At 53.5% G+C, this 57,671-nt stretch carries 52 protein-coding genes (2 of these 52 only partly in view); 9 read left to right on the top strand and 43 right to left on the bottom strand.

Features of this window, described 5'->3' with window-relative positions:
• A protein-coding gene (gene proP, locus CJP46_RS05415; protein ID WP_094594541.1) for a glycine betaine/L-proline transporter ProP crosses the window boundary here: on the bottom strand, window positions 1–1,152 show its 5' portion. The gene continues 345 nt to the left of window position 1, outside the view; only the first 1,152 of its 1,497 coding nucleotides appear in the window; its start codon is at window positions 1,150–1,152; its stop codon lies beyond the left edge, outside the window.
• 156 nt (window positions 1,153–1,308) lie between these two features.
• Window positions 1,309–2,073 (bottom strand): arylamine N-acetyltransferase family protein, encoded by a 765-nt coding sequence (locus tag CJP46_RS05410; RefSeq protein ID WP_094594540.1) that lies wholly within the window; start codon window positions 2,071–2,073, stop codon window positions 1,309–1,311.
• A 258-nt stretch (window positions 2,074–2,331) separates the two neighbouring features.
• Here CJP46_RS05410 and CJP46_RS05405 point away from each other — a divergent pair, with 258 nt between their 5' ends.
• A complete protein-coding gene (locus CJP46_RS05405) occupies window positions 2,332–2,760 on the top strand; it encodes a hypothetical protein (protein WP_094594539.1) in 429 nt (142 codons plus the stop codon).
• A gap of 24 nt (window positions 2,761–2,784) precedes the next feature.
• Here the strand turns inward: CJP46_RS05405 and CJP46_RS05400 are convergent, their stop codons facing one another.
• The 6 genes from CJP46_RS05400 to CJP46_RS05375 all read right to left on the bottom strand — a co-directional run bounded on the left by CJP46_RS05400 (window position 2,785) and on the right by CJP46_RS05375 (window position 11,731).
• On the bottom strand, window positions 2,785–4,458 hold the full coding sequence (locus CJP46_RS05400; RefSeq protein WP_256992197.1) for an extracellular solute-binding protein: 1,674 nt from the start codon (window positions 4,456–4,458) through the stop codon (window positions 2,785–2,787).
• Between the two features lie 22 nt (window positions 4,459–4,480).
• Window positions 4,481–6,829 (bottom strand): helix-turn-helix domain-containing protein, encoded by a 2,349-nt coding sequence (locus CJP46_RS05395; RefSeq protein ID WP_094594538.1) that lies wholly within the window; start codon window positions 6,827–6,829, stop codon window positions 4,481–4,483.
• Window positions 6,830–7,066: 237 nt separating this feature from the next.
• Window positions 7,067–8,182 carry a glycoside hydrolase family 88 protein gene (locus CJP46_RS05390; RefSeq protein ID WP_094594537.1) on the bottom strand — a complete coding sequence of 372 codons (1,116 nt, stop codon included), beginning with the start codon at window positions 8,180–8,182 and terminating at the stop codon, window positions 7,067–7,069.
• 48 nt (window positions 8,183–8,230) lie between these two features.
• Window positions 8,231–9,055: a carbohydrate ABC transporter permease gene (locus CJP46_RS05385; protein ID WP_094595081.1), complete on the bottom strand. Its 825-nt coding sequence runs from the start codon at window positions 9,053–9,055 to the stop codon at window positions 8,231–8,233.
• A gap of 67 nt (window positions 9,056–9,122) precedes the next feature.
• Window positions 9,123–10,046, bottom strand: a complete 924-nt coding sequence (locus CJP46_RS05380; RefSeq protein ID WP_094594536.1) for an ABC transporter permease — start codon at window positions 10,044–10,046, stop codon at window positions 9,123–9,125.
• Window positions 10,047–10,105: 59 nt separating this feature from the next.
• On the bottom strand, window positions 10,106–11,731 hold the full coding sequence (locus tag CJP46_RS05375; RefSeq protein WP_094594535.1) for a type 2 periplasmic-binding domain-containing protein: 1,626 nt from the start codon (window positions 11,729–11,731) through the stop codon (window positions 10,106–10,108).
• 301 nt (window positions 11,732–12,032) lie between these two features.
• Between CJP46_RS05375 and CJP46_RS05370 the strand changes: the two genes are divergently transcribed.
• Complete coding sequence (locus CJP46_RS05370; RefSeq protein WP_094594534.1) at window positions 12,033–13,229, top strand: cytochrome P450 family protein; 1,197 nt, start codon at window positions 12,033–12,035, stop codon at window positions 13,227–13,229.
• A gap of 78 nt (window positions 13,230–13,307) precedes the next feature.
• The gene (locus CJP46_RS05365) at window positions 13,308–14,498 is read left to right on the top strand and encodes a styrene monooxygenase/indole monooxygenase family protein (protein ID WP_094594533.1); all 1,191 of its coding nucleotides are present in this window, start codon (window positions 13,308–13,310) and stop codon (window positions 14,496–14,498) included.
• Between the two features lie 246 nt (window positions 14,499–14,744).
• On the opposite strand, the gene CJP46_RS05360 is transcribed toward CJP46_RS05365, so the two are convergent.
• Window positions 14,745–15,440, bottom strand: a complete 696-nt coding sequence (locus CJP46_RS05360; protein ID WP_094594532.1) for an FHA domain-containing protein — start codon at window positions 15,438–15,440, stop codon at window positions 14,745–14,747.
• A 154-nt stretch (window positions 15,441–15,594) separates the two neighbouring features.
• On the opposite strand from CJP46_RS05360, the gene pbp4 reads away from it, so the two are divergent.
• Both pbp4 and pdxR read left to right on the top strand, forming a co-directional pair.
• Window positions 15,595–17,640 carry a penicillin-binding protein PBP4(5) gene (pbp4, locus tag CJP46_RS05355; RefSeq protein WP_179281037.1) on the top strand — a complete coding sequence of 682 codons (2,046 nt, stop codon included), beginning with the start codon at window positions 15,595–15,597 and terminating at the stop codon, window positions 17,638–17,640.
• Window positions 17,641–17,753: 113 nt separating this feature from the next.
• Window positions 17,754–19,190: a MocR-like pyridoxine biosynthesis transcription factor PdxR gene (gene pdxR / locus CJP46_RS05350; RefSeq protein ID WP_094594530.1), complete on the top strand. Its 1,437-nt coding sequence runs from the start codon at window positions 17,754–17,756 to the stop codon at window positions 19,188–19,190.
• Between the two features lie 22 nt (window positions 19,191–19,212).
• Here pdxR and CJP46_RS05345 read toward each other — a convergent pair whose 3' ends face one another.
• The gene (locus CJP46_RS05345; protein WP_256992196.1) at window positions 19,213–19,824 is read right to left on the bottom strand and encodes a thioredoxin family protein; all 612 of its coding nucleotides are present in this window, start codon (window positions 19,822–19,824) and stop codon (window positions 19,213–19,215) included.
• Window positions 19,825–19,907: 83 nt separating this feature from the next.
• Window positions 19,908–20,273, bottom strand: a complete 366-nt coding sequence (locus tag CJP46_RS05340) for a DUF5643 domain-containing protein (RefSeq protein ID WP_256992253.1) — start codon at window positions 20,271–20,273, stop codon at window positions 19,908–19,910.
• A 126-nt stretch (window positions 20,274–20,399) separates the two neighbouring features.
• Between CJP46_RS05340 and CJP46_RS05335 the strand changes: the two genes are divergently transcribed.
• Window positions 20,400–21,131 carry a class I SAM-dependent methyltransferase gene (locus CJP46_RS05335; protein WP_094594528.1) on the top strand — a complete coding sequence of 244 codons (732 nt, stop codon included), beginning with the start codon at window positions 20,400–20,402 and terminating at the stop codon, window positions 21,129–21,131.
• 71 nt (window positions 21,132–21,202) lie between these two features.
• Here the strand turns inward: CJP46_RS05335 and glpX are convergent, their stop codons facing one another.
• The 20 genes from glpX to CJP46_RS05235 form a co-directional block, all read right to left on the bottom strand.
• Window positions 21,203–22,177, bottom strand: coding sequence for a class II fructose-bisphosphatase (gene glpX, locus CJP46_RS05330; protein WP_094594527.1), 975 nt, complete (start codon window positions 22,175–22,177; stop codon window positions 21,203–21,205).
• Between the two features lie 270 nt (window positions 22,178–22,447).
• Complete coding sequence (locus CJP46_RS05325; RefSeq protein ID WP_094594526.1) at window positions 22,448–23,443, bottom strand: LLM class flavin-dependent oxidoreductase; 996 nt, start codon at window positions 23,441–23,443, stop codon at window positions 22,448–22,450.
• 149 nt (window positions 23,444–23,592) lie between these two features.
• Window positions 23,593–24,381, bottom strand: coding sequence for an alpha/beta hydrolase (locus tag CJP46_RS05320; protein WP_256992195.1), 789 nt, complete (start codon window positions 24,379–24,381; stop codon window positions 23,593–23,595).
• 136 nt (window positions 24,382–24,517) lie between these two features.
• On the bottom strand, window positions 24,518–24,808 hold the full coding sequence (locus CJP46_RS05315) for a hypothetical protein (RefSeq protein ID WP_094594525.1): 291 nt from the start codon (window positions 24,806–24,808) through the stop codon (window positions 24,518–24,520).
• A gap of 238 nt (window positions 24,809–25,046) precedes the next feature.
• Window positions 25,047–26,072, bottom strand: a complete 1,026-nt coding sequence (locus CJP46_RS05310; RefSeq protein ID WP_094594524.1) for an LLM class flavin-dependent oxidoreductase — start codon at window positions 26,070–26,072, stop codon at window positions 25,047–25,049.
• A gap of 121 nt (window positions 26,073–26,193) precedes the next feature.
• Window positions 26,194–26,469 carry a DUF896 domain-containing protein gene (locus CJP46_RS05305; RefSeq protein WP_094594523.1) on the bottom strand — a complete coding sequence of 92 codons (276 nt, stop codon included), beginning with the start codon at window positions 26,467–26,469 and terminating at the stop codon, window positions 26,194–26,196.
• Window positions 26,470–26,496: 27 nt separating this feature from the next.
• On the bottom strand, window positions 26,497–26,982 hold the full coding sequence (locus tag CJP46_RS05300; RefSeq protein ID WP_094594522.1) for an RrF2 family transcriptional regulator: 486 nt from the start codon (window positions 26,980–26,982) through the stop codon (window positions 26,497–26,499).
• 265 nt (window positions 26,983–27,247) lie between these two features.
• The gene (locus CJP46_RS05295; RefSeq protein WP_094594521.1) at window positions 27,248–27,646 is read right to left on the bottom strand and encodes an NUDIX hydrolase; all 399 of its coding nucleotides are present in this window, start codon (window positions 27,644–27,646) and stop codon (window positions 27,248–27,250) included.
• A 15-nt stretch (window positions 27,647–27,661) separates the two neighbouring features.
• Window positions 27,662–28,162, bottom strand: a complete 501-nt coding sequence (locus CJP46_RS05290) for a DMT family transporter (protein ID WP_094594520.1) — start codon at window positions 28,160–28,162, stop codon at window positions 27,662–27,664.
• Window positions 28,159–28,884, bottom strand: a complete 726-nt coding sequence (locus CJP46_RS05285; RefSeq protein WP_094594519.1) for a Crp/Fnr family transcriptional regulator — start codon at window positions 28,882–28,884, stop codon at window positions 28,159–28,161. The genes CJP46_RS05290 and CJP46_RS05285 overlap by 4 nt, the downstream gene beginning before the upstream one ends.
• A 54-nt stretch (window positions 28,885–28,938) precedes the next feature.
• Window positions 28,939–29,364: a DMT family transporter gene (locus CJP46_RS05280; RefSeq protein WP_094594518.1), complete on the bottom strand. Its 426-nt coding sequence runs from the start codon at window positions 29,362–29,364 to the stop codon at window positions 28,939–28,941.
• A 169-nt stretch (window positions 29,365–29,533) separates the two neighbouring features.
• Complete coding sequence (locus tag CJP46_RS37485) at window positions 29,534–29,758, bottom strand: dihydrodipicolinate synthase family protein (protein WP_373557972.1); 225 nt, start codon at window positions 29,756–29,758, stop codon at window positions 29,534–29,536.
• A 40-nt stretch (window positions 29,759–29,798) separates the two neighbouring features.
• Window positions 29,799–30,767 carry an NAD-dependent epimerase/dehydratase family protein gene (locus tag CJP46_RS05270; protein ID WP_179281090.1) on the bottom strand — a complete coding sequence of 323 codons (969 nt, stop codon included), beginning with the start codon at window positions 30,765–30,767 and terminating at the stop codon, window positions 29,799–29,801.
• A gap of 197 nt (window positions 30,768–30,964) precedes the next feature.
• Window positions 30,965–31,486, bottom strand: coding sequence for a TetR/AcrR family transcriptional regulator (locus tag CJP46_RS05265; RefSeq protein WP_094594515.1), 522 nt, complete (start codon window positions 31,484–31,486; stop codon window positions 30,965–30,967).
• A gap of 193 nt (window positions 31,487–31,679) precedes the next feature.
• Window positions 31,680–32,456, bottom strand: coding sequence for an ABC transporter permease (locus CJP46_RS05260; RefSeq protein WP_094594514.1), 777 nt, complete (start codon window positions 32,454–32,456; stop codon window positions 31,680–31,682).
• Between the two features lie 21 nt (window positions 32,457–32,477).
• A complete protein-coding gene (locus CJP46_RS05255) occupies window positions 32,478–33,260 on the bottom strand; it encodes an ABC transporter ATP-binding protein (RefSeq protein ID WP_094594513.1) in 783 nt (260 codons plus the stop codon).
• Between the two features lie 13 nt (window positions 33,261–33,273).
• The gene (locus CJP46_RS05250; RefSeq protein ID WP_094594512.1) at window positions 33,274–34,284 is read right to left on the bottom strand and encodes an ABC transporter substrate-binding protein; all 1,011 of its coding nucleotides are present in this window, start codon (window positions 34,282–34,284) and stop codon (window positions 33,274–33,276) included.
• Entirely contained in the window at window positions 34,277–35,731 is a 1,455-nt protein-coding gene (locus tag CJP46_RS05245; RefSeq protein WP_094594511.1) for an aryl-sulfate sulfotransferase, read from the bottom strand. Before CJP46_RS05245 ends, CJP46_RS05250 begins: the two co-directional genes overlap by 8 nt.
• Before the next feature lie 33 nt (window positions 35,732–35,764).
• Complete coding sequence (locus CJP46_RS05240; protein WP_256992194.1) at window positions 35,765–36,325, bottom strand: MarR family winged helix-turn-helix transcriptional regulator; 561 nt, start codon at window positions 36,323–36,325, stop codon at window positions 35,765–35,767.
• A 312-nt stretch (window positions 36,326–36,637) separates the two neighbouring features.
• Window positions 36,638–37,900: an aminotransferase class I/II-fold pyridoxal phosphate-dependent enzyme gene (locus CJP46_RS05235; RefSeq protein ID WP_094594509.1), complete on the bottom strand. Its 1,263-nt coding sequence runs from the start codon at window positions 37,898–37,900 to the stop codon at window positions 36,638–36,640.
• A 126-nt stretch (window positions 37,901–38,026) separates the two neighbouring features.
• Here CJP46_RS05235 and CJP46_RS05230 point away from each other — a divergent pair, with 126 nt between their 5' ends.
• Window positions 38,027–39,232 (top strand): MFS transporter, encoded by a 1,206-nt coding sequence (locus CJP46_RS05230; RefSeq protein WP_094594508.1) that lies wholly within the window; start codon window positions 38,027–38,029, stop codon window positions 39,230–39,232.
• Window positions 39,233–39,625: 393 nt separating this feature from the next.
• On the opposite strand, the gene CJP46_RS05225 is transcribed toward CJP46_RS05230, so the two are convergent.
• The 5 genes from CJP46_RS05225 to CJP46_RS05205 all read right to left on the bottom strand — a co-directional run bounded on the left by CJP46_RS05225 (window position 39,626) and on the right by CJP46_RS05205 (window position 45,702).
• Window positions 39,626–40,465 carry a helix-turn-helix transcriptional regulator gene (locus CJP46_RS05225; RefSeq protein ID WP_256992192.1) on the bottom strand — a complete coding sequence of 280 codons (840 nt, stop codon included), beginning with the start codon at window positions 40,463–40,465 and terminating at the stop codon, window positions 39,626–39,628.
• A 171-nt stretch (window positions 40,466–40,636) separates the two neighbouring features.
• On the bottom strand, window positions 40,637–41,626 hold the full coding sequence (locus tag CJP46_RS05220; RefSeq protein ID WP_094594507.1) for a quinone oxidoreductase family protein: 990 nt from the start codon (window positions 41,624–41,626) through the stop codon (window positions 40,637–40,639).
• A 97-nt stretch (window positions 41,627–41,723) separates the two neighbouring features.
• Entirely contained in the window at window positions 41,724–43,094 is a 1,371-nt protein-coding gene (gene dnaA / locus CJP46_RS05215; RefSeq protein ID WP_094594506.1) for a chromosomal replication initiator protein DnaA, read from the bottom strand.
• A 281-nt stretch (window positions 43,095–43,375) separates the two neighbouring features.
• Window positions 43,376–44,566 (bottom strand): cytochrome P450, encoded by a 1,191-nt coding sequence (locus CJP46_RS05210; RefSeq protein ID WP_094594505.1) that lies wholly within the window; start codon window positions 44,564–44,566, stop codon window positions 43,376–43,378.
• 323 nt (window positions 44,567–44,889) lie between these two features.
• Complete coding sequence (locus CJP46_RS05205) at window positions 44,890–45,702, bottom strand: helix-turn-helix domain-containing protein (RefSeq protein WP_094594504.1); 813 nt, start codon at window positions 45,700–45,702, stop codon at window positions 44,890–44,892.
• A gap of 138 nt (window positions 45,703–45,840) precedes the next feature.
• Here CJP46_RS05205 and CJP46_RS05200 point away from each other — a divergent pair, with 138 nt between their 5' ends.
• Complete coding sequence (locus CJP46_RS05200; RefSeq protein ID WP_179281036.1) at window positions 45,841–47,811, top strand: glycoside hydrolase family 127 protein; 1,971 nt, start codon at window positions 45,841–45,843, stop codon at window positions 47,809–47,811.
• Between the two features lie 107 nt (window positions 47,812–47,918).
• Here the strand turns inward: CJP46_RS05200 and CJP46_RS05195 are convergent, their stop codons facing one another.
• The 3 genes from CJP46_RS05195 to CJP46_RS05185 form a co-directional block, all read right to left on the bottom strand.
• Complete coding sequence (locus tag CJP46_RS05195; protein WP_094594503.1) at window positions 47,919–48,410, bottom strand: SRPBCC family protein; 492 nt, start codon at window positions 48,408–48,410, stop codon at window positions 47,919–47,921.
• A 3-nt stretch (window positions 48,411–48,413) separates the two neighbouring features.
• A complete protein-coding gene (locus CJP46_RS05190) occupies window positions 48,414–48,770 on the bottom strand; it encodes an ArsR/SmtB family transcription factor (RefSeq protein ID WP_094594502.1) in 357 nt (118 codons plus the stop codon).
• A 211-nt stretch (window positions 48,771–48,981) separates the two neighbouring features.
• Window positions 48,982–49,872 carry a LysR substrate-binding domain-containing protein gene (locus tag CJP46_RS05185; protein ID WP_256992191.1) on the bottom strand — a complete coding sequence of 297 codons (891 nt, stop codon included), beginning with the start codon at window positions 49,870–49,872 and terminating at the stop codon, window positions 48,982–48,984.
• A gap of 148 nt (window positions 49,873–50,020) precedes the next feature.
• On the opposite strand from CJP46_RS05185, the gene CJP46_RS05180 reads away from it, so the two are divergent.
• Window positions 50,021–51,244 carry an MFS transporter gene (locus tag CJP46_RS05180; RefSeq protein WP_094594500.1) on the top strand — a complete coding sequence of 408 codons (1,224 nt, stop codon included), beginning with the start codon at window positions 50,021–50,023 and terminating at the stop codon, window positions 51,242–51,244.
• Window positions 51,245–51,313: 69 nt separating this feature from the next.
• Here the strand turns inward: CJP46_RS05180 and CJP46_RS05175 are convergent, their stop codons facing one another.
• From CJP46_RS05175 to CJP46_RS05160, 4 genes are all read right to left on the bottom strand, one after another.
• Window positions 51,314–52,591, bottom strand: a complete 1,278-nt coding sequence (locus CJP46_RS05175) for a stalk domain-containing protein (RefSeq protein WP_094594499.1) — start codon at window positions 52,589–52,591, stop codon at window positions 51,314–51,316.
• A gap of 118 nt (window positions 52,592–52,709) precedes the next feature.
• Window positions 52,710–53,984 (bottom strand): hypothetical protein, encoded by a 1,275-nt coding sequence (locus CJP46_RS05170; RefSeq protein ID WP_094594498.1) that lies wholly within the window; start codon window positions 53,982–53,984, stop codon window positions 52,710–52,712.
• 240 nt (window positions 53,985–54,224) lie between these two features.
• The gene (locus tag CJP46_RS05165) at window positions 54,225–57,509 is read right to left on the bottom strand and encodes an OmpL47-type beta-barrel domain-containing protein (protein ID WP_094594497.1); all 3,285 of its coding nucleotides are present in this window, start codon (window positions 57,507–57,509) and stop codon (window positions 54,225–54,227) included.
• A 14-nt stretch (window positions 57,510–57,523) separates the two neighbouring features.
• Window positions 57,524–57,671: the 3' end of a zinc-dependent alcohol dehydrogenase gene (locus CJP46_RS05160; RefSeq protein ID WP_094594496.1), read on the bottom strand. The gene runs 854 nt beyond the window's last position; only the last 148 of its 1,002 coding nucleotides appear in the window; its start codon lies beyond the right edge, outside the window; the stop codon is at window positions 57,524–57,526.

Below are 57,671 nucleotides of genomic sequence, written 5' to 3'. Positions count from 1 at the left end.
TGCCGGCAGCACGGATGGCATGGTCCCTTCAAAGCAGGTCAGCAGCACGGCGAGGCACAGCAAACCGAGAAAGACCATCCCGCCCTTACCGCTGCCGATCCACCAAAACGCCGGCAGCGAGAGCACGATCAGCCCCAGCAGACCGGCTTGGATAATGCGTTTGTTCCCGATCCGGTCGCTGAAGTAACCCATGAACAGCACGATGGGGATCATGATGAACATGACGATGAGAATGAGCAGCAGCCCTTCCGTTTCCCCGTAACCGAGGACCGCAGTCAGATGGGATGGCATGTATGACAATACCATATAATCCACGACATTGAAGGAGCACACCATGACGATGCAGAGCAGGACGACCCTCCACTGGACCTTCAGCAATTCCCTGAAAGGTACCTTCTGTCTCCCTTCATCCTGGGCCTTCTCCATGGCCTCAAAGGCGGGAGTTTCTTCGAGATGATTCCGCAGGTACAATCCGATCAAGCCGATCGGCGCCGCTATAAAAAAGGGAATCCTCCAACCCCAAGCCAGCATCCGGTCTGGCCCCAGCAGGTAGCTAAGCAGCGTCACTATTCCGGATCCTGCAATGTACCCCACCAAAGTGCCTACTTCCAGGCCGCTGGCCATAAAGCCGCGGCGCTTGTCGGGCGTGGATTCGGCGATGAAGGTCATGGCTCCCGAATACTCTCCCCCGGTCGAAAAGCCTTGGACCAGGCGAGCCAGCAGCAGCAGCACCGAAGCGGAAATGCCGATGGATGCGTAGCTCGGAATGAGGCCGATGCACAACGTTGACACGGCCATCATAACCAAAGTGATGGTGAGTACTTTTTTCCGGCCAAGCCGGTCGCCCAGCCTTCCAAAAAACAATCCGCCGAACGGCCTGACGAGAAAGGCGATGGAAAAGGTCGCGAACGTATAGATCAGCTGAATTGAACCCGTCAATTCCGGGAAAAACACCTTGCCCATAATGACGGCCAAATAAGAATATATTCCGAAATCGAACCATTCCATTGCATTTCCCAAAGCGGTAGCGACGACGGCCTTTTTGGCATTACCGGTGTCCACGACCGTAATATCGTCCCGATGGAGCCGGGGCTTGGATCTTTTTCTGAAGGGCAGCGCCCATTTGTTTTTCTCGTCATTGTGGCTGTTCATGATCGAAGGCTCCTCTGTTAGCGAAAATACTTTTGACCAAACTAGTATTCGCCCGAAGCCTTGCACCGATTCATCAAGGATCCGCAGGGACCTTTGCTAATGCATTTACATTCCCGGTAATACGGAATGCTTATAATGATCCGCGGAATTGAACTGTCATCCCTTCAGCTCGATATGGAAAACCTGCTCCAGCACCTGCCCAAGGCGCTCCGGATCGACGTCCTCTTTCGTCTTCATGTCTCCGTTGACCCGGGTCAGGGAGTTTCCGCTCAGCGTAATGCGTCCCTGCTCTGTCTGGATCATCACCACCCGGACCTTGTTAAATTTCGATTCGCTCCCGTACTGTGTCATATCGAACACCGCTTTGAAATCTTTCAACGATCGCGGCGCCCTGTCCAACTGGTACAGCATCTCCCACTCGCCTGGGGTTTCCTTCTCCAAAACAAGACGGCCCGGCAGCTTCGTATATGGACGGATACACCACCTCCCCTCCCAATCCGGGGTCAATTCACCGTTCAGCGGGACCGGCACACGGGGGCTTCGTCCGCCAAATCCAACATCCACCAGGTAATCCACGTCCCGAAGATGAACGACATTGACGGCATGGGTTCCGTCTTTAAACCAGCCATCCTCTTGCTTGACGGTGCAGGCCGCCATTGAAACGCTGTAGCCAAGCTCCTTGAGAAAACTGTGAAACAGACCGTTCAATTCGTAACATACGCCTCCGCGCCGGCCTTCAATGATCTTGTCAAAGAGCATGTCCGGCTTCATCGACAACGGCACTCCGTCCATGATATCGAGATTTTCGAACGGAATATGCATCACATGCCGGCATTGCAGCGCCCGCAGCAGCGTTAGATCAGGCCTGATATTCTGATCGGTCATGCCGAGTCTGGTCAGGTATTTTTGCAGGTTAATCATTCTTTTCTCCTCATTTCGGGATGTGAAATCTTGATTAGTCACGCGCTGATTTATCTGCGGGCAACAAATCCATTACCTATAAGTTACAAGGAGCGAGCGACTGGGACAACGCGTATTTTGCTCAGCTGTCCCGGTACAGTTTAGATTGAGGTATAATGAGGGCATTACTTCAGTCCGCATTGAAACGATCGGCATGGATATTTGGCCATGCCAAAGAAGTCCAGCGAACCCGCTGGACCGACAAGGAGATAAACCGACATGCGCTTTTTCTTCAAATTGAATGTGATGAGCTGCACTTACGCTTTCCTGCTGTTTCTTCATGCCGGAAGTTTGATCAACGTGTACAGGCTTGAGAGAATCACAAATTGGAACGGCATCTATAAGGCCTTGGACTGGGCGAATCTGGCATGGTTTGCAGGCTCTCTGATCCTCTGCTATTGGCTGAGCAAGCGCCTCGTATCCGGGCGGAAGCCCGCCTATGCCGCCACCGTTCTGTGGATCCCGTATTTCATCCTGTGGATATGGGGCTTCAGTACTCTGTTCCCCCTGACCGATCCGGGTGATGACCCGGCTCCGGTCACCGGTTTGATTCTGATATTTGAGATGATCCTTTTTCCTTTCTATATCGCGCTGAACACATTCCTGTCGGCAGCGGCTCCGGCCATCAGAAAAAGCATGAAAACCTAGGTTTCCGAGCTTCCCGCTGCATGCTCACCCGGCATTGCGGCCGCCGGATTGGGATAAGGATGCCCGGTAACGGTCCAATGCCCGCTGCTCAATATCAATGGCACGCTGGATGTCGAGCAGCCGGATTTTTTTCACGTATTCATCAAAAGCGGATTCCGGTTCCATGCCCATAATGATTTTCAGCGACATTTCGGTCACGACCTTATTGATTTCCTGCATAATTACCGCCAGCTCGGTGCTCTCCTTCTCCGTGGTCGGGAGCGCTGGCAGCGTATGAAGCGCCGCATCCGTGTCGGACCACACCCGGACCGCCTCCTTCTGCTCCGGGAGGGAATAGTACTGCTCCATGTAACGAATATCCTGGACGAAAGGCCCGAAATAGCTTGCCCTGGTGTACATCGCCAGCGCCTGTGACGGCGCCAGCTTATCCGGATTGCGCAAAATGACGTCCGTATACGCAGGATACCCGTCTTTCATCACGTAGCTGACCCCTTCGATGCCAAAATTGAAGAGCAGATGTCCTTCCGTTCCGTAACCGTAATCCAGCATTTTTACCGCTTCTTCTACATGCTTGCTTTTCGCGGAAATGGCCACACCATTGGATCCAACAGCCGGCGCCAGCTGGCCGAATTTGGGGCGTTCCCCGCGGTGCAGCACCGGGTACGGCGCGGGAACAAGCTCCACAGACGGATCCTGTGATTTCATTACAGGCAGCCAGGTGCCGATGCCGGCGCCTGCATTCCATATCCCTGCGCCGCTTCGGCTGAGGATCATGTTCGTATCCTGCGTTTCGGAGTCGACGGCAGCAAAGTTCGGGTCGATCAATCCTTCCGCATACCATCCCCGGAACAGCAACAGAAAATCTTTATAGCCTCGCTCAACCGGGCCGAACTTGATTTTACCATCCTCTTGGTAAAAGCCTTTCTTGATCCCGAATGCGCCGATAAAACCCCCGCCCTCGATGCCAAACAGAGGGTTCGGTACGCCAAGGAAGGTGAGCGGTGCTTTCGCACCCTTTTTCTCCTTGAAAGCCTTGAGTACCGTATGCCAATCGTCGATCGTTACAGGCACGTCCAGTCCCAGCTCATCCAGCCAGTCCTTACGGATGATCGGTCCCTGGTAAGTCCGCAGCTTGTCGTCACCCTGAATAAACGGAAAAGCATAGTAGCTTCCTCCGGCTGTCCGGATTTGCATGTCGATATCGGGATGCTCTTTAAGGTACCGCTTCAAGTTGGGGGCGTACTGGTCGATGGCTTCGTTCAAGCGCAAAATATAACCGTCGTTGATCGCCTTCTCCGGTCCCCCCGGATAATTGATCCATTCGTACTCCATCATATCCGGCAAATCGCCGGACGCCAGCAGCACGCTAATCGCTTCCTTCGCCTGGTTGGCCGGAGGTTGGATGAACGTCAGCTGGACGCCGGTTCTCCGCTGCCATTCCTGAAAGAACGGCACCTGGTTAAAGGTGGACTTAATCCCCGCCGCGTTGCCGTTCAGTTCAGCCCAATAGGTAAGCTTTCCATTAGGGGAAGGCGAGCCCTTGCTGCCGGCCGGCATCGACGCTGATTCGGCAGTCTGCAACGTACTTGCCGTCTGTGTCGTCCGCTCGCGGTCGCAAGCCGGCAATACCGCCATCAACAGGACCATGCAAGCCAGCCATCCCCACACCGCCGCTCTCCCCTTACCTTTCCGCTTCATAGGTACCTCCCGAAAATAAACATCAAATAATTTCTCTGTACTTGCCCGGCGTAATGCCTTCGTATTTTTTGAACACCCGGATGAAGGTCGCGGGATCGTTGTATCCGATCTGCCTGGAAATTTCGCTGACCGACTCCGGTTTGGACCGCATCAGCCGTTTCGCCTGCTCGATTCGGTATTTATGAATGCTGTCCAGTATGCCTTCGCCCGTCTGGGTCTTATACAGCTTGGACAGGTAGCTTCCCTTCAGCTCAAAATGCTCGCCGATGGCATTGACGTTCAAGTTCATGTCCATGTAATTCGCTTGGATATATTGATGGACTTCCTCAGTCAGGTTCCGCAGGGAATCCTCCCGCTCCCTGGATACGTGGGAGGAGCGTTTGGCCGACGCGTAAGCGCATACTTCCTGAAGGAGCGCCTGCAGCTTCTCCTGCATTTCCCGAAGCGTCCCGCATGCCATAATATCGTCGATCCAGCGCGGATTGTCGGCAAGCGTAATGCCGCCGCTCCCTTCGCCCAGCTCATTGATCGCCTTGATCATCGTTCCGACGAGATTGAACATCAGGCATCTGGCCAGCGTCAGCGGCATGACAGGCTTGTCCAGATTTTTCTCGATGATCTCGTTCATGCAGGTTGCGGCTTCGTCCAGATCCCCCGCCTTGATCACGTTAATCAGCTGCTGCTCGATCTGAAGCGGATAATAGTAGCCGTATCCGATGTCCGCTGTTCCGTCGGCGCGAACGTCTTCGTACGCGATGATGCCTTTTTTGCCGAGGACCATTTTGTATTCCATCGCGTCAACCGCTTCCCGATACGCCTCGGAGATGCCAATCCAGGAAGCATGGCGTCCGCTCAGCGAGACCGTCAGTTCCATGTCATACCGCTCCAGAAACCGCTGTGCCTCGTAGGCAATGTCATGAAGATCGTGCTCCCATCCGGTAGAATCCGCTTTCAAATTGACGAGGCAAGCCATCATGTCATCCGTTTCGACCACATACCCGGCATGTCCCTGACGTTCCGCCAGCTCTTCCACCACATTGGATATGATCAATTGAACCAGCTTGCTTCGTTCATGCATGTCGATGCCCGGCAGGAATTCGTACAGCTTCTCTTCGTTCTCGATCACGAACAAAATAACGGCAAATTCGGTCGAGATCTGTTTCATCTGAAAGGAGCGAAATGCCTCCTCATAAGGCACCAGCGTATCCGGCTTGCCCTTCAGCAGCCGGTTGAGCATGTTGGACCTCAGCACCTGCTGATGCTTCCGGAGCTGCATGGCGATCTCGTCATTTTCGGTGCGGGTGCGGTTAACGACTTTTTGGATGAACCGAAATTCGTTCGCATCGGCGTGGCTTCGGTCGGTGTTCTTATCCATGAGCGACTCGACCAGCTGCTGAACGGGCGAATAGTTGCGGCGCATAAAAAACCAGGTCAGAACGCCGGCGCCAACCAGGCTTACGAGAATGCTGACATACGTAAAATTGCGGACGTATTCCGCCTTCTCCCAATAGATTCCGCTCGGGATGATCAGGGCGTACTTCAGATCCGATACGGAGGAGTCAATGGAGAATAGCTCCGATGTTCCATCCTTCGCAAAATCCGTTTGAATGCGCTTACCATTCATGAAGGGCGCAAGCTCCTTCGAGTCCGGATGGTTAGACATCAAAATCTCGTTGTTATGGTTTAAAATGAGCAGCGTCGCTCCGCTGAAGCCCGATATGCCCTCCACAGCTTCCTGGAACCTGCGGGTGTCGGACATGACCACCACGCTGCCCGCACTCCGGCCGTTCATGTCTTTTGGCAGCTGCGTAATATAGGCGATTGACGTCTTTCCCTCCGCCGCATTCGCATGGGGAAGCACGACAAAAGAATTGCTCTCCCCATTCAGAACGGTGCTCTTCCATTCCTCCAACGAGAGCGCTCCGGTTTGATGAATCGTATAGAACGCGGTATTCAAGTCGCGGATATTTCCGGACCTGTACACCGAACCGTCCCTGCTGGAGACGACATAGAATTCATCAATGGACGCGTACGACGTTTTAAAGAGTCGGAATTCATTCACCAGCTGATACGCCGTGTACGGCACTTCCTGGGCCGGCAAGCTGGAATACATCAAATGCTGCAAATTCGGGCTCCAGGTCATTTCCATATTCAACCGCTTCATCAGGTCGATTTGATTGTCGATCGTGTACCTCATCTGCTTCAGGAGCGAATCGTTGGCCCGGTGGATTTCGCTCTTCAGCGCATGGCTGGCTTGGGCATAAATCACCAGACTAATTACGATGGGAACAAACAGCACCGCACTGTAAGATACGAGCCAGGTGGCGATGATGCTCTCCCGTTTCCGCCACAGATTTTGAATGTTCAGCAAAGACCATCACCCATATTTCAATAGTTTGTCTCGATTGATTAGACACCCATTATAGCGAATATCGCCAGGGATGCGTATAGATAAAAAGTGCAATCCGGTTGTTAAAAATGCAAAATCCCCACGTTTTATGCAAAATAAACGCGAAGAAGCCTCGGGAGACCTCGCGGTCTTCCCAGGCTCTGCGGGTGATCGGACAGGCAATCATACACGCCCTTTCATTCGCTCATTATAGATCCCTTAAAAGATGCGGTGCTTCCAGCCATTCAGCTTGGCGGCCGCCTCAATAAAAAAATAGTCGCCGTAAATGAGAGACACGTCTACATTTTGCGAGACCGGTTTATGGCCGGTTCCGTGCAGCAGGACGGCTTCATGATCAGGATCATTCCATGTGCTGTACCCTGTGTACAAGCAATACAAAATCCGCTGCGTGGCATCAAGATATCCTCTTCCCCGGATATCGCCGAGTACGTCCGCGAGCTCCAGCAGCCCGGATGCTGCGATGGCACCAGCCGAGCTGTCGCGAACGATGCCGCCCTCTTCGTCCGCACGAAAATCCCAATACGGCACGTCATCCTCGGGCAGGTGCGCAATGAAAAAGTTCGCCACGCGCTGTGCGGCCTCAAGGTAATCCGGAATCCCTGTATAACGATACGTATTCGTTAAACCGTATAGTGCCCAGGCCGCTCCCCGGCTCCAGGCCGAATCCGGCGCAAAACCCTGCCCGCCGATTGCTTCAACGGGGTCGCCGGTTTCGGCATCGAACCGGATGATATGATGCACGGACCCGTCCGGGCGGACAAAATGACGGACGACCGTATCCGCATGTTGCCTTGCAATATGCGCAAACCGCGGGTCGCCGCTCTCTTCCGATGCCCAGAACAACAGCGACAGATTCATCATCGTATCAATGATCGACCAGCCGGTCTTGTCGCCGTTCCAGGCGCGGATAAACCGGCCGGCAGGGTTAAAGCGCCCGGCCAAAAATCCGGCGGCAAGGAGCGCACGCCTCGCCGCGTCCGCATCTCCGGTCAGCTTGTATTTCATGACCGCGGTCGGCAGAAATTGAAACCCGACGTCATGATCGTAATGGTTCGGAGCGAGCCATAGCTCCGACAGCCGTTCATCCCAGTTCCAGGCCGCCTCCCGGAATTTATCCTCGCCGGTCATGTCGTACATCAACCACAGGATGCCCGGCCAAAAACCCGAAGTCCACCAATCGATCCGCATATCGTCGTATTTGCCGTCTAGGCCTGCGGCATGCGGTGATTTGTCGCCGATTCGTTCCAGCATTTGTCCCGCCTTGCGGACGATCTGCTGCCACATCTCCTGCTTTACCGTTTCAACGTCCTTCATACTTAGACCTCCTTTATCTGACCAACATCTGTTTTGCAGTTACGTGCATTAGCCCTTCAGCGAGCCGACCATGACTCCCTTCACGAAAAACCGCTGAAGGAACGGATACACGCACAGGATAGGCACGGTTGCCACCATAATCGTTGCGTATTTGATCGTTTCCCCGATTTGGAACCGGTCTCCCGCCGAAGCGCCCGATGACATGCTGTCGGTCGAGTTGGAGATCAGAATTTCGCGCAGCACGAGCTGCAGGGGAAACAGATTTCTGTCTTTGATAAACACCGATGCGTAGAACCATCCGTTCCACTTGTCCACCGCATAGTAGAGAATCATGACGGCGATGACCGGCATGGACAACGGGATAATGATCCGGAACAAAATGGTGAAATGGTTCGCGCCGTCGATTTTGGCCGATTCCTCCAGGCTGTCCGGAATGCCCATGAAGGCTGTTCGCATGATGATCAGGTTGAACGTGCTGACGCTGAACGGAATGATCGTGGACCACAGCGTGTCCAGCAGTCCCACGCCTTTGACGACGAGATACAGCGGGATCAGACCGCCGCTGAAGAACATGGTGAACACGATGATGAACATGAACACCTTGTTCCACATCACGTTTTTGCGCGACAGGACATAAGCACCCATCGAGGTGAGCAGTAGATTGACCGCTACCCCGAATACGAGAATGAACAGCGTGTTGCGAAAGCCGATGCCGATGCCCGGATTGTCCAGAACGCTCTTATAAGCATCAAGGCTGAAGCCGAGCGGTCTCCACAAAAAGCCTTTGTGGCCTAGCAGCCGGGCCGAGTCGCTGAAGGAAGCGAACAATACATACACCAGTGGATATAAGGTCACGACGACCAGAAAAATCATTAGGGCGTAGTTGATGACATTGAATATACGGTCACCCCAACCGTTCTCTGTTTTCAAGCTTACCACCTCACCATAGGCTGTTTTGGCTCACCCTCCGGCTGATGGCGTTGGCCGTAATCAGGAGGACGAGATTGATGACCGAGTTGAACAAACCAACGGCAGAGCTGTAGCTCCAGCCAAACTCCAGCAGACCTTTGCGGTATACGAAGGAGGAAATGACGTCCGCCGTTTCGTAAGTGACCGGGTTGTATAGAAGAATGATCTTTTCAAACCCGACGTTGAGCAGGTTCCCCATCCGGAGAATGAACATGATCATAATGGTGGGCAGCAGCCCGGGCAGCGTAATGTACAGCATCTGCTTCATCCGGCTGGCCCCGTCGATCCGCGCCGCTTCGTACTGCTCCAGATCGATGCTCATGAGGGCGGCGATATAGATGATCGATTCCCAGCCGATCCGCTGCCAGATTTCGGACAGTACGTAGATGGGACGGAACAGCTCGGGCTTCTGCAGCATCGCCTGACCGTCATAGCCCAGGAACATGAACAGGCGGTTGATGAGCCCGTCCGCATTCGTAAAATCGGTAATGATGCCGCAAATGACCACGAGCGAAATAAAATACGGCATGTACGTGATCGTCTGGACGACGCGCTTGAATTTCTTCTTGCGTACTTCGTTGATCAAAAGAGCGAGGATGATCGGAGCCGGGAACTCAAAAACCAGCGTATACAGGCTGATCAAGATCGTATTTTTCAAAATTCTCAAAAAATAATAACTGCCGAAAAAGTCCTGAAAATGCTTCAGTCCGACCCAGTCGCTGCCCAATATGCCCTTCATGGGCGAATAATCTTTGAATGCGATCAGCGCCCCGTACATGGGTGCGTAATGAAAGACCAAATAATAGGCGATCACCGGCAGCATCATGATATACAAATACTTGTTGAGCACAAAATCACGAACGAGCCGGCTTCGAAACGATTGCCGATTTGCCATGCCTGAAAGTCACCTCAATTTTTATTAGGGGGAGAGCAGGCTCTCCCCTTCGTTTGTGCTTACCGGCTGTTGTACCGCTGCAGAGCCGCCGTCTGTATTTCGATCGCCCGGTCCAAGCCCAGCGACTTCATCTTGGCGACATAGCTGTCATATTGATCCACAGGTTCGGAGCCGAGAATGATCTTGATCGTCATTTCATCCACCAGCGTATTGATATCGTTCATGATGGTGGCGTACTCGGAACTCTCTTCCGGTGTAGGTGTAATGGACGGCAGGTTGTACTTCGCCGCATCGGTGTTTTTCCAAATTTCCACCGCATCCCGCTGTGTCTGAAGCGCAAAGAACTGCTCAGCGTAACGCTTATCCTGCACGAACGGCCCGTTGTAGCTGCTGCGCGCATACATGGAAATCGCCTGAGCGGGAGCAAGCTTGTCCGGATTTTTCATCAGGAGATCGGTGAATTTCGGATAGCCGTCCTCCATGTTGTAGCTGACGCCTTCCTCACCGAAGTTGAAGAACATGTGCCCTTCCTCGCTGTACCCGTAATCCAGCATGCGCACGGCGAGTGCGGGATCTTTGGCGGCTGTCGTGACCGCTACCGTTCCTTCCGAAGCGTAGGCCTGGTTCAGCTGTCCGAATTTGGGCTTGTCTCCTTTGTTCAGCACCGGATAAGGTGTCGCAACGAGAACGGCTTTCGGATCGTTTGCGGCAACGAGCGGCTGCCATTTGCCAATGCCACCTCCGGCGTTCCCGATCGTTGCTCCGGTAGCGCCGGACGCGATGTTGCCGTCGACCGCTTTCGTGTCGGCCGTCGCGATGTTTTTGTCGATCAAGCCTTCCTTATACCAGTCATGGAATAGATTCAAATATTCTTTAAAGCCGGGCTCGGCGGGGCCGAATTTGACCTTCCCGTCTTCCTGATAGAACCCTCGGTTTACGCCGAAGGCGCCGAGAAACGCGCCGTTGCCGGACTCATTGAAGAAGCGCGGCTTGCTTACCACAGAGAATGGCGCAGCCGCCCCTTTCTTCTCCTTAAAAGCTCTCAGCGTCGTCGTCCATTCATCGATCGTTTCCGGTACCGGCAGCCCAAGCTCATCCAACCAATCCTTCCGAATGACCGGACCTTGGAATACGCGCAAGTATTCGTCGCCCCGGATGAACGGGAACGCGTAATAGCTGCCGCTGTCCGTCTTGACCATCTTGTCGATGTCAGGATGGTCCTGCAAGTACTTTTTCAGGTTCGGGGCGTATTTGTCGATCAGATCGTTCAGCTTCAGAATGTAGCCGTCACTGATCGCCTTTTCCGGCCCGCCGGGAAAATCGCCGATAAAGTTATATTCGATCATATCCGGCAAATCCCCCGAAGCCAGCATGACGTTGAAGGCTTCTTTGACCTGACCGGTCGGCGGCGCGGTGAACTTGAGGGGCACTCCGGTTTTCTCCTGCCATTTCTGAAAGAAAGGAATTTCGTCATGCGATGCCTTGACTCCGACCAGGTTGCCGTTGATCTCGCCCCAATAGGACAGCTTCTCATCGGTTTTCAACGGGTAGGTGGCCGATTCGGCCGCTCCTCCCGGACTTGCCCCCTTTGCTGCATCCTCGCCGCTCTTGCCGCCGGATGAACAGCCTGCCAGCACACTGCCCAGCATTGCGATGATCAGACCCGCAGCTGCGATTTTTTTCATGCCTATAACCTCCATTTGGTATGTGGTGAAGTGAATCTTGCCCTTTCAGATTATCGAAGCACCGTTCCGACGGATATGAGCAGAAACGCCAAAACGATCGTCTTTTTTCTCCCAGCGGCTGACGATTTCTCCAATAGAATGAACAAAACTAGAAATCTGCCGTTTTAAAGCCGTTATCGGAGGACTCATAGTAAGGATGCATGGAGGAATATAGCTGCCTGACGTGCATTTGGATATCGTTCCCACATTCTTTTATAATGAAAGAGCAATCTATCATTTTTTCGAGAGGAGTCCAGTGTCTATGCATGCAAGCGAAACTCCGAAAAATGCGTTGTTTACAAACGACTTTACCCGCAATCCGTACCCCGTGTACGAGAAATTGCGGCAAAGCGACCCCGTTGTGAAGGTCATGCTTCCGAACGGGCAAACCGGTTGGCTCATCAGCACCTACGAGGATGCGGCAGCCGTGCTGAAAGATCCGAGATTCATTAAGGACATGACCAAATTCATCGGACAGGAGCATCCGAGCGTATTCTCCAAAAACATGCTGTTCTCCGACCCGCCGGATCACAAGCGTCTCCGCGGTCTGGTGCAAAAGGGCTTCACGCCGCAGCGGATCGAAAGCATGCGGGATCACATTCAGGAAATAGCGGACAAGCTGCTGGATGCGGTCTCCGGTAAGGATCGCCTGAATCTCATTGACGATTACGCCTTTCCTCTGCCGATCATCGTCATCAGCGAAATTTTGGGCGTGCCCACGGTGGATCAGGACAAATTCCGGGTATGGTCGAACTCTATTATTGAAGCCTCAAACCAGGAAATGGGCGAGGATGTCACCCGTCACATGAACGAATTTATCGCTTATTTAAAGGAATGGTTCGAAAAGGTCCGTGAGCAGCCGGGTGACGACATGATCAGCGAACTGGTGATCGCGGAAAACCAAGGGGACCGGTTAACGGAGGAAGAGCTGTACGGCGTGGTTACGCTGATGATCATCGCCGGCCACGAGACGACGGTCAATTTGATCGGCAACGGGGTGCTGGCCCTGCTCGAATATCCGGAGCAGCGTCAGCTGCTTCAGGATCAGCCAGAACTCATCCAGGGTGCCGTCGAAGAGATGCTCCGCTACAACGGTCCCGTGGAATTCAGCACCTCCCGCTGGGCCGCCGAGGATTTGGAATTCAGGGGTCAGCATTTTCAGCGGGGCGACCTTGTGATCGTCGCGCTCGATTCAGCTAACCGGGACCCGGCTCAATTTGAAGACTCGGACCTGTTTGACGTTACCCGCGGCAAGAGCCCGCATTTGGCGTTCGGGAAAGGTATACACCTGTGCCTTGGCGCCCCGCTCGCCCGCTTGGAGGGAGAGATCGCCGTCAATACGCTGCTGCGTCGTTTTCCAGACTTTGCGCTTGAAGGAGACATACGGGATCTTGAATGGAGACCCGGCATGATCGTGCGCGGCGTGAAAGAAATCCCGCTCCGTCTGAAACAAAATTAGTTAATTGTTCCCTGTTGATCCATCCTGACTCGAAGGTATGCTGGTAAATAGTCCCCAAGATCAAGGAGGAGATCACTCATGAGAACAATCGGCATTATCGGAAGCGGTACGGCCGGGCTGCAGCTGGCCTATGCGCTAAAGGACGATTTTGATGTCACAGTGCTTCATCATGAAGAGCCTGGTGAGGTCCGAAGTGGCAGAGTCCGCTCGACCCAGGTTCATTTTCAGCCGACGCTTGCGCGGGAGCGGCGCGTGCAAATGCCCTCGAACAGCGGTGCGCCGCAGCTGCGGACCATTCACTTTCAGCTTGGCGGACAAAAGCTGTTTACCGGGAACCTGACGGACATCGCCACTTCCATCGATCAGCGCATCCGGTTTGCGGATGCTATGGAGGATCTGGCCAAGGAAGGCGTTCGATTTCAGCATGGACGCATCACGGCAAGCGATCTGGATGCACTCGCTACCTCGTTCGACCTGGTCATCGACGCATCGGGCAAATCGGGACCGGTCGCCTCTTTTCCCGTAGATGAGAGCTTGACGCCCTTCCGGGCGCCGCAGCGCAAGTGCATCGTCGGCTATTTTGCGGGTGTACGTCCAGTCGAGCCCGAAGGCATCTCCATCACAGTGATGCCTGGCACCGGCGAAATGTTCGAGATTCCAGCCGTCACGGATAACGGACGGGCCACGATTCTTTTTATTGAAGCGGTTCCGGGTGGAGCGCTGGATGCTTTTGTCGGCGTGAAGGGACCGGATGCGTTTGCCGAGCGGATGCTTAGCATTGTGGAGGAACATTTCCCGGAGAAAGCCGGGCGGATCGATTCGGCCAGATTCGCGCTGATTGACGACAATGCTTATCTGCTGACCGCCGTCACGCCTACGGTACGCCGTCCGTATGTCATGCATGGCGGCACGCTCATCCTGGGATGCGGCGACAGCGTCTTCCTGGCCGATCCGAATACCGGGCAAGGCTGCAATACGGCTTCGTACGCCGCCGAGCAGCTGTATGAGACGCTGCTGGCCCATGCGGATGCCGATTGGGACGAGTCTATCGGCACCGAATATTGGAGCCGGACGCAGCCCTATATTAAGGCCGTGACCGATTGGACCAACGCCATGACCCAGCCGCTGCCGGGACATATTGCCGAACTTCTGATGCAAGCCGCAGGTGACCAGGAGGCAGCGGACCGTATAGTCCATTGGTTCGAGGATCCGACGCAAGCTTACCGCAGCTTCTTTGAACATCAAAACAGCCAGCTTTTCCCCCGCTAGGGGAAGGCTGGCTGTTTATTTTACCATGCCGTTTCGAAGATCGATCACCACGATATGCGTTCGGTGCTCGGAGCCGGATTTTTTGCAATGCAAAAACCCTGAACCATATTGGTTCAGGGTTTTCATTTACGTGATGAGCTCAAGCCCTCGAACTCATCCTCCCGATCGGACGATGAAAGATCATGCCTGTCAGTTCTTCGCCAACACACCATAGCCGTTTGGACGAATCCCCGTCCTTAGGCCGCATCACCGGGACAAGGCCGAATCAGATCCGGCATATTCCCGTTTCATATACACGCCCTTTTTGTAAACGGACTTGATGACGAAAAACCCCTGCAGCTTTTTGTTCGTCCGGTATATCAGCGAGTTCACTTCGTCGATGCCGACCAGCTCGGTATCATCTACACAGCGCTCAGGCCATACAAACCTCATGATTTCGTCCCGGGTCACGAAATGATCCAGCCGGCTGTGCATCAGCTTAAACAGCTGATATTCCTTTTTCGACAGCGGGATCGTTTCCTCAGCAATCTGAATGCTCTGCATATCGTCATTCAAGCGCACATCGTCTTCAGGCCAGCCCGAAAAAACATACTCCCTCGTTTCCTCCAAGTCCATGACGTTCTCCAGTTCCAACGCAACCAATCCGTTCACCAGCGTAAGGCGGTCTCCCGGAGACACCGGAACGCGTTCATGGGGGCTTAGACGCTGACCGTTCAGCTCGGTCCCGTTCTTGCTGCCCAAATCCTCGACATGCAGCCCCTCTTCGTTCCACCCGATTCGGCAGTGCTGCTTGGAAACCAGCAAGTTGTAAATCGCGAGCATCCCCTGCTCCAATCCGGTATGTCTTCCGACCGTGACGCTTCGTCCTTCTTCCAAGTAAATAAACGAACCATGGCCTTTCTGGCCGGCGGTATCAATTATGATTTTGATCTTATCCGGCATATCAATCTCTCACTTTCCTTTGTCTCTTTCTCCCGTCAATGATAAATTCGTCAGATTTGCTCCATTGTTTGCCTACCCGGCTAATTTTATAGTTAGCCTATACCCGTTTCCATGTTTACTTGTGAATTATATTTCAAAAGTGAGGTTTATAGCAATGAAGCGAAAACAATTCTTTACATACGTGCTGCTTTCTTTTTTGGTTGCCAGCGGCTTGGCGATATATGTGTTTTTTCAAGGGAGAGATGATTCCGGGCCTGATCAGACGCTGCAGTCCTACTTTAGCAGTTTGAAAGAGTTGAAGTTTGACAGGCTTTACGATCTCATGTCGCCCGAATCCCTTGAGCAATCGGGAATGAGCCGCGAGCAGTTCGTCCAGAAATACCAATCGATCTTCAGCGGGATGGGCGTGACCGGCGTTAAAGTGACGCCGGGGCCTGCTTTCCAGTCTGAGGAAGATGAACAATATTCCTTGAACTATTCCGCTACCTGGCATACCCAGATCGGTGATGTGGATGGGGATTACCACATGAAGCTGGTTCAGGTCCAGCAGGACCATGACAAGGTCTGGGCTATCGAGTGGAATCCTTCTCTGATTCTACCAGAGATGTCTACCGGGGACAAAGTACGGGTCCGGGTGCTGACACCTCAGCGCGGAGAAATCACAGACCGGGACGGCAACCCGCTGGCCACCCGCGGCACCGTGTACGAGTGGGGCATTACCCCTTCAGGGCTCGGAGACAATCCGGATCAGACAATCTCCAACATCGCCGCTTACTTCAAAATTCCAGTGGAATATATCCAAAAAAAGCTGGCGCAGAAGTGGGTCAAACCGGAATACTTTGTGCCAATGGCCAATGTTCCCGATTCTGATCTGTCCCTAGAGCTGCCTGGAGTATCCATCAAATCGAAAGAAGTGAGGTACTATCCGCTCGGCCAAGCCGCCGCCCACTTGACCGGCTATGTCCGCCAGGTGACGCAGGAAGATTTGGAGATCGATAAAGACGGCTATTATGCGGCCGGGGACTGGATTGGCAAGGCCGGTTTGGAACAATCGCTGGAAAAGCAGCTGCGGGGACAGAAAGGGGGATTGATCGAAATTACCGATGCAAAGGGGAACCGTAAAAGCATCGTCGCCGAGAAACCTGCGGTGAACGGCCAGAGCGTCCGGCTTACCATTGCTTCCGATCTTCAGCAGAACCTGTACCGTACGCTGTCGGGCGATGCCGGTGCGGCGGTGATGATGAACCCAAAGCACGGAGATTTGCTGGCCCTTGTCAGCACCCCTTCGTATGACCCGAACCTAATGGTCACCGGCCTGTCGCAGGAGAAATGGGATGCTTATTCCAATGACCCGGATCTTCCCTTCTTTAACCGGTTCGCGGCCCGCTATGCGCCCGGCTCGGTGTTTAAAGCGGTGACGGCAGCTGCCGGCCTGACGGAGGGAATTACCCAAGCGGATAAAACCCGCCGCATCGACGGTCTGCATTGGAAAAAGGACGCGGGCTGGGGCGGTTACTATGTCACACGGGTAAAAGACGTCAGCACTGTGAATATGGTGGATGCCCTCGTGTATTCGGATAACATTTATTTTGCCCAGGAGGCACTGGAAATGGGAAGCGGCAAATTTATCGAGGGCATATCCAAATTCGGCTTCGGCGAAAACTGGGGACTGGATATGATCAACCTGAAACCAAGCCAGTATGCCAACTCCTCCCACAAGGACCTGGCCTCGGAAGTTCTGCTCGCGGATACGTCCTATGGACAAGGAGAAATGCTGATGTCTCCGATCCACGTGGCGGCGGCCTTCACGCCCTTCGCACAGCAAGGTCAACTTGTACCTCCCATCCTCTTTCCAGCCGAGGAAGATCAAGAAACTCCTCCGGCGATCCAGATCATCACTCCACAGGTTGCCGGAACAGTCAAAGACGCACTGATGCAGGTCGTCAGCCGCAGCGGCGGCACCGCACACGCACTGTCTACGGCCAAGCTGAAGTTAGCGGCAAAAACCGGAACAGCCGAGCTGAAAGCCAAAAAAGGCGAACAAGGCGAGGAGAACGGTTTCGTGGTCGCCTTTGACGCCGATCCGTCTTCTTTCTTGTTATCCGCCGTGATCGAAAACGTACATTCACGCGGCGGCAGCCACTATGTCATTAATAAGCTGAAGCCTTTTCTTAAAACTTTGAATATGCAAACAAAATGATGGACAAAAAATCCCCTCCGGTTGCGTTAAACTCATAAACGGTGTAGATAGGGACGCTATTGTGATACGATGGGAACAAGACTCATCGAATCGTATGCAAAGGCGGTAATTCCATGTTTGACCTTTTGCTTCCGGAGCAATCCGGCTCCCCGTTATATCTTCAAATCTACCACTTGATCCGCGAACAGATCCGCTCCGGGAAAGTGGCGGCCGGAACCCGGCTGCCCTCCGTACGGGCGCTCCAGCAGCAGCTTCATATCAGCAAGACGCCTGTCGAGACCGCATATCACATGCTGGTAGTCGAAGGCTATGCCCTCAACAAACCGAAGTCAGGCTTCTATGTGGTCAACCCTAATTTTGCTCGAAACATTGAAACATCGTCTCCGGCTCAGCGGATGCAGCCTAACCATACCTTACCTGGCTTTCACGACTTTCATGAGCTTTTGCCCGAAGAAGGCATGGACTGGATCGATTTTAACCCCACCCTTGTGGATGGAGACTCGTTTCCGATGCGGACATGGAACAAAATGCTGAAAGAAGCCGCACAGCTTAAGACTGCGCAGCTCGGTCAATATGGTGATTCAAGCGGGGAACCCGGTCTTCGGGGCGCGATCTCAGAGTACCTGGCTCACTCCAGAGGTGTCATCTGTTCACCGGAGCAGGTCATCGTCGGCAGCGGCATGTCGTACAGCATCGGAATCCTGGTCAAACTTCTTGACGGGGCACGGCGGGTGGCATTTGAAGAACCTGGTTTTGATCTTGTGCGGAACCTATTGAACGGATACGGCTGGGAAACGGTTCCGATTCCCGTCGGCGGCCATGGACTGCTTGTTGATGCGCTGTCAAACGATCATTTTCAGGCCGTATACGTCACGCCTTCACATCAGTTTCCTACCGGAGGCATCATGCCGTATTCACAGCGGGTACGCCTGCTCGCATGGGCTGAAATGGCGGGCGCTTATATTTTGGAGGATGACTATGACGGAGAATTCCGGTATCAGGGCAAGCCGATTCCCTCCCTCCAAGGACTGGATAACCAGGGCAGGGTCATTTATATCGGCACCTTTTCAAAAACGCTGTCGCCTGCGCTTCGCATCAATTATATGGTCGTGCCCCCCTCGCTCCAGAACAATTTATCCAAGCTGCACCCTGATCAACTGTATGCTCCTTCGCGTTTGGAACAGTGGGCTCTAGAGAAGTTCATGCGGGACGGGCACTGGTACAAACATCTGCGCAAGACACGAAATCTGTACCGCAAGAAACATCACCACTTGATAGACCTGATACGCATTCACTTGGGTGAGCATGTCCAAATTACCGGTCAGCATGCGGGGCTTCACCTTCAGCTGAGCGTCCATCGGCAAGGTGCCGCCCAAGAACTGATCCAACTTGCTGAGAAGCAGCGGGTTAGAGTGTATGATTTCCGCAGCATGTGGGCTCAGCATCCCGATCCAGACTTCCCTGTTGTTTATTTGGGGTTTGCCGGCCTTCCGCTTTCGGTTATGGAAGAAGGAATCCTTCGATTAAAAACGGCCTGGTTCGACGCTTAACCTCTCCCTGGCGATTCGCAGTTTAAACAAAGCTATGAAAGAGCACGTCCAACTCTTGCAAAATGACATCCTGGTACCGGTCGCCGTCAAGGTAGAGGTTTCCGATGTCCCGATATACCTGGTTCAGCTGTTCTTGATACGAAGGCGACTGGCGATCCGGGCGGCTGGCTTTAAAATCGTCCATCACTTGCTGAATATAGGCCGGGCGGGCACCCCACTGTCCGAGCACGTCGCCGTTCCGGTCAACAAAAACCCCCACAGGCTGTGCTCTTCCGCCGTCTGTCAGAAACAAATCCATCGTTTCCAAATGTTCTTCCATGACCAGAACTTCGACCGGAAGGCCGCACTGCTCCATAACCCGAAATAATACGGGGACATTCCAAATGACATCCGGACACCAGTCCGTGCACAGGATCAGGCAGCGAAGACCTAAACGCTCGCCGGTGGATGTAAACATCTTCCGCCTGCCTGAATCGAGCGCATGGAATCTATGGTATATTTCTAGAAACCTTTCAACGGTATTCGGGATCCCGCTGTTAATCATCTCCCTAACCTGCATACGTTCCATAAATTGCTGCGGTGAAATGCCTTGTCCGACTTTGTGCTGCAAATTGATTGCTTCTGTCATCGCCATATCCAACCCTTCCAGTATGATATCTACCAACATAAAACAAAACTGACCCTATTGAAATGGTCAGTTTTGTATTTTTAGAAAGGTCAGTTTTGCGGGATTCGTACTTTCATTTCAAGCTCCTTCACATACGTTTTCAGCATATTACCGTTTGCGTCCAGCTTGTACAGCCCTGTTTGCGCACTCTCGTCTTCAAAGACCGGGAAATAAGGCTTGATGGTGAATGAACGGACCTCCGGGTTTAATGGATCGACGAGATAATCAGCATACAGGTCGTCGTACCCGTTATTTCCCCTCCGTCTGGAATTTCCGATCAGCAGACTCACTTCATGGTCCTGGTCGTCGACAATGTCGTACTGCAGCTGGTTAACGTCTTCCGGGTTCCCCTTGGCCATCAAATGCAGCCGCGTGGACAGCGTGGTCATTTCAACTTTTTCCAAACTTAATTGAATCCCTTCGGCATGCTTGCCGTTTCAGTGGATCGACTTGACCCGGATGACATGCCCAATTTATAGTTATTGGAACAGGCGAAGCAAGACCATACGGTTCATATCCCAAGCAAAGGAGTGCATTTGATTTTGAAGCAAAACAAATATGACGATTCCGCTTTTTATGCGGCGTATAAAGAGATGCCCCGATCCATTGGCGGTCTTGGGTCCGCGGGGGAATGGCACGAATTTAAAGCATTGCTTCCGGATTTGCAAGGCAAATCGGTTCTCGACCTCGGCTGCGGCCTCGGCTGGCACTGTCGGTATGCCCGCGAGCAGCACGCAGCAAGGGTGGTCGGAGTAGACATTTCCGCTAAAATGCTGGAATCCGCCCGGGAACAAACGGACGATCCAGCCATCACTTATCTGCAGGCTCCGATCGAAGATATCGATTTTCCTGACGACCATTTCGATGTCGTTCTCAGTTCCTTGGCCATCCATTACGTTGAGTCGTTTGATTCCGTGTGCCACAAAGTGTATGCATGTTTAAAGCACGGGGGCACGTTCGTGTTTTCGGTGGAGCACCCTATTTTTACGTCCCGGCCCGAGCAGGAATGGATTCTGGACGAACAGGGCAATCCGCTGTACTGGCCAGTGGATCACTATCAGGATGAAGGAATTCGCAACACGTCATTTTTAACGGACCATGTCATTAAATATCACCGGACCCTTTCTACCTACATCAACGATTTAATTCGCAACGGGTTTGTCGTCACAGCCGTCCGCGAGCCGGTTCCTGACCCGAAGCTGATGCACCACCCCGGCATGAAGGATGAAACGCGCCGGCCGATGTTTCTCATTCTGTCTGCCGAGAAACAATAAAACAAACAAGGACAGGCTTCCCGCCTGTCCTTGTTTGTTACATTCTGAAGCTCACCGTATGACACTCTCCATTACATCGCCGCCCCTTGGACCAATGCCTCCTGAACCGGCAGCTCATGAATCGTCCGCAGATAGCTGATCGTCTTGTTGGCAGAATGCATGACAACCGAAAAGGTTTCGGCTTTGTCTTCCTGCAGGTACCGCACACCGTTCAGAAATGGTCCGGAAGTGACGCCCGTCGCAACGAAGAGCACCTCTTTCGTACCGACGAGATCGTCCATCGTCAGCAGCTTGTGCGGATCCGGGATACCCATCCGCCGGCAGCGTTCGATATCGGGCGGTCCGGCCGGAAGCAGTCTTCCCTGCATGTCCCCGCCAAGGCACCGGAGAGCAGCAGCGGCAAGAACTCCCTCAGGCGCACCACCTGAGCCGACATAGAGATCCACTTCGCTCTCCATCGCCGCTTCAATCGCTCCCATGACGTCACCGTGGCTGAGCAGCTTGATACGCGCTCCCATCGTTCGAAGCTTGGCAATGATGTCTTGATGGCGCTCCCGGTCCAGAATCGATACCGTGATATCCGATACCGGCTTGTTCAGTATAGAGGAGACCTTGGCAAGCGTCGTTTCGATCGGATCATCGAGGGACAGCTTGCCGGCCAGCTTCGGCCCGGCCGCCAACTTGGCCATATACATATCCGGCGCATGCAGGAGCTGGCCTTCCGGAGCGGCGGCGATGACCGAGATAGCATTGTTCAAACCGCTGGCTACCGTCTCGGTTCCCTCAAGCGGATCCACCGCGATATCGACCTTCGGACCACGCCGGTTCCCCACTAGTTCCCCGATATAGAGCATGGGGGCTTCATCCATTTCCCCCTCTCCAATCACGACCGTTCCATCAATGGGCATCGAATGGAATTGCTCCCTGATCGCTGTCGTTGCTGCCTGATCTGCGCTCGTTTTGTCCCCTCTTCCCGTCCAGCGTCCGGCTGCAAGCGCCGCCGCCTCTGTTACTCTTACCATATCCATAGCAATATGACGTTCCATTTCTTTACCTCTCCTCCTATTCCATGCCCGGCAATTCCGGTAACTCTGCGGTATGCTGCTGAGTGAAAACCATATCCCCTTTCATTTCATTTTATCGTGGTTTATATGTTACGTCATATTAAGCTATTTATCAACAAATATTACATCATTTATTTTTAATACAGCTATAGATGAGATCGATACCGTTTTAAAAGCCTATATAACACAAAAAATAGCGTGCTCCCCTCTGAATCACGAAAGGGAGTACGCTATTAGTACGTCATATATACATTACAAAAGCTCGCGTGCCAGCAAGCGGTACACCTGCAGCCGCTTCTCCTGGGAATGCGGGATGCTGCATATCATCGCTTCATCAAAGCCGTAGCGCTCCTGCTCTTCCTTCAAGCGGGCGGCGATTTCCTTAACCGGGCCGACCAAGTGCAATCTCCGGTTGTCCTGGATCAGCATCCGGTCCATTTCGGTCAGCGGGTAATTGTGCGCTTCTTCTGGGGTAAGCAGCTGCGTAATTTGGCCCCCCTTAGCCATCATAAGCCGAAACAGATCCTGCGGCAGTGCCTCATATTCGGCCTCTTCCTTCGTCTCCGCGGTGGTCACCATATAGGTAACGCTGATCTGCGGTTTCTCCATAAATGCCGAAGGCTTGAACTGGTCTTTATAAATATCGAGAATTTCGCGGCTCATCGCCCCGTTGAAAAATTGCGCAAACGAATACCCTACTCCCATCTGTCCGGCTTTAAACGCGCTGTCGCCGCTTGATCCGAGCAGCCATGCTTCAGGCAGGACGACGTGGGCCGGGGATGCGGCATTTTTGGCATACAGGCTGTCTCCCGGAACCTCATCGTTCATCAGCTGCAGCGTCGTATTCAGCTTCTCGTACATATTGTGCAGCATCAGCTGCCGCCCTTCCGACAAGGCATACATGGAGCTTGTATCTCCGCCAGGTGCCCGGCCGACGCCAAAGTCGATCCGTCCCGGAGTGAAGGCGCTCAGCGTCTTAAACACCTCGGCCAGCTTCAAGGGGGAATAATGCATCATCATGACGCCTCCGGTTCCAATCCGAATGCGCTGCGTCTTAGCCGCAAGACGAGCCGCCGTCACTTCGGGCGCAGAACTCGCAAATGTGCGCGCCCCATGGTGCTCTGCCATCCACATACGGGTATATCCAAGTTCGTCAGCCAGAACGGCCAGCTCCTCCGCCTTGTGAAGAGCTCCCTCTGCCGTATTTCCTAATGTAACGGGTGCTTGATCCAGTACACTTAATTTCATGCAGTTACCTTCCCTTCCAGGTTATGAACCATCCTGAACGCTTTCCATTTATCCTGTACTAATGAGGATAAATATTATCCACGTTATCGTAATATATCCTGGTGGAAATGTAAAGGCTGCTGGCGAAATCAATTGATGCAAGCGCTCATTTAATGAGGATGATCGATCCACGGACGTAGGAAGCTCTCGATCTCCTGATTGGTTGCATGAAAGTAAGTATTGTTATGCCACCCGTAATTGAAAAAGCCGTGCTCCATGCCATCGTAAGTTTTAAAAGTAATCGGATTACCCGCCTCTTGCATTTCCTTAACAAAGCCGCGGTTTTGCTCATACAAATCGTCACCGGTTCCGCACATCCATAGTGTCTGTGGCAATGAGGACTGAACATGATGTATTGGCGAAATCTCCTTGGCAATAGGCAGCAGCTCGGGGTATCTGCGGGACATAATGTCCACCCCATCCATCCCGGCCGCAAAGATGATGAGCCGATCGGGAACGGCATTCACGCTGTCATCGTCCAGCTCGTCGTTCAAATGGCCGAACATGATGGAAGACACGGAAATGTAACCGCCTGCCGATGCCCCGCATACCGCCACCTTGTCCGGATCGGCACCCAGCTCTTCCGCATGCTGACGCACCCATCGGACGGCCGATTTGACGTCCATGATCGCCTGCAGCGGAGTAAATCCCGCATCACGGCCTGTCCTGTAGTCCACGCAGATGGAAACAATACCGATGGAAGCAAAGTAACGGGCTTGGTGCTGAAATTGGGCCGGCGAAAACTTGGGATTCGGCTGAAAGCTTCCACCCTGAAAAAACAAAATGACAGGCCTGTTAGCTGTATCCGTGTCCGGTTCAAACGCATACAGCCGCAGATTTCGGTCATTTACCTCTTTGTAGGTCATTTCACGCACAGGATAATCAAAAGGGAATTGCATGGCATTCATCCTTTCAACGAATAGAGTGGGATGGATATTGCCAAAATTATACATGATCCGGTCGATCTTGTCGCTCGTTTTCATCGATCACCTGGGAATGTCCAGTACTGAAGCCGTATCCGTTCTTCCCCTGCCCTCAACAGATCGATACGGTACTGTTCACGATCTGCCCATCACGGTCCTCCAAAATATGTGTTCCGCTCTCGCAGTTGCTCTTACGCTCCCAAGTTACCTTATATTGATGCCCGGTGTGCTCCACGGCGACGATTTTGAGCTCACCGAACCTGTTGTTGCGCTCCTCATATTGCTGAACGATTTGAACCGCTTGCTCCTCGGAAATAATGGCTTGCTTGTTATCCTCTGAATGGTCGCATCCGCTGAGCAAAGCCGTTGTCAGCAGCAGCATGATCATGGCATATTTAATCATAACGCCGTCTTCCCCTTTCGCCTGGATGGGCTGGAACTTTTGACTGAGCCTTCATTCTGTTGTTAAAAGAACGAGAAAGCAGCGGCAAATGTTGCACCCTTCCCTTATTTCCGTGTTCAAGCATACTCCATCATAAAGTTCCATGAGCCGACGGGACAAAAAAAAGGCTGACCTTATAAATAAGGCCAGCCTTTCTCAATCACGTTGATTTACACGAGTCATATGCGATTCATAGCTCTCACTTTTTCATACCGGCGACTTCGGCCACGATCTCATAAGAACGCAGGCGTGCCGTCGGGTCGTAGACCATGGAGTTGACGATCATTTCGTCCGCCTGGGTCTCATCCAGAAACGCCTGCAGCTGCTGTTTAACTTCCTCCGGATTGCCGATGACCGATGAACGGATCTGTTTCATCACATGAGCCTTTTCGAATTCGTTCCAGTTGCCTTCCAGAGATTTGACAGGCGGGGCCAACTGGCCCGGCGTATTCCGGATCAGGCTCAGAAACTGCTGTTGATGCGATGTCGCGATAAACTGCGCCTCCTCCGTCGTATCGGCCGCGTACACGTTCACCCCGACCATGGCGTAAGGCTTGTCCAGAACGTCAGACGGCTGGAACTGTCTCCGGTAAATAGCCAATGCCTGCAGTGTATGATCCGGCGAGAAGTGGCTCGCGAAGGAGAACGGCAGGCCCATTTTTGCGGCCAAAGCGGCGCTGAAATCGCTGGAACCGAGCAGCCAGATGGGAACATGCTGACCTTCCCCTGGAATGGCCCGAACGCGGTTATATTTGGACTTCTCGTCAAAGAAGCTCATCAACTCCTGAACATGTTGGGGAAAATAATGCCCGTTGCTCGGATCGCGGCGCAGCGCTTCCGCTGTCAGCTGATCCGAACCCGGAGCGCGTCCGAGTCCAAGGTCGATCCGTCCCGGATACATCGCTTCCAGCGTACCGAACTGTTCCGCTATGACGAGCGGCGCATGGTTAGGAAGCATGATGCCCCCCGAACCGACGCGAATCGATTGGGTGCCGCCGGCTACATACCCGATGACGACGGACGTCGCCGAACTGGCAATGCCCGGCATATTGTGGTGCTCAGCCAGCCAATACCGGTTGTACCCCCAAAGCTCGGCGTGCTGCGCCAGGTTTAATGTATTTTTAAACGATTCGGCCGCGGTGCCCCCTCTGACGATGGGTGCCAAATCAAGTACGGAAAACTTGATCTGATCCAGCTTTTTCGTATCGTGGTTGCTCAAATCCATAGGTATCAGCTTCTTTCCTGCAAATTTATATGAATGTCGATAAGACAGTTATATCTTAATTGCAAATAATTGAATGAGATCAATTAGAAGTGCAAGATGCATGCAGTTCTGCTGCCGGCAGTTAATCCAAATAGCGGCGAATACGGTTTACGACGCCGGGGGCGTCTTCTTCCGTCTCCTCCTGCTCAGCCTTCGCTTTGCGGACCTTCTCGGGCGTGACGTCATTGCCCAGCGGATCAACCACCGTCAAGCGGGAGAATGTGCCGAGCACCTGCCCGCGGATTTCGCGGAGATAGTCCTCGCGCAGCGATTGCTGCTCCACGCGCTCCGCGTTGGTCAGCCCTTCTTCTTTTTCCTTTTTGGCAAGCTCATTGATTCGGCTTAAGATCGATATCATGCTGTTCCCTCTTTTCTTGTTTGTATGTTAAACGACCATCTTTTCATGAACCCAATTCTTTAGCGATTCAATCTTCGATTTATATCGTTCCCGATGCGCATCGTCATAAATGGATGCTACCGTCTCCCGCTGAAGCACGGTCTTCCAGGCGGATTCCGCTTCTTCCATTAAATTGGCCAGAAGGCAGCACGGATCGGGGTCGTCCCGCAGTTCCAGCATATCCCGGAAAATGCCGCTGGAGGAGTACAGGGACTGCTGCCCCTCGATGGCGATGTAAATATCGTAGACACGAATATCTTCTGTCTTTTTCTTCAATTTAAACCCGCCCTTTACCCCGGGAACGGAGGTGATCAGATCAGCGCTGACCAGCTTTCGCAACAGCTTCTGGAAATAGGTCGGGGAGGTGCCGAGCTGCTGGCTGATAGCCTCACCGGGCAGTACCGCCTTGTCCGGAAGCATGCTCAGCAGAAAAATCGCGTATACGCACTGCTCTACGCCGGTCTTCATATGCATAGGTCATCACCTCCAAAAATGAGTCTCAGTACAGTTCATTTGAGCAGCAGCAAATGTGATTTCTACTAAAGCGGATAATCATTATCCGTATTAGATTATATGAAATCGGGCCAAATGTAAACCATTAAGTTTTACAATGAAAAACTTGCTGCAACTTTCAAATGCAAAACAAAACGGATACTCGACAGAAGAGAACCTTCCCTGTGAATATCCGTTACCGTTCGTTACCTTTCTTTTACCACCAGACAACATTCTCTATATCATGTTAAATCATTTGACGCTCGTGCAGATGGTCAAAAATTTGCTGGCATACCGGCGATACCCGGCTGCGGTCGGTATAAGTCAACCAGGCAAATTCATCGATTTCCGCCGATGGACGGAGTTCACCCGAGTATGCCCCGGTGTAACAGCTCATCATAACCGTCACATTTTCCGCTTTACCATGTGCCTGAGCCTCAAACGTTCCTACAAATGTAAGGGTTGCCGGGTCGACCGCAACGGTAAGCTCTTCCCTGATTTCACGGATCAGCGTCTGCTCGTCGGTTTCACCGGGTTCCCTCTTTCCCCCCGGCAAATAATACGTGTCCTTCCCTTTAGAGCGGGCGGCGAGAATTCGTCCGTCCAGAATCTGAATCCATGCAACCTTATCAATGATGGTCGCCATATTCGACTTCACTCCTTATCCATTTCCTTGATGAATGGCTGCAGCTTCCTTCTGAACCGCAGCTTTGTTCGATTGCAGCCGTCCTTCACCGATTTTGAAAACGACGATTCCGGCCACAATGACGAGCACACCGATCACTTTATTCGGAGTCAGCGGAACCTTCTCCAGTCCCATCCAGCCAAGCGAGTCCCAAATCAGCGCAAACCCAAGCTGGGACGTCATAACCACGGCGATGGCAAAAGTCGGCGCAAGCAGCTTCATGCTCTGCATCAGACAGAACACGACCCCCACCCCGATCATGCCGCTGAACCAGTACCAGGGCTGCATATGCTGCAGCGATAGCATTCCTCTGCCTTCGATCGCCAGACCGATTCCGAACGATGCGACAAACCCGAGCAACAGCACCCAGGCGGTTGTGGCCCAAGAGCCGATCCGCTGATTCATTTTGCTGTTAAAAATGTTCTGCAAACTCACCAGTGAGCCGGCGATCAACGATAAAACAAGACCGAGCATCATTGCTCTCCTCCTCCTTTCGTTACGATTTCATAAATATTTTGTCCGGCCAGGTCACTTAGTCCTTTCCTGTCGATCACGCGGATATATCCTTTATCCCGCTCAACGAATCCATCCCTGCAAAACTTTTGAATCACCCGGTTGACGTGGCGATAGCTGGTTCCGATCAGGTTGGCCGCATCCAGCAGGTTGATCGCTGTCCGCTGCTTCTCCCCGGGGGTGTCCGCATCGTCGAAGGAGATCGACAGCAAGTAGCTGGCCAACCGGACTTCCACCGGATACATCAGATTTAGGCTTAGAAAATTGGATTTAATATAAAATTTATTGGTGATCATATCCAGCAAAAACTGGAGCATTGGCGCGTAATCCTTTCCGAATTTCCGCAGCCAGCGGTGGTGGATGCCGATCATATGCACGGTCGTGACCGCCTCAACGGTATTGACCGTATCCGTATCCTTGAGGTATTCAATGTCCCCGATAATTTCCAGCGGTTTCATGAAGTTCAGGATCAGCGTCTTCCCTTCGGGGGAGGTCGTATAGATTTTAATTTTCCCGTTCACGAGCACGTATAAATATTCGGCAGGCGCTCCCTGCGAGCAAATGAATTCTCCCTGATCAAAACAATACAGCGATAAATACGGCCTGAACGGTTCATAAAATATGGTCTCCAACTCATATTGACGCATGTATTCCGCCAGCAGCCCGCGGTCTTGAATCTCTCTCATCTTCCAACGTCCCCCTCTAACTTAGGCCCATCATAATGGCGGGCGGCACGGATGTCAAAATTTTAGAATGACGACGCCTGCAATCATCAGACCGATCCCGATAAATTGCACGGGGCTGATCTTCCGTTTCTCCATGCCGAACCAGCCGTTCAAATCCACAACAAACGTCAGGCAGAGCTGGGCGATCAATAACGCGGAAATCGTAAACGTCACCCCGATCGTTTGAATCGAAGTCACTTCGCTGAAAATGATGACTGCTCCCAATGCTCCGCCGATGCGGTACAGCGGCTTGACGCCCTTGAAACCCTCGCGGCTTCCGTCACGCACAAACAGCAGGATGATCAGAGCGAGAATGAAGCCGGTCAATTGCGTTACCGCCGCCGCCTGCCATGTCCCGATATCTCCGCTGATCCGGGAATTGGCGACACCCTGCAGCGTAATACAAGCGCCCCCCAGCAGTGCAAATATGATGCCTTTCATAGGTCCTCTCCTTCTGTTTTGTTCTGTCATAATTAAAAGACAAATGCGGAGACATAGGATAGGACATATGTCCTCAACATGAACGGAAACACGCCTATTCAATGATAAGGCAGTTCCGGGGTGCCTTAGACGCATACGAGAGCACAAAAAAACCGCCCGCAGGCGGCTTTCAAGGTAGGTCAACTCTTTGCGCAAAACTTTTCCAAAATATTCCAACGTCCTTCCCATCATTGGATGACCCGGCTCGATACATACTTGTAAACATTTTCGGCATCCTATTAAAAGTACTGCCTATAGCCCCATCGCTGCCCAGGAGTAAACCTGCTGCACATATCTCATCATGTCCGGTCCAGATGATCCAATCGTCGCCGCATCGGCTGCGAGTTTGCTGCATTTCGAACATAGATAATTAGTGATTAATCAATAACAACCACTTATTGCAAACTCGCGTTCGCCTTCTGCAGTGCTTTGACCGTAGCGGTTATCCCTTCCTGGAACGGTGTGGCGATGACCGGCCCGATCCACTTTTCATATTTGGCTCCGCTCAGCGTCAGCGGTTCCTCGGTCAAGTACAGCATCTCTACGATCTCTTTCATCACGGGCACGCCCATACCGAGCAGAGATAAGCCGATTTTCTTGAGCGGAATGACCGGTTTGCTGCTTCCGCTGGCCGTTCTTGCGACCCGTACGATCTCCCGCCCCGATATCAGGCCGCCCCCTGGAATGTTCCAGTTTTGACCATAGGCGGTGTCATGGCCCGCTGCTTCGGTGATCATGGCAGCAGCATCCGGCAAAAAGACATATTCGCGGGGGACGTGCATATTGCCGATGAAAAAGGCCATTTTGCCGGCAGCGATCGCTTCCAGCGTTGAACCTAGATAAGACGCTTCATTCGCTGTTGGCCCGTAATAGTCCGGCAGACGAACGATCATGACCTTGGCTTTCTTCCACCGTTTGTCGAACAGCATCTGCTCGAATTCCAAGCGGACCTTCCCCTTCTTTGTATGCGGTTGTTTCGGATGTTCTTCCGTCACTGGATCGGATTGCCTTCTTCCATAAGGATAAATCCCGTCAATCGCAACCACTTTGACAGCCAGCCTTTCCGCCGCCTCCATCACCGATTTCCCGAGGGGAATCAGCTTACTGTGCATTTGATGATACGGCACATTTGCACAATGGAACATGACGTCCGCGCCGCCAGCATGCGCAATGATATCTTCAGGTCGCATCGCATCACCCACGGCTAGCTCCAAATGTTCCGGATTCCCCAATCTGGCCGCGAACTGCTCCAGTTTCTGGCGTGATCTTCCGAATGCAATCGTCGGTATGCCCCTCTTCACCAATTCCTCCGTAATGGCGGCACCCGTTCCGCCTGTAGCTCCAACCACCATCGCTTTGTTCATCGTCATACGAGTTCTTCCTCTCCTCATTCTTTTTGTGATTGATCAATCACTAACTTGGATTCATCATATCATCGAGTTAGTGATTGGTCAATAACTAATCATTAAAAAAAACGTCTATCGACGGACATTGCAAGCGGACAGCATATCTAGCGGGAGTTTTCTAGGCGATTATAGAAAAGGAGACCTTGTCCGTCTCCTTATCTCTCCTTTAATTCCGGCAGGTTGATGGCATCCGCAATGTTGCACAGCATCCCTCTGGCTAAAAAGAGCATCGTTCTTTCTTCGGGATGTGGAATCCCTGCCTCGCGGAAAGCCTGCAGTACGATTTGGCGAACCTCCCGGAATCCGTTCCTCATCGCTTCCTGGATCGCTTCTTCCTGAATGGTTTGGGACTGCATTTGCAGCAGAATTTCGTTCCGGTGATGCTCCATGATCCTCTCGTATTCCGTAATCAGTTCCGCTTCAAGCCGCTCCGGGGATGACGATTCCACTACTTGTTGAAAGGACTCGATGATCCTGGTCCAGGACACTTCCAGAGCTGCGAGGAGCAGAGCCTCCTTCGTTGAGAAAAAACGAAAAACGTACGGCTGCGATATGTGGGCCCGCTGCGCAACCTGTGCCGTGGTGGCCCGGTAATAACCGGTTTCGGCAAACACCTCAATGGCGGCCGATATAATGTCCGTTCTTCGGTTCACCGAAGTCGACGGTTCTTTTGCCATGGCTCATAACTCCCTTTCGAACAGCTGATTAGTAAGTGATTAATCACTATCTATGAAGTATAGGGGATTGTAGCACGGAATGCAATCAGGCAACCCCGGGAGCATAAAACAAAGAGGCGCCCGCTGCAGCGGCACGCCTTTATTTTACAATCGCTTCATGAATCTTCGTCCGTCAACAACACCATCCTGTCTCTTACCGCTTCAAGGACGTCGTGCTCACCACGCCGTATCGCGAGAGCAGCCTGCGACCGAGCAGACCTACCGCCCGATCCGTCAGAAATCCCATAAGCCCTAAACATATAAGGCCAACGAAGATCCAATCCGTCCGGAAAAACAGACGCGAGTTCCAGATTAGGTACCCGACTCCCTCATTGGAAGCGATCATCTCTGCTCCGATGATGGCCATAAAGGAAGTGCCCATGGCCAGCCGGATACCGGTAAAGATGTACGGCACCGTCGCCGGGATGATGACGTGAATGACAGTCTGCCACTCCGAAGCACCCATGCTGCGGGCGGAACGAATCTTATCCTCCTCGACCGAGAGGACACCGGTGAACGTGTTCAGAATGACGATAAAAAACGTCGCGTACATAATCAGCATGACTTTTGACGTTTCGCCGATGCCGAACCAGACCAGGAATAGCGTAATGAACGCGATCGGCGGAATAAACCGGATAAAGTTCAGGAACGGCTCGGCGAAGGTACGAATGAATCCGACTTTTCCGATGATGATCCCTATAGGTACTGCGACCAGGCTCCCAAGCGTCCACCCGAGCAGAACGCGGTAGGCGCTGATGCCGATGTACTGCAGTAGAGTGCCGTCCATCAGCAGCTCATATCCGCCTTTCGCCGTGTAAATCGGCCCGGGCAGAATCTCTGGCCCGTATACGAGCGAGACCAGCTGCCAAATGACGATCAAGGCGATCCAGAACAGCACTTGGAGCGGTCCTTTCTTCATTTTCTTGCTCATGGTGATTCCTCCGATCGGTATCTATTCATCAAAATGGGCCTGAATGCGGTTGTACAGCTCATGGAATTCCGGCGCGGCCAAGTCCCTTGGATACGGGAGCGGCACCTCGTAAATATCGGTGATTCGCGACGATGGACCGGCAGACATGATGCCGATCCTTCCGCCAAGAAGCAGCGCTTCCTGAATGTCGTGGGTGACGAAGATCACCGTTTTGTCGGTTTCCCGCCAGATCTTTACGAGTTCCCGCTGGATCGTTCTTCTGGTCATCGCATCCAGCGCACCGAACGGCTCATCCATCAGCAGAATGCCAGGATCGTTGGACAACACCCGCGCCAGCTGCACACGCTGCTTCATCCCGCCGGAGAGTTCACGGGGGAACTTGCTCTCATGCCCCTTGAGCCCAACCATACCTATAAAGCGGTCGGAGATTTCCTTGCGCTGGGTTGCGGGAATACGCTTCATCCGCAGGCCGAACTCCACGTTCTCCCTGACGGTAAGCCAGGGGAAGAGCGAAGAATCGGCCTGCTGGAAGACGACGGCCCGGTCCTGACCAGGCCGCTCCACCTCCTTCTCTCCCACCCGCAGATGCCCCGAGGTTTTGGACACAAACCCGGCGATCAGGCTGAGCAGCGTGGACTTCCCGCAGCCGCTCGGGCCGAGGAGAACGAAAAACTCCCCTCCCTTCACGACCAGATCGACATCCTGGATAATATAATGCAGATCGCCAGCCGTCTGCAGCTGCTGACTATAGCTTTTGTTCAAGCGCTCAATATAAATCTCGTTTGGTCTGGTTACTGCCCCCATGATCCCAGCCTCCTTATTTCAACTCCATCACACGGTCCGGGAACGCTTTGCGCACCAGGTCCAAATTCAGCTTGTCGTTCAGCTTAAAATCCTTTTCAATTATGCCGGTATCCACCATATATTTTTTCTGGCCGGCCAGCCCGTCGTAAGCCTGCTGGGTAAAGCCGATTTTCCACGGATTCTTCGGCAGATCCTTGAGCGTAGCCTCCTTCGGCTGCTTCACTTCGTCGTACATGATGTCGGCCGTTTCATCCGGATGCGCCTGCACGTAGTCGGATGTTTCGTCAAGCGCCTTGAGCAGTTCGACCAATTCGTCCGGATGATCCTGAATCAGTTTGGTGCCGGCAATCAGACCCGTGCCAAGCCGGACAGGCGTCTTGGTCATATCCGACAGCTCGTGCGCTTCGGGCAGTGCGGCGAACTTGTCGTTCAGCACCGAGCCGTACACCCAGGCCGCATCGATCTCGCCCTTTTTCAGCGCCACATACGTTTCGTCAAATCCTCCCTGCCCGACCAACGTGACGTCTTTCAAAGCAATGCCGATCTGCTGCAAGTAAACGTCCCACAGATAAGGAATGAACGTCCCGCGCGAGTAGCTCAGTTTCTTGCCCTTCAAGTCGGCGGGGCCAGCAATCTCTTTACGGGCAAACATCTTCCATTCGCTCGCGCTCAGATCCGTTGCCGTCCCGGAGGAAGCGAAGATCGCATAGTCGCCTTTACTGACGGCGTTCAGCAGCGGAAAGTCCGCGCCGAAGGCGATATCCACCTGCTTGATGAACAGTGCGTTCACCCCTTCGGCCGGCGTGGCGAAATTGACCAGCTCCGCGTCGATACCGTGTTTTTCGAAAAATCCTTTCTTGGCGGCGACCCGGAAGATCGGATTGGTGGAAATATCGGCGATCTTCACCTTAAGCCGGTGCTCGCTGTCTTTCCCTGAGGCGGTTCCGCATGCGGTGAGCACTACGGAAACCAGCAGAACGGCTGCGGCTATTACGCTGAAGCGTCGATATACACGCCTACTCATCTTGATCCCTTTCCTTCCTGACGACTTCGTCCGTGGTCGCCACGCAGAAGGCGCCTTCGCCATAGGATACGGTCCCTTCGACTTCGACTGCGGAGATCGCGCCCCGTGGTGCCGCGCCCGGCAGCCGGTAATCGGCAACGTCGATCGGAGTGATTTCCGTCTCCACCGGCTTCTCCAACTGTGGAATCCATTCGTAAGGTACACGGTAGGCACGGTAGACCATATTTGCGTTTCTGGTGTTTTTATATGGAGAAATGTATTCCCACACGAGCTCATGCTCCCGCGTCACTTCAAAGATCCTTCCGTCCGCCCCTTCGGTAATGAGCGTGTTGCCGTTAGGCAGCCGCTGCGCTGAGCTGATATAAGGGCTGTAGAAACGATAGGAATCCAATGGCGCCTGGAATCCGGCTTCGGTCGGCGTGTACTGCCATTCAATTTCCAGCGTAATCGGATGAATCTCCAGAATCCGCGAATGGTCGCGGCGCGCCACCTTGACGCCGTCCGGCGATTCGGGGTTCGGGCTGCCATAGCCGCCCCAGCCGCCGTTATCGAATACCAGAATATTGCCCTCTCCCGGAAGTCCCTTCGGAATCAAATGAGCATGGTGCTGTCCGATGATCCAGCCGATATGTTTGGTGTCTTCGCTGGAATAGTCCGGGCCGAGCTTCCATACGATATTCCCGGTCCGTTTATCGATGATCGCGATAATGTTGGATTCCCTGGCATCCCAAATAAGGTTATCCGGATGAAAGCGCTCGTCGCCTGCATCATAGTGCTTATTCGGACCCAGCACCGATACGGAGTTGATATGCATCCAGTCCCCGGAATACGTGCCAAACGCCCGGGTATTCGGGTCCCGGTACAATGCCTCCTTCGCGGCTTCGTCAAAGCCGAGCTCTTCGAAGTGATCGCTGACGGCCCATTCCCAGACGACATTCCCCTCCCAGTCCACTTCAATGATCGTGTCATCCAGCAGTTCGATGTCCGAAATTTCCGGACGGTTTACGTTTTTATGCGCAAGAATGATCGTGTTGCCCGAACCGACTTTCGGGTCGGCTCCAGGCACGTAATATCCGACCGGATTGCCTTCCCGTTGGTAGTCATGATGCTGGCGCGCCATCCATTGCGCCGGATGTTCCGGATCCTCAATCCATTCGTACCGGTCGAATTTCCAGACGATATTGCCGTCCCAATCGACTTGAACCAGATTGGCTTCGTCCTGAAAACCATACTTTGGATCCCGTTCGGCGGTACTGCCCAGCACATAGCCTCCAGGGAATATTTTGTTCGGAAAACCACGCAGCCCCTTCCACAAATGCACCTCTTTGCCGTTCATGTCGATCAGCAGCGCACCCGTATCAGCCGCCTGGTATATGGTGTAACCGCTCCATGCCTTCCCCGGTTGGTATACGGTCGTTCCTGTCGGATAAATGGTTGGATGTCCCATATGATCTGTCTCCCTTCCCTGCTCACAATGAAATTAATATGAAATAAAACGGTTGGGTCTCTGCGCCGCCTTCCGGTGATCGGGAGGCGGCTCCTCAGCGTTCCCCGCTGGATGCGCCTGCTTCAGCACGGCGTCGGCAAAGCCTTCCAAATGTTCGTAGAGTCTCTTGAAATTAACGATTTGTTCCTCTAGTTCCTTGGCCGTAAAGCCTTCAAAGATGCGTTCAATCATGTATGTACCTGCGTCCCGGTTGCGTGCAAGCATGTCCCTGCCCTTATCCGTAATGTCCAAGACAACGGATCTGCGGTCGGTCTCTGAGCGCTTTCGCTGCGCGAAACCGAGCGATTCCAGCTTGTCGCAAACGGCGGTCACCGCGCCTGTGGTAAAGTCCAGCCGTTCGGCCAGATCTCCGAGTTTCTGCTCGCCTTCATGCAGGATCGCGTTCAGCATAAGCATGCCCGGAAGGGATACGCCTTCAATGGAAATTTTGTCACGCTCCTTGACGAATCTCCGAACCAGCCTGCGAAAATGCCAATCGGCTTCCTCCATGAACAGCCATTGCTTCTCTTCCATATCTCTCCTTTCAACGTTCATCAACCACCACCATCGCTCTCCCCATAGAGTAGCGGCCTTGACGCATCAACAAGCCTGTTGATTAAAAAAAGGCTCCTGAATGCCATCGCCGCAAGAAACGGTATGGATTACAGGAGCCTTTGGTGGACCAATCGGCTGATATTTAATTTAATGTTAAAATAATGACGGTTCATTTAATGAATGTTAATCTATTGGCTTGACGTAAGATTAAACCAATTATTCTCACCTGTCAAGTAGGAATTAAATCTTTTGTTTCCAGCACAGAACAACCCCGTTCCAAAGAGCAGGGTTGTTCTGTTAAATCTCGGAATGTCACTTCATAGATGCACTTCCAAGCATCGATATAAAGGTTCCTATCCGGGCAGCCGCTTCCCTCAGACGCTCCTCCTCCTGGACAAGTGCAATCCGCACATAACCTTCCCCTTCCGAACCGAAACCGTCCCCGGGGATCACCGCCACCCCAGTGGCGAGCAGAAGCTCCCGGGCAAACTGCCGGGAACTCCAAGGCTCAGCGCCTTGCAGGAAGGCAGCCGGCAGCTTCGCCCATGCAAACATCGTCGCCTTCGGCTTGGGTACGTCCCAGCCCTCCCGCGCCAGCGCATCGATCAGCGCGTCCCGGCGGCGTTCGTACAAACCGGCCACCCCGGATGCTGACTGCGAGGGATCCATCGCCTGCTCCAAAGCGACGATCGCCGCCAACTGGATCGGTCCGAAGACGCCGTAATCGATGTTGTTCTTCAGCTCCAGCAGCGAAGCGAGGACTTCGCGGTTACCGGCCAGAAACCCGATCCGGCAGCCTGCCATATTGAAGCTTTTGGAGAACGAATGGAACTCGACCGCCGTTTCGATCGCACCGGGAATTTCCAGAATGCTTGGGGGCCGGTAACCGTCAAAGCCCATTTCCGAATAGGCCAGATCATGAACGATTAGCACGTTCCACTTCTTGGCAAGTGCGACAAGCCGTTCAAAGTACGGTCGGTCCGCTGCGGCCGCAATCGGGTTGCCGGGGAAGTTCAGCAGAATAAATACCGCCTGCTCCCAAATTTCGTCCGGAATACTCTCCAAATCCGGCAGGAAATCGTGTTCCTCCTGCAGCGGCAGATGGTAAGCCCTCACGCCCGCAATGGCCAGCGAACCGGCATAGATCGGATATCCCGGATTCGGGACGATCGCCAGGTCGCCGGGATTGCAGACAGCCTGGGCCAAATGCGCCAGCCCGTCCTGCGAGCCCATCAGGGACAGCACTTCCTCCTTCGGGTCCAGGCGCACATGGAAGCGGTGCTCAATCCAGGCGGCGCATTTCTCCCGGAACGCATCGCTTCCCGCCGAGCCGGGATAAGTATAGTTTCTTGGGTCAAGCACGGCTTCGCTTAAGGCGCGCCGCACCGTCTCCGTGGGACCGAGATCCGGGCTCCCGATGCTCAGGTCAATCAGGTCACGCCCGGCCATCTCGGCTTCTTTCTTCCAAGCGGCTACCTCCGCGAAAATAGAAGAACCAAGACGCGACAGCTTATCCGCGCGCCATGGTCTGGTTGCATGTTTCGTCAAATCCGTCCACCTGCTTTTTTCTTTCATTATAGCATGCTTTCAAGCAGAGGCTCCCTCCTTGCCGCACGGTTCGACAAATTTCTTATTGACTTGAAAAGCCTTTCATCCTGTAAGATCAAAGAAAAAAACAGACAACCAGGAGAAGAGAGAACCATGACAACTAAAAATGAAACCATTCTGATCTTTGCCTTCACCTTTGCCGCGTTCGTGATGGGGACGACCGAATACGTTATCGTCGGCCTGCTGAAAGATATCAGCGTCAGTTTAGGCGTTTCCCTGGCGGCCGCCGGCATCCTCGTATCCAGCTTCGCCATCGCTTATGCGGTCGGTACACCGTTTGCCGTCAGCCTCTTGGGACGAGTCCCCCGGCATGTGACTATATTGTCGGGTTATGCAGTCCTGCTGCTGCTGAACGCCCTGACGATTTTCGCCGGCACGTTTGCCCTGATGTTTGTGATCCGGGTCATGACGGCCATCTTGTGCGGATTGACGCTGTCGCTGGCCATTGCCGCAGCCAGTGAGCACATCCATGCTTCCCGCCGTGCAGGCGCCGTCGCATGGATTATCGGCGGCTTCTCGATCGCTAACGTCCTTGGTGTGCCGGTGGGTACCTATATCGGCCAGCTGCTCGGATGGCGAGCGGCATTTATCGTCACTTCTGCGGTGGGCATCATCCCGCTGTTCATCATTGCTTCGGTTCTGCCCAAGAGCGATACGATCAGCATCAGCTCCATGAAACAGCAGTTTGCCTTATTCGCGAGCCGCCGCATCCGGCTGGCTTTCTTGATTCCGGTGCTCGGCGTCGGTTCGGTCTTTATCGTATATACATATATCACGCCTATCCTTGAGAACGTGCTCGGTATTCCGAAACAGTGGACCAGCGCCGTGCTGCTCGGTTACGGCGGCCTGACCATCTTGAGCAATTGGATCGGGGCCAAGATAGCCGAAGGGGATTCGCGGGCCAAGCTCAAAATCGTATTCATCATACAAAGCCTGATGATGCTGGCCCTTGCCCTTAGCTTGGGCTACACCTGGGCTGCCGTCCTCTGCCTGATGCTCATCGCTTTGTTCTCGTACGCCCTGAGCGCTGCCGTTCAGCTGTATCTGATCGATCTCGCCGACGCCTCGGCCGGCGGGTCCAAAGACTTTGCTTCGACCCTGATGCCGGTAGCTTCCAATCTTGGCATCGCATGCGGATCTCTGCTGGGGAGCCTTGTCGTCGACAGCATCGGTTTGGCCTATTTACCGTGGGCTGCCCTGGCTTTTTCCATCGGCGCTTTTGTCGTCACGGCCCGCTGCCATCAGCTGGATCAAGAGCATTTGAAAATCGGGGCAGCCGCCCGGATTCACACGATGTAGCCGGTTAAGCAAGTCACGCTTACGGACTCCACAAGAAAAACGTTTATCGACGTACATTCAAAGGAGACAGACCGCGTTTAGAGGAAGTTTTTCTTGCGAGATCAGGATGTTTAGCCTCAAGAAGTTTATACTTTCTGATCTCTAAAGAAAAACGTTTATCGACGTGCAATCAAAGGAGACAGACCGCGTTTAGAGGAAGTTTTTCTTGCGAGATCAGGATGTTTAGCCTCAAGAAGTTTATACTTTCTGATCTCTAAAGAAAAACGTTTATCGACGTACATTCAAAGAAGACAGACCGCATTTAGAGGAAGTTTTTCTTGCGAGATCAGGATGTTTAGCCTCGGAAGTTTATACTTTCTGATCTCTTCAAAAACGCCGCAGCCGGACGACCGGTTACGGCGTTTTTTGCGCATCAAGGTTCAGCTTCTCCTCGGTTCCGGTTCCGGCCATCGGAGAATAGACACAGCAGTGAAGGTCTTCATTGCCGTTAATATGGGCAAAGGTGCTGATTTCAAAAGATAACGCACCAAGGTCGGGGTGGTTCAGCAGAAATGGCTGCACCTGCTTCTCCCGGACATCGTGACGATCCCATAACACCGCAAATTCCGCGCTTTCCTCGGACAGCCTTTGGGCAAACGCCTCATACCAAGGGTCTCCCTTTGACTGGCCGTGGTACGCACGGAGAATGGCGGCACTGTATCCGGCAAACTCTTCCCAGTTCAGGACGCGGTCCCGCAAAAACGGATTCATGAAGATGGACCAGACCATATTGCGGCCCATCAACGGGTCTGCCAGAAAGTCATATAACAATCGGGGCGCCTGATGGTTCCAAGCCATGATTTCCGTTCGGCGGTTGACCAGAATCGCGGGATAATGCAGCTGATCAATGATCTTCTGCAGTCCCGGCTCAATCAGTGAAACCGTCATCGGCGCGGACCAGTCCGGAAGATCGCCGAATCCCGCCAGCCGCATCACATGCTGCTTCTCGTCGGGAGACAGGAGCAGTGCCCTGGCGATGTTCTCCATGACTTCCCTGGAAGCGGCCACGTCTCTCCCCTGCTCCAGCCACGTGTACCAAGTGGTGCTGACATTAGCGATTTCCGCCACCTCTTCACGGCGAAGTCCAGGGGTTCTCCTTCTCCCGTATCCCCCGCTGATACCGACATCCGCCGGTTGAAGCCTTTCTCTGCGCGACTTTAAAAAATCCCCGAGCATATTCCGGGTTTGCATCATAGAAGTATCACCTCCCGGATGTACAACGTTCATTCTACTGTCACGTTCAAATGATACCATCCATTCCACCGCAAAAGAAAGCCTCCACTCCGCGCTCAGCGGGCAAGAGGCTTCAGGATCATAACCTGCAGGCTTAATAGGGTTCTGGCCGGGAACGTGGAGCGGCGGCGCCTAGCTCATCTGCAAAACCAATTTGCCCGTCGTTCGCCCGCTCTCGAGCAGCCGGTGCGCTTCGGATGCATTCTCCATCGGATAAATGCCCTGCACCTCCGCGCGGACCTCTCCGCTTGCGAGCAGCTGCAGCGCATCCCTTGCCGCCCGGCCCACGGCAACCGGATCATATGCGGCATACGCCCCAAGGTTGAAGCCGGCGATGTTCTGGTTGCCCAGCCAAATATCGTTCGTAGGATGCATCAGTTCACCGCCGCTGGCATTGCCCAAAGCGATGATCTGCCCCAGCGGTTTCAGGAGCTCGAGGCTGCGGGCCCGTGTCTCTCCGCCGACCGGGTCAAATACGGCGTCGACCCCTTGTGCCCCCGCAATCCGCTTCGCTTCGTCCACAAAATCGGATCGCAGCAGCAGTTCGTCGTATCCGAGCGATGAGGCCAGCTTGATTTTATCCGGCGAACCAACCGTCCCCAGCACCGTACCTGCACCAAATTGCTTGGCGATTTGCCCCAGAAAGCTGCCGAGACCGCCTGCGGCGGCATGAACGAGCACGGTGTCCCCCTCCCTCATCCGGTTCACTTGCTTGACCGCGAAATAGGCGGTCGTCAAGTTGACGATGGAGGCTGCCGCCTCAGCCAAGTTCAGATCGCCTCCAAGCGCATCGAGCGGTACCGTAAGCTGCGGTGTTACCCTGGCCTGGGTGGCGTATCCGCCAACCTCGAGCAGCTTCATGGAAGCGACCGGCTGGCCGATCCGAAACCCTTCAACCCCGTCCCCTATGGAGCGGACATATCCGGATACCTCAAGTCCTGGAATGACCGGAAACGGAAACAGCTCCCTAAACTCGCCTCTGCGGATCAATATATCCACGAGCCCGACTCCCGCAAACGCTACGTCCACGATCATCTCCCCGTATCTTGGCGCAAGATCCGGCATTTCCTTCATCATAAGCACCTCTGCACCGCCTGCTCTTTCAATAACGATCGATTTCATCTGAAATTCCTCCCTGGTCGATTATTTATGGGGTTATCATACCAAGGAGGGTCTGAGGCAGACAGGTTCAGGTTATACGGGTATAAAAAGTAACAGGCTACACCCGCGGCTGGATGCGGCTTTTAATATGTTCGGACAGCTGGCTTACGATTTGCTGAATTTCCTGATCCTCGCGGATGACCGAAGCGATTTTTTCATGGGCGTGAATGACGGTCGTATGGTCCCTCCCGCCAAAGGCTTCCCCGATTTTCGGCAGCGAATAATCGGTCAGCTCCCTGGACAGATACATGGCAATTTGGCGGGGAAAGGCGACGGCCTTGGTCCGTTTGCGCGCTTTAAAATCTTCAAGGCGCAGTCCATAATAGTCCCCCACCCGCTCCTGGATGTCCTGAATCGAAATCATTTGGGGACGGGTCTGCGAGATCATATTTTTCAAAGCTTCGGCTGTCATGTGTACGGTGATGTCCTGATTGACGAGGGAGGAATAAGCGATGACGCGGATGAGAGCCCCTTCGAGCTCACGGACGTTCGTATGGATATGGCTGGCGATGTAAACCATCGCTTCGTTCGGGATGTCGAGATGCTCCGCCTTCGCTTTCTTGCGCAGGATGGCGATCCGGGTCTCCAGATCCGGCGGCTGGATATCCGTAATAAGTCCCCACTCAAAGCGGGAGCGCAGCCGTTCCTCCAGCGTGGGGATTTCTTTGGGCTGACGGTCGCTGGAGATGATGATCGCTTTCCCCATTTCCTTCAGGGCGTTGAAGGTATGAAAAAATTCTTCCTGCGTCTGCTCCTTGCCGGCGATGAACTGGATGTCGTCAATCAGAAGCACGTCGATGTTACGGTATTTGCTTCGGAAAGCTTCGCCGCGATTGTTCATAATGGCGTTGATAAATTGGTTGGTGAACTTCTCGGATGATAAATAGAGCACCTTGGACTGCGGATTGTGCTCCAGTACATAGTGGCCGATCGCATGCATCAAGTGGGTTTTACCCAGGCCGACGCCGCCGTACAAAAAAAGCGGGTTGTACGCCCTGCCCGGCGCCTCGGCCACAGCCAGTGCAGCTGCATGCGCAAAGCGGTTGCCGAGTCCGACGACGAACGTATCGAAGGTGTATTTAGGATTCAGCATGGCGGCAAAAGCTAGATCGTTCAGGGGATGATCCTCTATGAGGGCAACCGGCTCGGATGGTAATGACTTTCTCTCCGTCTCCAGTTCCTCCTGGGTAATAATACGCAGCGCCGGCTGAGCATCCAGGCATTCGTGAACCGCTGTCAAAATGAGCTTGGTATACCGATTCTCCAGCCATTCCTGCGTAAACGTATTGGGGGTGCTGATCGACAGGACGTTATCCTGCAAACTGACGGCCCTAGTTGATTTCAGCCAGGTATCATAGCTTGGCTTGCTGATCTTCTTCTGAATCATGGACAAGACCTGGTGCCATAATTCTTCGACTTGCCTTTCCACGGGCGTTCAACTCCTTATACATCGGTAAAACGAAATCATCATCCCGGCGGGCTTACGCAAAAAGACATCCGTTCTTCCCTGCAAATGCTGTTCCTGGAACCATCGCAGTAAAGGGATGCCTTAGATCATTCTGCTTATGTACAAGCTGCTATTTTCTATTCTAGCATATCCGGGAGCCTCCAAGAAATATGGAGAGCTCCCGAAGTTGGGAATCCGTCAGCTCACCTTGCCGGTTAAGCCCTTTGAAACAAGGCGGAAACACGTTTGAAGATAACCGGACTTTATCTGCGGCTCATCGTGATCGGATAATTTTTGACGCCGAAGACAAAAGAGCTTTGGATCGGCTGAAGGTCAGTTCCCGCAGCTCTGCTTAGATCCTTGAACCTGTCGAGGAGCGCCTGGAACGCGATCTTCCCTTCTAACCTGGCCAGTGGAGCCCCCAGGCAGAAGTGAATGCCGAAGCCAAACGTCATATGCGGATTCGGTTTACGGTCCAGATGGAAGCCGTCCGGGTCGTCGAACCGGGACTCGTCGCGGTTGGCGGCTCCCACCCAGGAGATGACCTGAGCCCCCTGTTCAATCGTCTGCTCCCCGATTTGCACTGTCTCTGCGGTTTTTCGCCCGATCGCGATGATCGGCGGGTAGTAGCGCAGCACTTCCTCAATAAAGGACGGTATGAGGTCCGGCGCTTGATGCAGCTGCTCCTGCAGCTCCGGTCTTTCGGTCAGCACGCGCACGCCGCTCGTGATCAGGTTCGTCGTCGTTTCGTTTCCGGCAGCCAGCAGCAGCACGCAGAAGCTGATAATATCTTTTTCCGACAGCTTCTCACCTTCAATTTCAGCGTTCAGCAGCGCAGTAACCAGATCTTCCTGCGGTTCTGCAGCCCGCTGAGCCATAATCCCCTTAAAATATTCGGACAGCTCCCCCATCGCTTTTATCCGCTTGTCGGTAATCCGCTGAAATGCTTCGTCGGAGAGGTCGTCGGCACTTTCCACCAGAATATCGGACCAGTGCTTAAACTTGTCCCGATCTTCCTTCGGTGCACCCAGCAGTTCGGCAATGACGATGACCGGCAGCGGGGTGGCAAATTCGCCGGATATGTCCATGGCCCCATCCGTTACCGAATCGAGCAGCTGCTCGGCGATGGACTGGATGCGGGGAGTCAGCTCTTGAATGGCCTTGGGGGTAAACGCTTTACTGACCAGGTCGCGCATTTGCTTATGCTTGGGCGGATCCATAAATAGAATGGACCCGCCTGCACCCGCTCCACGCTCGGAGGAAAAGGTTTTGGAATCCTTCAAAATGCGCTGTACATCTTCGTAGCGGAAGACGTCCCAGCAGTTTCTGCTGCTGTCGTAACGCACCGGCGTTTCTTTTCTAAGCTGACGGAAGATATCAAAGGGAAATAACATTCGGTCCGGGGTAGAAACCTCGGCCATGTTCAGCATGTTGGCGTATTTTTCCTGTATCATCGAGTTCAAATCCTTTCCTCAAGTATCATGCAATCGTGTGCAAAATCTTCTGAAGACCGCCACACTTTGATATGCGGCAGGGTATCAACATCGATCTAGAAAAATGATAGCACGATTCAAATGGGCGCCTCGACTTACCCAGGTTGTATTTTTGGGAGGTACTTAAGCATGACAAGCAGCTCTCTTCGCACGGATGATCCGGATGTCGACACGTCCAAAAGGGCCATAAAGTTGGTGTTACCCAAAAAAACAGAGTCCGGAAGAATCAATTTCTCCGCGAAACCCTGTTTGCTTCCATCCGGACGACCGGTATGATTCCATACTTAGGTCTTGTTCAAACGCGTTGCCGAAAACGCCTGTCGGTACTCCGTCGGGGTAACGCCGGAGAGCCGCTTGAACCATTTAATAAACTGCTTGTCGTCTTCAATGCCGACCCTGTCCGCAATTTCCTTAATATGCAGCTTGCTCGATACGAGCAGTTCCCTGGCCGCTTCCAGCCGGATCCGGTGAATGTAATTCCTGAGGCCCGTCCCGAATCTTTGTTTGAACATCCGGGACAAATAATTCCGGTTATACCCCATATGGATCGCCACCCGGTCGACGGACATATGCTTCTCGAGGGCATGCAGACGGGTCCATTCCAGCAGCTCTGACAGACGGGGGTCCATGGCTTCGGACGCACCTGCATCGTGCAGCTGCTCCGCCAATTCAATCAGCAGCGACGTCAGAAAATAGTCCCCTGCCTGCTTCAGGCGGTATCCCCCGCTCGCCGCATGCAATAGCTGCCTGGCCAAAATGTGAACCCGGCTCGGCTCCGGACAGTGCGCATAATGAGGTATGGCACCGTCCGGCTCTCCGCCAGTATCCGGCGGAAGCAGAAAATGAAACCAGTAAAATGAAACACCGGGAGAGGACAACCTGTATCCGCGGTGCTTCTCTCCCGGCCGCAGCAGCAGCATATCCCCTGCCTTCACTTCGTACAGCTGGCCGCCCGCTTCAAGAAAGACCACCCCCGATACGCCGATGATCAGTTCATAATCGGTAATGGTTCGTTCCATATGGGACCAATCCTCATCGCTGACAAATTGTCCCCCCATTTGGAGCTTGTAGGGTTGTTGTAGATAAATAGGCAGCATGACAATCCTCCTGCTCGTCTGTTGAACATCAATTTAGTGGGCTAATGACACTTTTTATGCACGTTCCACTACCGACAATCCTTGGCCTGATTCGATATGATAAAGCTGCAGATGATGATGTAAGGAGTGAACGAAAACTTGTCTACCAAAAATGCGCCAACCCATCCACAGCCGCTTGATTTGAAATCCGTCCACATCACAGACTCCTATTGGTCAAATCACGTGGACCTTATCAAGCATACCGTGATTCCCTATCAGTGGGAAGCCCTGAATGACCGTGTTCCGGATGCCGAACCCAGCCATGCGATCCGCAACTTCCGGATTGCGGCAGGACTTGAAGAAGGCAGCTTTGCCGGATTCGTTTTTCAGGATACCGACCTGTATAAATGGCTGGAAGCCGTCGGATATTCGCTGGCCCAAACCCCGGACTCTGATTTGGAAAAAGTCGCCGATGAAGCGATCGATCTGATCGGAGCCGCACAGCAGGAAGACGGTTATCTGAACACGTACTTTACGATTGACAAGCTCGAACAGCGCTGGACCAATCTGATGGACTGCCATGAAATGTACACGGCCGGTCATCTGATCGAAGCAGCGGTCGCCTATTATTACGGCACGGGCAAAACCAAGCTTCTTGACATTGCGTGCAAGGTAGCCGACCATATCGACAACCGCTTTGGACTGGAAGAAGGCAAAATCCGCGGTTATGACGGCCACCAGGAAATTGAGCTTGCCCTAGTCAAGCTGTACCATGCGACAGGTGAAGCCAAATACCTGAATCTTGCCAGCTTTCTGATCGATGAACGCGGGCAGGAGCCGAGCTTTTTCCAGGAGGAATTTGAACGGCGCGGCCGGATTTCGCACTGGGCACCCGGTGTCGTTCAGCAGGGTCCCGCGAATCTTGCCTACCATCAGGCCCACAAGCCGGTAAGGGAGCATGAAGCAGCGACTGGCCATGCGGTGAGAGCCGTCTACATGTATACGGCCATGGCCGACCTGGCTCTGCTTAAAGGAGACAACGCTTTGCTGGAAGCCTGCCGCCGCTTGTGGGACAACGTCGTGCAGAAGCAAATGTATGTCACGGGTAGTATCGGCTCTACCCATCACGGCGAGGCATTTACGTTTGACTATGACCTGCCGAACGACACGAATTACAGCGAGACCTGCGCATCGATCGGTCTGATCTTTTTTGCCCAGCGGCTGCTTCAGAACGAAGTGAAGGGCGAATACGCCGACGTAATGGAGCGTGCGCTATATAATACCGTAACCGCAGGGATTGCTGGCGACGGTAAGCATTATTTTTACGTGAACCCGATGGAGGTGTGGCCTGCGGCCAGCGAAGGCAACCCCGGCAAGCGTCACATCAAGGCGGTTCGGCAAAAATGGTACGGCTGCGCCTGCTGCCCGCCGAACGTCTCGCGCCTCCTCTCCTCGCTCGGACAATATATTTACTCGGCGAACGATGAGGCACTGTTCGTGCATCTGTACGTCGGCAGCCGGATCGGACACAAGGTTGCCGGACGCAGCGTTCAGCTGGAAATGGAGAGCCATTTGCCTTGGGAAGGCCAGGTCCGCCTGAATGTGCTGGAAGCGGATGGCGCGGGTGACTTCACGATTGCGTTTCGTCTTCCAGGCTGGTCTTCGACAAGCACAATCCTTGTAAATGGCCAGCCTGCCCAGTATGAGCTGCGGGACGGCTATGCCTATATTCGCCGGAACTGGCAGGCCGGTGACACGGTTGAGCTAGAGTTCGATATGCAGCCGCGGCGAATCTATGCCCACCCGAACCTGCGTGCCAGCAGCGGAAAAGTTGCGCTGCAGCGCGGTCCGCTCGTATACTGCCTCGAGGAGACCGACAATGGAGCTCCGCTTGCTTCCTTAAGTCTTCCGGCAGATGCCGAGCTGCAGGTTGTCGTGGACGAATGGCGCGGCGGCGTCGCTGTGATCGAGGCGGAAGGCATCCGTGCCGGGACTCCGCCGGAGGCGCCGAACGATCTCTACAGTACAGCCCGGCCGCAGCTGCAGCAGCAGCGACTTCGGGCGGTCCCTTACACGCTGTGGGGCAACCGGGAGCCCGGCGAAATGACGGTATGGATTCGCGATAGTTGATTCCAATCAACAACTCATATGAAGGCATTGCAGCACAAAACGCTCCAGAGACGGATCTGGAGCGTTTTGCTTTTATATACAGCTCACGGATGGTGTGAGAAACATCGTTAGGCCAGACTGGCGGCAAGTTTGTCGAGAGACTGGTTCATGCCAGTGACCGCGTTGTCGGCCATTGGACCCGGGCTCCAGTTGGACTCTCGGATGATCAGTTCGGTTTGATTCCCTTTGGAGACGAAATCAATGATGAAATCGACCACAGCAGGGAAGTCCTCCGGCATGCCGACCTCGGAAGGCCTAACCGCGTTTCCGTCCGCATCGGCTAAAACCTGCGTAAATTCAAGGCGCTGCTGCGGAATGATTCGTTTGTAGACGCCCGCGGAGTAATAATCCTGCCCGCCAAAGCTTTCCGGCGCGCGCATGCAGAACAAGTAGCTGCCCCCTTCGCGAAGATCGATCTTGCACGATGGCGAGCTGAAGTGGGCCGGTCCCCACCATTTGATGACCAGGCTGGGATCCGTCCAGGCATCCCAGACCAAATCGACCGGATAATCAAACACACGCGTAATGACGAGTTCCTGCTTGCTGGCACTATGATTCATTATTCATTCTCCTTTATTTTCATTATTCGCCTGAATGGCTTTTCGTTTGGCCATCTCTTCAGCGAGCACGCGGTCCATGGCATCGAGCCTTCCATCCCATTGCTGACGGATCGTTTGAGCCCAATGTTCAAGCTCTTTGACCGGATCGATGTTCAATGAATAGATGCGCTGCTGCGCCCTTTTCTCAACTCGGACAAGCTGCGTTTCCCGAAGAATTTTCAAATGCTGGGAAATGGCCTGCGGGCTCACATCAAAACGTTCGTAGATCTGTGTGGCGGATAATTCGGGATTCCCGGCCAGCAATTCGAGGATGCCGCGACGTGTAGGATCTGCCAGTGCGGAAAACGTATCATTTGCCATAAGGTGATGCTGTCTCCCCTCCCTTTTCCCAAGTCCGCCTCCCGGCGGTCGTCCTGTGTGTTGAGCGAAGCTTAGTTAGTTCATGTAATAAATTTGACTGCTAAGTTGGTGAACCCTAGGATCATCAGGTAAAAGATGGTTCAACTATCTCTGTTGTTATAATAAACCATTTTCTTAATAAAGTAAATCCTTAAATAAGAAAAGGTATTGTTTATTGATCGTTTCGCGCACGAAAATATTCGATGATAAAAGACCGAAACAAGTCGGCGGAGGGAGGAAGCTTCCGGTCCTCGACCCAGGCCAGTCCAATTTCCCGGCGGCAATAAGGCTCCGTCACGCGCAGCCGCTTGACCTTTCCGTGTTCGATACCCGAAAAAGCCGGGATAATCGTGACTCCAAGTCCTGCGGATACAAGCCCCGCGGCGGTCATAATATCGTCTCCCTCAAACCGGATCTGCGGTTCAAAACCGGCTTCGCCGCAAAACCGTTCCATCAGCGTCCGGACGCCATAACCCGGCTTAAACGATATAAACGGTTCGCCGGCCACCTCCTCAAGCCGGATGGACTCCCGTTCCGCAAGCCGGTGATCCGCAGGGACATAAACATACATTTCTTCCTCAACGAGCTTGTGCCAGACGACTCCAGGCTCCCCGCCGAACGGACCGATAATACACAAGTCCACCTCGCTTCGCAGCAATTGCGGCACAATGACCGTCGTCGGATTCTGATACAGCGCGAATTCAACGTCCGGGTACTTGCGATTGAAGCTCGCGATGACATCCGGCAGCCTGTGAACGCCAAACGACATCAAAAACGCAATCGATACTTTGCCTGCATACGGATCATGGAATTGGCGGATCTCTTCGATCCCGTCCTCTATTTCCTGTAAGGCCCGTTCCACTCTGGCCAAAAACAGCTTTCCCGTTTCATTCAGCTGCACTGAACGGCCATGCCGGTCAAACAGCTGTACCCCCAGCTCTTTTTCCAGCTTCGTCATTGACCGGCTGAGTGCCGGTTGGGAAATAGCCAGCTGCTCCGCTGATTTGATGAAATGCTCCAGCCTGGCCACGACACGGAAATACTCCAGCTGCTGCCATTCCATGATTGCCTGTCCCTCTTTCTCGCCCCTCATAACTCAGAAGCATTAATTTGATAATTTTAATTCATTATACAACATAAGCGATCCAGGCGTATACTTAGGGACGTTATAAAAAGAATCGTCCAGAACTTAACAAAGAGAGGCGTTTGTCGTGCAGTACATTCAAATCGGTACCCGAGCCTATTTACGGGTGCTGGTCAGTATGCTGCTGGGCAGTCTGGTCACCTTTGCGATCCTGTACAGCCCGCAGCCTTTGATCGGCACATTTGCGAAGGAGTTCCATGTGTCCCCTTCCAGTGCCAGCTTCATTATTTCCTTTTCGACGATTACATTAGCCGTCAGCATGCTGTTCGTCTCCCTGCTGTCCAATGCCTGGGGGCGCAGAGGCGTGATGAGCGTGTCGCTGTTCGTCACATCCGTGCTGGCCATGGTATCCTCCTTCAGCACAAACTTCCATCTGCTGCTGGCGGCCAGGCTGCTCGAAGGTATTAGCCTTGCGGGCTTTCCGGCTATCGCCATGACTTATCTGAACGAAGAGATCGAACCGCGCAGCATCGGACAGGTCATGGGGTTCTATGTGGCAGGCACCGCGGTAGGCGGATTTGCCGGAAGGGTCATTATCAGCCTTTTTACCGATTTGTTCAATTGGCATATCGCGATGTTTATCCTTGGGCTGGTCAGCCTCCTATGCAGTCTGCTGTTTTGGCTCTACCTGCCCAGATCAAACCACTTCAAACCGGTCAGCATTTCGCTGCATCACTGGGCCGACGGCTTCCGGAACGGCTTTGCAAACACCCGCCTGCTGTGCCTGTACCTGATCGGTTTTCTGCTGCTTGGCGCGTATGTTACGCTTTTTAACTATATCGACTTCCCGCTGTCCCAGCCGCCTTACGAGCTGAGCCAAACGTTGATCGGCTGCCTGTTTGTCTTCCAGCTGATCGGCTCCTGGTCGTCCGTCTGGTTCGGTAATCTGGCTGACCGTTATTCACGCGCCGGCTTGATTGCCAGCGGGCTCGGGATGCTGCTTGTCGGTGCCCTGCTCATGCTGGCGGGCAACGTGATCTTTATGATCGCAGGCATGATTCTGTTCGCTTGCGGCTTCTTCGCGGGACACACCGTTGCCAGCGGCTGGGTGGGAAAAGCGGCACCGATGCGCTATAAAGCTTACGCTTCATCCCTTTACCTGCTCTTCTACTACACGGGGTCCAGTCTGGTGGGCTGGTCCGGCGGCTTCTTTCTGTCAGGCTTCGGCTGGAACGGGGTGATCGGGATGATTATCGTCCTGATCGTGATCACCGCGCTGCTGCTTTCGTACGTAAGCCGGTCTTCCCGGCAGGAGCGTCACGATAGCGAAGCCAAACCAACTGCTCTGTAATGAAAAACGGCATACTCCCATGAAATCATGGGAGCATGCCGTTATTTTATGCTGAGGCAGCGGTCAGGCTTACGGATTCCAATTGATCCCCTGCACCGGCAGACCAATCCGCTTCAAGACGTCGGAACTTACATAGAGCCGGTAACCGATCATCGTGCTGTCACCTGCTGTTACGGTCACAGTTCCTCCCGGTCCCTTTATGGAAAAAGTACTGCTGTTCACTTTTCCAGCCACTTTCTGCTGCTTGACCTCCAGGCCTGCCTGCTCTATCAGTTCCCGTACCGGGATCATCGTGCGTCCGTTTTGAATGAAGACAAACGTGAGATGAACCACCTGGCCGCCAATGGTGGCTCTGGCTGTAATCTGATCATGAATTTGAATCTGTGTTACCGGCAAGTTTTGCGGCTGCAAATCGGCAGGCGGTTTTGTTGATGCGTTTGGCATAGGTGCCTGATAGCGCTGATCCGCCAGGCTGGAAAACTCTTTCATATCCAGCTCGGTTGCTGGGCGAGCTTTTCCATCGGTCAGGGTATACACTGCGTTCGGTCGGCCCGGCTTGTTATAATTAATTAGTAGGCGTCCGCCTTCCGCATCATAGTAGTCGAGGCTTGCGTATATAAGGTGTTTCTTTGATCCTGTTCCCGGATCAATGATCAATATTTCTTTCATCTTGGCTGTGGTGCTATACTGAACGGCAAGCACACGACCATCCGGCATTGGGATAAATCCTGGACGTAAGTGTGTACCATCAACTTCCTTAATCACTCCGTCTCCGGTGCGCAAAAATACACTGAAATAAGATGTGGAATACCAATTCTGCTGCGCATCCTGACCCATATCGTAATTTTTGATATAATGCAGACCGCTCCGGCTATCCTTACTGCCAGTAAAAAATACTCCGGTTGTTCCCGTCCCTTGGGCTGGATCATACACCGTTGAAAACAGACCGTCCAAAAAATCACCGAGTCCTTCGCCAAGCAAAATTGGCTTCTCCAAATCATAGTCCCAGGTTACGGTGATGCCTTCTTCCAGTGCATTCCACTTCCCACTAGAATCGCGGAATACTGTGCGGTTATAAAATTGCTCTCCGTCATAAGCGGAAGCGTTGTAATACGCACGCCCAGTACCCTTATCATAAAAATCAGCCCGAAAATCCCATTTGAGTTCGGGTATCTGCGTTGCTTGGGATTCGGGAATTGCTGTACTCTGAGCACGATCCGCTTGAACTGCTGCCGCAGGTGCATCCTCCGCCTGTGCGCTGGGGCTTGGCACCAACGCCGTACCCGCCGCTGTCAGCAGCACTGCAGACAACAGCGAGGCCTTCCACTTGTGCTTCTTGTTCATCATTGATCCTCTCCTTTTACCAACTCATTCCTAATTTTTCGGATTGAATAACCATCAGATGGATCTATGATCAATCCCATTTTTCAGAGATGACCATATCTCCAAATGCGCTCTCATCTTACTAGGGATTCCAATTTACCCCCTGCACCGGCAGGCCAGTCCGCTTTAAGATATCAGAGCCTACAAAAAGCTGGCCGCCGATCATCATATTGTCAGTCGGCGTCAAATTTACGCTTCCCTCAGGCCCTTTCAGCGTAAAAGATGTGCCCCCCACTTTTCCAGACACCTTCGTTTGCTTGACCTCCAGGCCTGCCTGCTCCACCAATTCACGAACGGGGAACATCGTGCGTCCTTTTTGGACAAAAGCAAAAGATAACTTCACCGCACGACCTCCAATCGTAGCTCGGACCAGGATTTGATCTTGGTGTTGGATCGGTGTCACCGCCAAATCCTGCGGCTGCAAAACGGCTGGGGGCACAGTAGCAGGGTCCGGAGACGGAACGTGGCTGCCTTCGGCCAAGCTGACACTTTTAAACTCCTTCCAATCCTGCTCAGTGGCCGGGCGCTGTTTATCGTCGGCTAACGTATATACTGCGTTTGGATTCCCCGTTTTATTGAGGGTGATGAGAAGCCGGCCCCCTTTTGCGTCGTAGTAATCAAGCTGGGCATATGCCAAGTGCTTCTTCTTCCCCGTGTTCGTGTTGATGATCGAAATTTCGTATGGTTTACGGGGAACACTGTACTGAATCGCCAGCGCATTTCCGTCCGGCATCGCCGTAAAATGCAAACGGTTGGGTACACGCTCAATTTCGCGTATCACTCCGGAACGGGTTCGAAGGAGCAGGCTGAAATCGGATGTAGTATACTCCTTACCCTGCGCGTCCTGCCGCTTATAATAGTTTTTCACGTAGCGAAATCCGTGCCGGACGTCCGGCCCCCCTGCAAAATACACCCCTCTCGTCGCAGTTTCTTGGGAAGGATCATACACGGTCGTGTACAATCCTTCCATAGGATCGCCGTATCTCGTCCTGTCTACGACCGGTGTTCTCAAATCGTGGTCCCAATGTATCGTTACTCCTTCTGCAAAAGCATGCCACTCCCCCTCTGGATCAAGATAGATGGTGCGACTGATCATTTGGTCGGCGGTGGCGGAGTAGTAGGAACCTCCGGTTGCCTGATCATAAAACGAAGGGCTGAAATGCCATTTGTATGCCGTGTTCTGGGCGGGTACCTGCGCTGCCTGCCCAGTTGTGGATGGGTTCTGAACGCTCAGCACCTGAACCGGAACTGCTAAATTTTCTGCTGCCACATGTGGGCTGGGTATCAACGTGGCTCCCAAAATCGTCAGCATCAAGGCAGACAGTGCCACGGTGCCCAAGTGGTGCTTTTTATCCATAACGATTCATCTCCCTGCGCCTTGTATCAAATATGTATCATCTTTGTCCGGTTTTCGATCCGGATCGAACTACATGTTAAACGCTCATTCGTAAGAGAAAGTTGCTGATTCTTGCAAACGGCTTGAAACGTCGACGGGTGAAAACGTGCAGACACGTTCGGAAAAGGAAAAGGAGCCTGCGCTTGCTCACAGGCTCCTCATTTGACGTCGCTTAACACGACTATTCTTTTCGATAACCGTCTATTTCAGCGTTTTCACCCATTTCAGCAGCACCGCTGCCTGTTCCTCTGTCAGCTTCTTACCGCTTTGAGCGGTGACTTCCTGCTCGAACGCGGATAGCTGTCCCTGTGCCGCCTGGGCATTGCCGCGCCCGGCCGAAACCTTCGCTGCCAGCAGCTTCGCGTTCAGCGACTCGGCAAAGTCGGCATCCACAGGCAGGAACGAACGCGCAAGCGTGCCCAGACTGTCATACGTTGCCGTAACCTCGAATGAAATCTCCTTCGTGCTTTCATTACCTGCGGCATCTTTAGCCGAAGCCATAATCACGTTTGTGCCCGGCTCCAGCTCATACGCGGGGCGGTCTGCCCCGCTGCACGGTTCCGATGCGATACCTGATAAGCTGTCGGACGCCGCGCACTGGATGGATACATTTTGATCGACGGTATAGGCGGTTTCCCCGGTAAACACGATTTCCGGCGCCGTTTTATCGATCTTGACCGTGAGCTCCCGCGCGGCCTCCTTGTTGCCGGCCCGGTCCTCAGCCGAATAGGTCACCTTGGTGACTCCTTCGGCAGTAACGTTGAAGGATGCGGATGCTCCTTCCACTCGAACCGGTTCAAGCGAACCCGCTCCGCTGGCCGCATAGGTTACAGCGGCCACGCCGCTGCCCTCGTCCTCTGCCTGGATTCGCACGGATGCGTCACGGTTCAGCCAGCCGTTCTCACCTGCAGTGGGCGATACCTCGGCCGTAGACACCGGTGCTACCTGATCCGCCGGTTCCGGCGTCCCTTCTACGGACAGGGAGAAGTCGTCATAATATGCCGACGCCATGTTGTAGCGGCTGACTACTGCGATCAAGCGGGCGTAGGCAGCATTGTCGGGAGCCGTTCCGTTCAGCGTCACGGTCTGCCACTGGGCCAGCCGGCTCTCGTCGAGATGAATCTCCTGCGTAGCCAGCGTTTGGTTGCTGCTGTCAAAGAAGCGCAGCATCGTCCCCGGCTGTCCCGACTCGATATACACTTGGACTTTGGATGTGTATTTTTTGCCCGGCTCAACGGTGATCTTATCGCTCTGCAAGGCGACGGATCCCGTACGGGTATTATCCGTCAGTTTCAGGCTGGCATTGCCGGAGGAGCTCCGGTCCGTGTTGACCGCGTAGCTTAAATCGGAACTGGCCGCAAACAAAGACGTCCACCCGGGGATCGCTGTGCCGCTCACGGCATCCTCAAACCCTGGATTCTTGACCGGAAGCGGAATGCCAGGAGGCTGCTCGACGATCTCCCCGTCGACCTCGATCCGGTACATGATCGTATTCGTGGCATTGTCCGTAAAGTAAATGTTGCCGTCCTTGCCCAGCTCAAACCGGGCGGCATTGGTGATCGTGCGCGATTCCAGCGTTTGCGGATCGATCACCGTCAATTTGTTGTTGAACAAGACGTACATAAGGCCATCTTCCGACCAGCGAATCATATGATGAGCCCACTGCGTGTAGCTGACGCCAGACTGCACCTTTTTGCTCTTTACGACCTGATACGTATTTGGATCCAGCGCAAACACATATTCATACGCCGCGCCCCATATCAGTCCGTCCGGACCTACGCTCAAATCCCCGATGAAGACCGGTTTATCCAGTCCGGCGATCCGCAGCGGGAATTCCGTGATCTTCTGCTCGGTCTGGGTGTCCCATACGAATATTTTTGCTTCATCCGCAGCTGGCTCCGAGCCCAATCCCCCGCGAATCGTCGTCGATCCGAACAATTTGCCGTCTTTATAGGCAAGGCTCAGCACGCTTTGATCCTGCACGACGTTGCGGTGAACGCGGCTTTCCCCGGTGGCGGGGTCATACACCGTAACCGATCCGCCAAGCGTACCGTATCCCGGGATGGTCGCTATATAGAGCTTGCCGCCCCCCGATGTCATATTCACCAGGCGTTCCTGTCCATTCTCCAGGACGAACGTCTTCTTCGGATTCTCGGTTCCCGGCGGCTGGGTCATGTCGTATTCGAACAACGCTCCTTCAGGATAGACGCCCATAAACATTTTATCGCCGAGCGGATACACGCTGTCCGCCTGACCTATGGAGAATGCCGAGGAAGTCAGGGTATTCGGATCAATAATCGAGCCTCTGCTCGTCTGTACTCCGGTGACGAACAGATTCCCGTCCGGAGTGGATTGGATCCGGTTCACCACGCCCGGCAAGCCCGGGACGACGGGAGGCAGCAGATGAACCTGCTTCGTCTCGATGTTCAGAATCGCCACTCCGCCGTCATAGCGGACGGTAACCAGATTTTTTCCAGGAAGCTCGGGGTTGTTCGGGAACTCCACCCAATCGGCTCCCCGAAATCCGCTGTTGTACTCCATTCCCGTCTCGCTGACTTCATTCGTGGCTAGATCAAATGTCTTTAATTTCTTGTCGGACATAAAATAAATTTTGCCGTCCAGGGAATCGGTCTCATGCAGTCCGGTCACGTTGTCCAGCACCGTATCCAGCCAGGAACCGGTTTGCGTATCGTAAATGTATGCCGGACCCGGCACCCCGCTTCCGTCCGTATAGCGGGCGAACAGATAACGGTTGTCGATCGTATCTAAATCGTATACCGTATCGTCACCTTCCGGAACATTAAGGGATGCAGCAATGTCCGTCTTCTCGCCTGTCTCCAGGTTAACGCGGACGATTTGATGATGCGCCGTTCCCGCATAAATGTTACCGCCCTGATACGCAATGGAGCGGACATATTCCTGGGCGATGTTACCGATCACGCGGCCATAGTCCTTCGTTTGGCCGGTGGCTGGATCGTATTGAATCACCTTGCCTCCAGGATAAGTACCGACGTATACCCGGCCCGCCTCATCCGTTGTGATGCAGATCGGCCACGATTCGCCAGCAAAGGCGGCGGCTTGCTCCACGGTATGGGTCACCGGGGAGTATTTCCACAACCTGGCCCCGCTGCCGTCCGCTGCGACGTATAGCGTGCCGTCGGGTGCAACCGTATGCGCCCATGAGCTCTCCGATGGCGGGATCGGAATGCTGCGCAGCAGCTTGTAATCCTCCAGGTCAATGACATTCAGCTGGCCCGGCTTCCCTTTAGACACGGTATACATGACCGGCCGTCCCTCTTCATAGCCAACGGTCCCGTTAAAAATCGAAACGGTGTAGTTCAGCGGCGGCAGCAGCTCCTCCGGACTGCCGTACACTTTCTGCGACAGACGGCTGTCTTCCGCCTTTGCTGTGTCGCTGCCTCCCAATCCCGTCCAGCCTGTTAACAGTACAAAACATGCCAATAGCGTAAACCATGACTTCCGCATTCACACATCCTCCTTCAGGATTCGTATTCGAGAATCGTTCCCAGACAATCCGCAGGATTCACATAGTTGGCGTAAGCCGCTTCCGCTTCATCGAGCCGGTAACGGTGCGATACGAGCGGCAATATCGATATCCGGCCTTCCGCTAGCAGGCGGACGTATTCC

Source organism: Paenibacillus sp. XY044, assembly GCF_002257645.1.
Classification (GTDB): Bacteria; Bacillota; Bacilli; order Paenibacillales; family Paenibacillaceae; genus Paenibacillus_AQ.
The sequence above is the reverse complement of the archived record's forward strand: the minus strand, read 5'-3'. Positions and strand labels throughout refer to the sequence as shown.

Excerpts from the sequence above, each read along its gene's own strand:
- CJP46_RS05175 (WP_094594499.1), bottom strand. The coding sequence starts at position 52,591 with ATGATGAACAAGAAGCACAAGTGGAAGGCCTCGCTGTTGTCTGCAGTG.
- CJP46_RS05300 (WP_094594522.1), bottom strand. The coding sequence starts at position 26,982 with ATGCATATGAAGACCGGCGTAGAGCAGTGCGTATACGCGATTTTTCTG.
- CJP46_RS37485 (WP_373557972.1), bottom strand. The coding sequence starts at position 29,758 with ATGCAGCAAACTCGCAGCCGATGCGGCGACGATTGGATCATCTGGACC.
- CJP46_RS05370 (WP_094594534.1), top strand. The coding sequence starts at position 12,033 with ATGCATGCAAGCGAAACTCCGAAAAATGCGTTGTTTACAAACGACTTT.
- CJP46_RS05305 (WP_094594523.1), bottom strand. The coding sequence starts at position 26,469 with ATGATATCGATCTTAAGCCGAATCAATGAGCTTGCCAAAAAGGAAAAA.
- CJP46_RS05225 (WP_256992192.1), bottom strand. The coding sequence starts at position 40,465 with ATGATGCAAACCCGGAATATGCTCGGGGATTTTTTAAAGTCGCGCAGA.
- CJP46_RS05405 (WP_094594539.1), top strand. The coding sequence starts at position 2,332 with ATGCGCTTTTTCTTCAAATTGAATGTGATGAGCTGCACTTACGCTTTC.
- CJP46_RS05360 (WP_094594532.1), bottom strand. The coding sequence starts at position 15,440 with ATGCCGGATAAGATCAAAATCATAATTGATACCGCCGGCCAGAAAGGC.
- pbp4 (WP_179281037.1), top strand. The coding sequence starts at position 15,595 with ATGAAGCGAAAACAATTCTTTACATACGTGCTGCTTTCTTTTTTGGTT.
- glpX (WP_094594527.1), bottom strand. The coding sequence starts at position 22,177 with ATGGAACGTCATATTGCTATGGATATGGTAAGAGTAACAGAGGCGGCG.
- CJP46_RS05230 (WP_094594508.1), top strand. The coding sequence starts at position 38,027 with ATGACAACTAAAAATGAAACCATTCTGATCTTTGCCTTCACCTTTGCC.
- CJP46_RS05195 (WP_094594503.1), bottom strand. The coding sequence starts at position 48,410 with ATGAATCATAGTGCCAGCAAGCAGGAACTCGTCATTACGCGTGTGTTT.
- CJP46_RS05245 (WP_094594511.1), bottom strand. The coding sequence starts at position 35,731 with ATGGGACATCCAACCATTTATCCGACAGGAACGACCGTATACCAACCG.
- CJP46_RS05315 (WP_094594525.1), bottom strand. The coding sequence starts at position 24,808 with ATGATTAAATATGCCATGATCATGCTGCTGCTGACAACGGCTTTGCTC.
- CJP46_RS05365 (WP_094594533.1), top strand. The coding sequence starts at position 13,308 with ATGAGAACAATCGGCATTATCGGAAGCGGTACGGCCGGGCTGCAGCTG.
- CJP46_RS05265 (WP_094594515.1), bottom strand. The coding sequence starts at position 31,486 with ATGGCAAAAGAACCGTCGACTTCGGTGAACCGAAGAACGGACATTATA.
- CJP46_RS05325 (WP_094594526.1), bottom strand. The coding sequence starts at position 23,443 with ATGAAATTAAGTGTACTGGATCAAGCACCCGTTACATTAGGAAATACG.
- CJP46_RS05240 (WP_256992194.1), bottom strand. The coding sequence starts at position 36,325 with ATGAACGTTGAAAGGAGAGATATGGAAGAGAAGCAATGGCTGTTCATG.
- CJP46_RS05255 (WP_094594513.1), bottom strand. The coding sequence starts at position 33,260 with ATGGGGGCAGTAACCAGACCAAACGAGATTTATATTGAGCGCTTGAAC.
- CJP46_RS05385 (WP_094595081.1), bottom strand. The coding sequence starts at position 9,055 with ATGATTTTTCTGGTCGTCGTGACCTTATATCCACTGGTGTATGTATTG.
- CJP46_RS05285 (WP_094594519.1), bottom strand. The coding sequence starts at position 28,884 with ATGAGAGAGATTCAAGACCGCGGGCTGCTGGCGGAATACATGCGTCAA.
- CJP46_RS05185 (WP_256992191.1), bottom strand. The coding sequence starts at position 49,872 with ATGGAATGGCAGCAGCTGGAGTATTTCCGTGTCGTGGCCAGGCTGGAG.
- CJP46_RS05280 (WP_094594518.1), bottom strand. The coding sequence starts at position 29,364 with ATGAAAGGCATCATATTTGCACTGCTGGGGGGCGCTTGTATTACGCTG.
- CJP46_RS05290 (WP_094594520.1), bottom strand. The coding sequence starts at position 28,162 with ATGATGCTCGGTCTTGTTTTATCGTTGATCGCCGGCTCACTGGTGAGT.
- CJP46_RS05390 (WP_094594537.1), bottom strand. The coding sequence starts at position 8,182 with ATGAAGGACGTTGAAACGGTAAAGCAGGAGATGTGGCAGCAGATCGTC.
- CJP46_RS05260 (WP_094594514.1), bottom strand. The coding sequence starts at position 32,456 with ATGAGCAAGAAAATGAAGAAAGGACCGCTCCAAGTGCTGTTCTGGATC.
- CJP46_RS05250 (WP_094594512.1), bottom strand. The coding sequence starts at position 34,284 with ATGAGTAGGCGTGTATATCGACGCTTCAGCGTAATAGCCGCAGCCGTT.
- CJP46_RS05345 (WP_256992196.1), bottom strand. The coding sequence starts at position 19,824 with ATGGCGATGACAGAAGCAATCAATTTGCAGCACAAAGTCGGACAAGGC.
- CJP46_RS05320 (WP_256992195.1), bottom strand. The coding sequence starts at position 24,381 with ATGCAATTCCCTTTTGATTATCCTGTGCGTGAAATGACCTACAAAGAG.
- CJP46_RS05270 (WP_179281090.1), bottom strand. The coding sequence starts at position 30,767 with ATGAACAAAGCGATGGTGGTTGGAGCTACAGGCGGAACGGGTGCCGCC.
- CJP46_RS05220 (WP_094594507.1), bottom strand. The coding sequence starts at position 41,626 with ATGAAATCGATCGTTATTGAAAGAGCAGGCGGTGCAGAGGTGCTTATG.
- CJP46_RS05310 (WP_094594524.1), bottom strand. The coding sequence starts at position 26,072 with ATGGATTTGAGCAACCACGATACGAAAAAGCTGGATCAGATCAAGTTT.
- CJP46_RS05410 (WP_094594540.1), bottom strand. The coding sequence starts at position 2,073 with ATGATTAACCTGCAAAAATACCTGACCAGACTCGGCATGACCGATCAG.
- pdxR (WP_094594530.1), top strand. The coding sequence starts at position 17,754 with ATGTTTGACCTTTTGCTTCCGGAGCAATCCGGCTCCCCGTTATATCTT.
- CJP46_RS05205 (WP_094594504.1), bottom strand. The coding sequence starts at position 45,702 with ATGCTGCCTATTTATCTACAACAACCCTACAAGCTCCAAATGGGGGGA.
- CJP46_RS05235 (WP_094594509.1), bottom strand. The coding sequence starts at position 37,900 with ATGAAAGAAAAAAGCAGGTGGACGGATTTGACGAAACATGCAACCAGA.
- CJP46_RS05400 (WP_256992197.1), bottom strand. The coding sequence starts at position 4,458 with ATGAAGCGGAAAGGTAAGGGGAGAGCGGCGGTGTGGGGATGGCTGGCT.
- CJP46_RS05375 (WP_094594535.1), bottom strand. The coding sequence starts at position 11,731 with ATGAAAAAAATCGCAGCTGCGGGTCTGATCATCGCAATGCTGGGCAGT.
- CJP46_RS05165 (WP_094594497.1), bottom strand. The coding sequence starts at position 57,509 with ATGCGGAAGTCATGGTTTACGCTATTGGCATGTTTTGTACTGTTAACA.
- CJP46_RS05210 (WP_094594505.1), bottom strand. The coding sequence starts at position 44,566 with ATGATACAGGAAAAATACGCCAACATGCTGAACATGGCCGAGGTTTCT.
- CJP46_RS05380 (WP_094594536.1), bottom strand. The coding sequence starts at position 10,046 with ATGGCAAATCGGCAATCGTTTCGAAGCCGGCTCGTTCGTGATTTTGTG.
- CJP46_RS05170 (WP_094594498.1), bottom strand. The coding sequence starts at position 53,984 with ATGGATAAAAAGCACCACTTGGGCACCGTGGCACTGTCTGCCTTGATG.
- CJP46_RS05295 (WP_094594521.1), bottom strand. The coding sequence starts at position 27,646 with ATGGCGACCATCATTGATAAGGTTGCATGGATTCAGATTCTGGACGGA.
- CJP46_RS05190 (WP_094594502.1), bottom strand. The coding sequence starts at position 48,770 with ATGGCAAATGATACGTTTTCCGCACTGGCAGATCCTACACGTCGCGGC.